The organism is Acidimicrobiales bacterium (assembly GCA_035316325.1).
GTDB lineage: Bacteria > Actinomycetota > Acidimicrobiia > Acidimicrobiales > VFJN01 > DASXTK01.
The window spans coordinates 1-57,671 of sequence record DATHJB010000033.1 but is presented as its reverse complement, the minus strand read 5'-3'; the positions used below and the strand labels follow the sequence as shown (position 1 = coordinate 57,671).

The following is a 57,671-nucleotide window of genomic DNA, read 5'->3' as shown; positions in this document are numbered from 1 at the left end:
ACCCGCCGCATCGAGCCGTTCGCCGAGTGGATGACGCAGTACCAGCGCGTCTTCGCGGTGCGCGGGCCCTTCCTGCTGATGCTGCTGGTGGCCGGTGGTGTCGGCCTCGTGCTGGCGCTGCGACGCAAGCCCGAGCTCGTCTGGCCGGTGGCGCTGTTCTGGGGCGTGACGATGGCGCTGGTCGTGATCCCGCCGTTCACCGCCCAGTACGACCTGCGCTACGTGATCCCGGCCGTGCCCACCGGAGGTGTCGCCGCCGCCTTCGCCGTGGCGCTCGTGCTCCGCAACCAGGTGTCGACGTCGCCCGAGAGCGCGACCAGCGCCGACGATCAGGTCGACGGCACCGAGACCTGAGGCAGGGTGGGGCCGGTGCCATCCGCACCGTTGGCGCCGGTCGCGCCACCCGAGTCGGCCGAGTCGGCCGAGTCCGCCGAGAGGTCCAGCACCCCAGGGCCCGCGGCGGCGAGCTGCACCTCGGCCGGCTTCCACACGGCGACGAGCTGCAGGGCGATGCCGGCCGCGGCGCCGGTGCCGAGCAGGCCGAGCGCGAGCCACGGGTTCGGGATGCCCGCGTGCTCCAAGGCGTCGCGGACCTGCCGGAGGGGGTTCGCCGGGGGAGCACCCAGGCGCCGGCTGACGAAGCGCCCCGTCGTCGTGACGATCAGGACGACCTGGAACGCCACGATCGCCGTCCCCACCAGGCCGGCGAGCCGGCGGGGGAAGCCCAGCAACGCCAGCGCGATCAGCAACGCCAGCACCGGGATCGCGGCGAACATGTAGCGCGGGTGCGGCGCACCGGTCTGGGAGACGAACCCGGCGAGCTGGACCCAGAGCAGCAACGGCAGACCCAGGAGCATCGTCACGACCGTCAACCGCACGGTGATCGGTAGGTCGTCGAGCGGGCGGGCGGGTGTACGGCCTTCTCGGCGGCTCACGATCCACGACCGCAGGCCGCCGGCCGCGCGCAGCAGCGCGCCCAGCGCGACGGCCGCCACGACGACCGCCAGCAGCTTGCGGTCGTACCACCCGAAGTAGGGCGTGCCGCGCCAGCCCCCGCCGCCCTCCATCCGCGTCAGCAGGTCGGGCAGGCTGAGGCGATCGGTGAGGTACCCGACCAGGGTGTACCTGTCGGCGCGCTGCAGGAACTCGATGTTGTCGTTGATCCCCGCGTAGTCGCCGTAGAGGCGCTTGTTGCGCTGGTAGTACCAACCGGCTGCCACCAGGGCGCTGACCAGCGGGGCCGCACCGAACAGCACCCCTGCGCCCAGGCGACGCCGCCAGCTGCCGGCGTTGTGGAACAGGAAGGCGGCACCGAGACCGGCAGCGGCCAGCAGCACCACGCCGAGGCCCGAGAACCGCGTCGCCATCGTGACGGCCGCGCCCAGGCAGACCAGCAGCACGTGCGACCGGCGCGGGCCGCTGACCAGCGCGGCCAGGGCGGCGGAGTAGGCGACCACGCCCGCGAACACCGCCAGCAGGTCGTTGTGCACCGCGGTCGACGTGAACACGAGCGTCGGCACGGTCGCGGTCAACCCCGCGGTCAGCACCATCGCCTCGGCTCGGCGCCTGCGCACCAACACCCCCGCCATCGCCGCGGCACCGACCACCGTGCCCCCGGCGAGCGCGAGCGAGAACCCCTTCGCCAGGCGGATCCCGGCGTACGCGTGGTCGCTGTCGCGTCCCCACGCCAGCACCGGCCCGACGAGCACGTAGTAGAGCGGCGGATGGTTCGCCACGAACATCCGGGTCGGCTTCTGGCCCGGCAGTTCGACCTCGACCATCTCGTCCGTCGTCGGCAGGTCCCCGTCGACCACTTCGAGCGCGTAGCCGGCGTGACCGCTCTCGTCCGCGGGCATGAACGGCGGTGTCGCGAGCAACGCGACCAGCCCGCCGCACAGCAACGTCAAGAGGGCGCCCGCCACGCCCAGACGGACGCGACGCGACGCGAACGACGCGCCGACACGCCGGTCGTGACCAGGCGCGAAGGCGCCAGAGGAGTCAGCAGAGGATCCCGCCGTGCGACCCATGGCGGGCCACACTAGCCACCGGCGGTGACCACGTGGTTCAGAGCCTGCCTGATCCGCGCTGCACGCCATGACCACTCTCCGTCTATGGTCGCCCCGCTCACGCCGTTGGGGCGTGGCGGGGGAGGGTGAGATGAAGACAGGCAGGTTCGTGGCCGCCGCAACGGCGGCCGCGATCGCAGCGAGCACGGCGGCACTCAGCGTGCCGACGCCGGCGGGCGCGCAGGAGGGTCCCGGAACGGCTCTCCTGAGCGGCAACTTCGTGGGCGATTCCCGTGACGAGATATTCGAGTACACAGCCGGTCCTGCGACCGACTACCTGGTCTCGTTGACCAACAACGGCAACAGCGGCGGCGAGATCACATCGACAGAGCTCACGAACCACCAGGTGAACGGTACCTACTCTCCGTTCGTCGGAAACTTCGACGGCGATGCCTTCGACGAGATCCTCTGGTACGCGCCGGGCCCGACGGCGGACTTCGTGTGGAACTTCCCCGCGTGGACGTCACACACGTCGAAGCCCTACACGGTGAACGGCTACTACGAGCCGGTGGTCGGTGACTACACCGGCGACCACGTCGACGACATCCTCTGGTACAAGGCGGGCACCGGGGCGGACTCCCTGTGGGAGTACAACGCCAACGGCGCGTACACGGCCATCCCCCGCACGGTGAACGGCAGCTACACGCCGATCTCCGGGTCGTTCGGCAAGGACAACACCGACGACATCTTCTGGTACAAGGAAGGCACCGGCCCCGACTCCCTCTGGGACTACAAGGTCAACACCTTCAACTACACCAGCATCGCCACGCCGGTGAACGGCTTCTACGAGCCGCTCAAGGTCGACATCTTCAACGACGGCTGGAGGGGCGAGGACATCTACTGGTTCTCCCCGAGCGGTCCGGACTCGATCTTCGACTACCTCCTCGGCACCAAGTTCAACGCCGCGTTCGGCAACATCGACGGGGCACAGACCGCGGTGGCCGGGGACTTCCTCGGCGACGGGCACTCGGACGTCTTCTGGTTCGGCGAAGCCGGCCTGACGATCTGGGACTACGCGCCCGACTTCGCGAACGGTCAGATCGACCTGTGGGAGTACCTGCCCGTGGCACCCGAGGCCTCCGGGCGCTCGGCCGCCGGTCCCGACACGGCAGTGGACGGCATCGGCTCGGCCACGCAGGTCGGCACGGTGGACAGCCACAGCTAGCACCCACGTTCGTCCGGCGAGCTGGACGGATCCGATCCGGCGAGGGGCCAGCGCGCGAGCGCTGGCCCCTCCCGCGTCGTCCGGCGACGCCTGGTCACCGCCTGTAGGGTGGCTGGCTGGCGTCAGTGCCTCCCCACAGGCCGACAGGAAGTTCGGAGTCAGAGTTGCAACTGAGTGAGCCAACCGCGACCACGTTGCCGCGTACCGACTCAGCCGAGGACTCCACCCCCGCCCGGGAGCCGCTCCGCCGGCGAGCGGTCGCCACCGTGCGGCGCGTACCGCTCTTGGTGTGGACCATCACCGCGCTCCACCTCACGATCCTGCTCGGCTACTCGGTCCTGCTACCGACCTACCGCGCCCCCGACGAGCCGCAGCACGCCGACCTCGCGCACGTGATGTCCGAGGAGTGGGACTATCCCGCCTGGGACGAGCGTGACCTGGCCCCCGGCCTCCAGCAGTCGCTCGACGAGGTCTTCTTCCACATCCCACGCTCGTCGGCGCACCTGACGAGCGACGAGGCGCCGCCGAAGGGCGAGCGACCGTCCATCGAGGACCTCGACACACCACCCCGCCCGACGGGCATCAACCAGAACTCGCAGCACCCGCCGCTCTACTACCTGGTGGCCGGCAACACCGAGCGGGCCGTCGAGACCGTGACCGGCGGCGACCTGCCCTTCGACCTCGAGGTGTGGATCTACCGCCTCGTGAGCATCGCGTTGGTGGCACCGCTGCCGCTGGTGATCTGGCGCATCGCCCAACTGCTGAACCTGCCCCGAGCGGTCGGCATCGCCGCAGCACTCGTGCCGCTGACGATCCCGCAGTTCACCCACATCGGTTCGGCCGTCAACAACGACAGCCTCCTTATGCTCGGGTTCTGGCTGTCGACGCCCGTCATCCTGCGCATCGCCAAGGGCGCCCTCAACCCGCGCACGGCGATGCTCGCCGGCGCGCTCACCGGCATGACCGCCCTCACCAAGGGCTTCGCGGTGGTGCTCCCGCTGTGGATCGGCGGCGCGCTGCTCATCGCGCTGCGCCGGGGCGGCCGCGACAGCCTCCGACCGGCCGTCAACACGGGTGCGATCTATGCCGTCACCGCCTTCGTGACCGGTGGATGGTGGTGGCTGCGCAACCTCGTGCTCTACGGCAACCTCGCGCCATCCCGCTTCAGCGAGCTGCTCCCTCCTGCCGAGGAGATCAAGGTCGACCTGGACGAGTTCGTCCGGACCTGGGCCTACCGGACGACGCGGCGCTTCTGGGGCGACTTCGGCTGGTTCGACACCGCCATCCCCGCCCCGGTCTTCGGGGTGGCCACCGTCGTGGTGATCGCCGCCATCGCTCTCGCCCTGCTGCGCAGCGACCGGGTCGGCTCGACGTTGTCGGGCGACCGCTTCATCCTCGCGGCACCGCTGCTGATGCTCGTCGCCCTGCAGATGGGCAACGCCTTCCGCGCCTACTCGACCACCGGGCGACTGCCGGGGCTCCAGGGCCGCTACTGGTTCGGCGCCCTCGCCGGTGTCGCCGTCGTCGTGGCCCTCGGTCTGGCCAACCTCATGCGCCGCTCGCTGCAGCGCCTGCCGTTGCTCATGCTCGTCGCCGTCCTCGTGATGCAGGGCTTCGGCGTGACGACCCTGCTCGGCCACTACTGGGGCGCCCCGCACAGCGCGCTGAGCGAACGCGTGCGAGCGGTCGTCGCGTGGTCGCCGCTGCCCGGCGAGATGATCGGCGCGGGCCTGGTGATCGCCGGTCTTGTGGTGCTGGCTGCCGCCGCACAGGCGATCGCGCTGGCGATTCGGGCTACCGACGAACAGCTGGTCGCCGCGGATGACAAGATGGCCGGTCTGAGACCACGATGAGCACGCGCATCACCTTCATCGGCCCTGTGCCCCCCTTCTGCAGTGGCATCGCTCAGCACGGCGGCTTCCTGACCGCGGCCCTGTCCAGGCGAGCCGACGTGACCGTGCTGTCCTGGCAGCACCAGTATCCGAAGCTGCTCTTCCGGCACCGGCAACGCGACGCCACGGCCACGCCGCACCCCACCGCACGCTTCAACCTCCGCTGGTGGGACCCCCTCTCGTGGTGGCGCGCCGGCCGCATCGCCCGGCACAGCGACGTGCTGGCGCTCACCTGGACGACGCCGTTCCACGCCCTGCCGTATCGGGTCATCATGTGGGCCGCGGGCTCCACCCCACGGCGCGTCGCCGTGGTGCACAACGCGGTGCCCCACGAACGGCTGCCGCTGCAACGGCCCTTGACACGCTGGGTGCTGGGGCACTGCGACGGACTGGTCGACCATGCGTCGACGGTGGCCGAAGAGGTGGGACGCCTCGATCTCGACGTCGAGGCGGTGACCACCCCGATGCCACCGCTGATCGAGGTGACCCCCCAGCCGATGCCCGAGGCCGACCCGCTGCGCCTGCTGTTCTTCGGCTTCGTGCGCCCCTACAAAGGTCTCGACGTGGCCCTCGACGCCCTCGTGCTGCTGGGCGAGCACGGCATCCGCCCCCAGCTCAGCGTGGTCGGCGAGTTCTGGGAGGACGTCGAACCCTGGCATCGCCGGATCGACGACCTGGGCCTCGGCGACCAGGTGGAGCTGCACCCCGGCTACGTCCCCGACGCGGAGGTGAGCGATCTCCTGGCGGCGCACCACGCGGTGCTGCTCCCCTACCGCAGCGCCAGCCAGTCGGGCATCGTGCCGGTCGCCATGTCGGCGGGCCGGCCGGTGATCGCCACCGCGGTGGGCGGCATCATCGAGGCCGTGACCGACGGGGTCAACGGCACCCTCGCCGAGCCGGGCGATCCCAAGTCGTTGGCGAGCGCCATCGAGCGTTGCGCCGAGCACCTCCCCGAGCTGGCCGCCCGCACCCGTGACGAGACGCCGACCTGGGACGACGTCGCCTCAGCCGTCTTCAAGGTCGCCGGAGTCGACGGCCCGTGACGCCTACTACCCTCGTCCCTTTTCCCCGGCCGTGGAGCCCGCGATGAACAGTCTTGCAAGCACGGCCGTCGGTTACGTCGGGCACAAGGTGCACATCGTGCGCCGCCGCGAGTCCGCCTGGCTGCTGGACGCTCTGGGCGACGTCCACGGCAAGGCGATCGTCGACATCGCCGGCGGCGACGGCTACTGGGCCGCCGAGCTCGCCAAGCGGGGGGCCTACACGGTCGCCATCGACCTGGCCGAGGCCAAGCTGCACCGTGGACGCACCCTGCCCGAGCCCCCCGGCCTGGTGAAGGGTGACGCCCTGCGGCTGCCGTTCCCCGACCACAGCGTCGACGGCACGCTGTCGATCTGCGCCATCGAGCACTTCCCCGACGGCAAGGCGGCGCTGGCCGAGATGGCTCGCATCACCCGCCCGGGCGGCTCACTCGCCCTCTCGGCCGACGCCCTGTGCGCCGAGCACCGCTGGCCCACGCTCTCGGAGGGGCACCGCGATCGCTACGCCGTCGTCGACACCTACGACGAGGCCAAGCTCACCGACCTCCTCGAAGCCACCGGCTTCGAGGTGCAGAACACCGAGTACCTGTTCCGCGAGGTCTGGGCGCAGGGCGTCTACATGCGGCTGCACCGCTGGAAGTACGCCCCCAACGCGCTGGCGCCGTTGGGACCGGTGGTGGCGCTCAGCGACCGCCGCAGCAAGTCGACGCAGGGCGCGGTGCTCTTGGTGCAGGCTCGACGCAGGTGACCAGCGGCGAGACGGCCGTCGCTGCCCCGAGCACCACGAGCCGGCCGAAGAAGGCCCGGTGGAAAGCCGTGCTGGGGCTGGCGGCTCTGGTCGGGCTGATGATCGCGGCGTTCACCTCGTTCGACGAGGTCAAGGACGACCTCACCAACCCGGTCGTGCTCGCCGAGGCGCTCGGCCTGCACCTCGTCGCGCTGGTCTGTGGCGCCCGTGCCTGGGTCGCGCTGTTCCCTCCCGATGCCGACCGGCGCGCCCTGGCCAGGGGGATCTACCTGTCGCAGCTCACGAAGTACCTGCCGGCAGGCGGTTTCGTGCAGACGGCCAGCCAGGTCGCGCTCTCGGCCGAGCAGGGCGGCCTGGCGGTGGCGGCCCTGCGCCTGCCGGTCTTCTCGGCCTGCTTCGTCGCCGCGAGCACCACGCTGGGATCGTCGTTGGCGCTCGACAGCGACCTGCCCACCTGGGGACGGCTGCTCGCCGGCGCGAGCCTCGCCACTGTGGTCGTGCTCGACCGCCGCGTCCTGCGCTGGCTGCTCGGGGTGGCGCGTCGCTTCGTGCGCCGCCTGCCCGAGGGCGACGCCCTGCCGCCCCAGGAGGCGATCCTGCGCTGCTACGCCTGGGCCCTCGGCAACATGGCCGCCTTCTCGATCGCGTTCGTCGTGCTCCTGCGCGACGTGGCCGATGTGGGCGCGGTCGAAGCCGCCGCCGCCATGTGCCTCGGCTGGGTCGTCGGCTACCTCGCGCTCGTCGTCCCCGGTGGGCTGGGCGTCCGCGAGACGGTTCTGTTGGCGACGATCCCGAGCCTCAGCCTGGGAACGGTGGCCGCGGTGTCCGCCGTCCACCGGCTGGTGGGCCTGGTCGCCGAGGCATCGCTCGCCGGGATCTCGCAGGTGCGCGGGAGACGTCACTCGTCCAACTCGTCGTCGCCAGGGGAGCTACGGTCGCGATGATCACGCGTCGGCGTGCGGACCCGCCGTTGTCTGAAGGCGATGGCATACTGAGGATGCAGCAGGACCACGGCCTATGACGACGACGGCCATCCCCAAGGGGAACACCTACGACAAGTACGCCTCGACCAACCCGGTCGAAGCGCGGCTGATGGGCGGCTTCTTCGACTGTCTCGGCAAGCTGCTCCCGAGCGAAGAGCCCACGACCATCCTCGAGGTGGGCCTCGGCGAGGGTGAGATCAGCGAACGGGTGCGTGAGCGCTTCCCCACCGCACAGCTCGTCGGCATCGACCTTCCGGATGCCCAGCTGGCCGAAGCGTGGCACGAGAAGAAGTTGAACGGCGCCTTCGCCGACATCGTCCGGCTGCCGTTCGCTGACCGGTCGTTCGATCTGGTCATGGCCATCGAGGTGCTCGAGCACGTGCCCCATCCGTCGGCGGCGCTGCGGGAGATCGCCCGGGTCGCGCGCGACGACGTCGTCCTGTCGGTCCCCCGTGAGCCCATCTGGCGCATCGCCAACCTGGCCCGCGGCAAGTACATCCGTGATCTCGGCAACACGCCGGGCCACATCCAGCACTGGTCGCGGCGCGCGTTCACCGCCCTCGTCGAAGAGCACTTCGACACGGTCGCAGTGCGGACGCCCCTGCCGTGGACGTTCGTGCGTGCCCACGCGAGGACCTCCGGCACCTCCGTCTAGGGCAGGCTGCGCTCGAAGAGGGCGAAGGAGCCGTCCGGCGCGGTGAGCCGCAGCGTCGTCCAGGGCTCCGTGCCCGACCGCGGGATCTCCTCGTCGTCGGATGGGGCGATGGCCGGATCTCCGCTCAACATCTCCTGCAGTAGACGTTCGACGGTGCCGCTCGGGTTCGTGCACAACATGAGCGTCCCTCCGCCGCCGTGGGTGACGAGCCTCCCGTCCACGATGCTCCATCTGTAACCGAACTGGTTGCACCCCGTATCGCCCTTGAGCCGCCCGTCGTCACGGAACTCGATCGACGCCGGCTCTTCGATCGCCGCGATTCCAGTGATGCTCGTGAGCTCCCAACGCCCGATGATCTGCTCCGGTTCGTCGGCCACCGTCTCGACCTCCTCGGGCGAATCCCCGTCCGACAGCGGACCGAACGCTGCCGTGAGTCCGACGACGGCGACCAGCACGCCGGCGCCGGCGAGACGGGCACGGCGCCGGCGACGCTGCCGGCGGGTGACACAGCGCCGGATGTCCTCGCTCGTGAAGCCGACCTGCTCCGGCCCCGCAGCCTTGGACAGGACCTCGGTCAACGCCGTCATCGCACCTGCTCCTCGCTCTCGGTGGCCTCCGCCAACCCGCTGGCGCGCAGCCGCGCCAAGGCCTTGTGTGTCGTGGATTTCACGGTCCCCGGCGCGCAGTCGAGCAGTTCTGCGGTCTCGGCGACGTCGTAGCCGAGGAACCAACGAGCGACGACGACGGCGCGCTGACGTGGAGGAAGCTGCCGTACCGCCGCGCGCACGGCCAGGATCGTCGCGTCGTCACGCTCGCCCGAGGCGTCGTGCTCCGCTTGCAGCCGGTCGTGCGCCCGCCGCTCGGCACCGCGTCGACGGAAGCGCGAGTTGGCCAGGTTGACCGCCGTGCGAAAGGTCCAAGCCTCGGGTGAGGCCATGCGACTCACGGCTGGCCAGCGCTCCCAGGCACGGGCGAGGGCTTCCTGCGCCAACTCCTCGGCCAGATGGCGATCGCCGCAGTAGAGGGTCAGCGACCCCACCAGGCGGCCGCTCACACGGTCGCAGAACCCGCTCGGGTCGAGGCTCTCCATCGGTACAGGAACGCTCCAAGCCACCGCACGGTTCATTCGACCCGGGAAAATAGGTGCGTCATCCCCGGCTGGCTTCGGTCAACGGCGACCAGAGGCCCTGCTACCTTCGCCGCGATGAGAATTTCCCGCAGTGGCCTGCTCAACCGCCGACGGAGCGCTGCGCCGACCGAAGCGACGCCGACAGCTGCCGCGCCCGAACCGGCTCGGATCCTCGACGAGTACATCCGTGAGCTGCCGTCGCCGCAGGTGGCCGTGGACGTGTTCAAGGGCGAGTGGTCCTCGGCGTTGCCGGCCAGCCTCGCGGTCGAGGCGGGGCCGGTCGAGCTGTTCGACGACAAGCGCATCACCTGGCTGCTCGAGCAGACCGGCGACCTGAGCGGGCGCCGCGTGCTCGAGCTGGGCCCGCTGGAGGCCGGCCACAGCTACCAGCTCGCCGCCGCCGGCGCCACGGTCACGGCCGTCGAGGCCAACACCCGCGCCTACCTCAAGTGCCTCATCGCCAAGGAGCTGCTGGGCCTGACCGGGTGCACGTTCCTCCTGGGCGACTTCGTGAAGTACCTCGAGGCCAACCAGGGCGCGCACTACGACCTGCTGCTCGCCAGCGGCGTGCTCTACCACTCGACCGATCCGCTCGGGCTGCTCGAGCTGATGGCGGGGGCGGCCGACCAGATCGCCATCTGGACGCACTACTACGACGCCGGCCCCGTCCAGTCGACGCCGAGCATCGCCCAGCACTTCGAGAAGCCGTCGCGCACGGTCACGTTCCAGGACCGCGAGATCACCCTGCACCCGCGCTACTACCTCGAGGCCCTCCAGTGGGGCGGCTTCTGCGGCGGCCCCGAGTCGCACGCCCAGTGGATGGAGCAGGACGACCTGCTCGCCGTGCTCGAACTGCTCGGCTACAGCGAGATCCGCATCGGCGGCGACGACCCCGGCCACGTCAACGGGCCCAGCATCCTGCTCTACGCGAGCCGGGCGTAGCCCCGCTCGCCCCCGGGCCGCTCAGCCGGTGCCGCTGACGATCTGCCAGCGGCCGTCGAACGACATGACGCCGCCGAAGGTCTCGTGCGGCGTGCCGGGCTTCACGTCGAAGTGGAGCGCCCGGTGGCGGTGGTCGAACGTGTGGCTCACCGTCTCGTCCGTGCAGGCGGCCGACACCGTGTAGCTCCCCGGCAACAGCAGCAACCGGTCGACCCGCAGGTCGACATGGCCCTCGCCCTCGATGTGGTCGACGACGGCGCCGGCCTCGCGGGTGTTGGGCCCGGTCACCTGGATGCCCTCCAGCGTGTAGACCCCGAGCCCGAACACGGGGTGCGGCACGGGCTTGGTGGCGTCGAAGTGCAGGCGGAACGTCACCTCGTCGCCGGTGCGCACCTGCTCGGTCGGCTCGCCCTTGGGGCCCAGCAGCTCGACCGCGGTGAAACGGACGTCGCCGCTGCCCCAGCGGGTCCCCCCGCCTCCCTCGGCCACCTCCCTGTCGACATGGACCTCACCGAGGTAGGCGTCGGCCACCTCGCCGGCCGGGCCGTTCGCCCGGATCTTGCCCCGGTCGAGCCACACCGCCGCGTCGCAGAGGTTGCGCACCGTGTTGAGCGAGTGGGTCACGACGACGATGGTCTTGCCCTGCTCGCGCAGCTCGGCGACACGCTCGAGGCAGCGACGCTGGAACTGCTCGTCGCCGACCGCGAGCACCTCGTCGATCAGCAGCACGTCGGGGTCGACGTTGATCGCCACCGAGAAGCCGAGGCGCACGTACATGCCCGACGAGTAGTTCTTCACCGGCATGTCGATGAAGCGCTCCAGCCCGGCGAAGGCGACGATGTCGTCGAAGCGGGCCTCCAGCTCCTTCTTCGACAACCCCAGGATCGACCCGTTGAGGAAGACGTTCTCGCGGCCCGACAGCTCGGGGTGGAACCCGGCGCCCAGCTCGAGCAGCGCCGACATCTTTCCCTCGACCGCGATCGTGCCCCGGTCGGGTCGCAGGATCTTGGCCAGGCACTTGAGCATCGTCGACTTGCCCGAGCCGTTCTCGCCCACGAGGGCGAAGGTCGTGCCCTGCTCGACCTCGAAGCTCACGTCGTCGAGCGCCCAGAACTCCTCGTAGCTCGCCCGGCCGCCACGCATGACGGCGGCCTTCAGGCTCTGGTTGCGCTCGTGGTAGAGCCGGAACCGCTTGGCGACGTCCCGTGCCACGATCGGATGCTCAGCCACTACAGCTCCTCCGCCAGACGGCCTTCCAGGCGACCGAACGCCCAGAACCCCACCGCAAGGGTCAGCAGCGACACGACGGCGATGTACACCAGGTCGGCCGTGGCCGGCCAACGCAGGTCGTAGAACAGGCTCCGGTAGGCGGAGACGAAGCGCACCAGCGGGTTGATGGCGAAGTTCAGGTCGAAGAGCCTCGAGCTGAACGAGCCATCCCGCAGGTTCTGGTCGACGAGGTCCCTCGAGTAGACGATCGGCGCGCTGAAGAACCACACCTGGAGCACCAGGCCCATGAGGTGCTGCAGGTCGCGGAAGTAGACCGCCGCGGCCGACAGCACCAGGGAGATGCCCAGCACGAACAACGTCTGGAACACCACCAGCAGCAGGATGACGGGGATCCAGGGAAGCACGACGTTGCCGACGAAGAGCAGCGCCACCACCAGCAGGCCCAGCTCGATCAGGTACTGGACCAGGGCGGCCGACGTGCTCGCCGCCACGAGGATCTCGCGCGGGAAGTACGTCTTCTTCACCAGGTTGCCGTTGCCCAGCAGCGACATCAGCCCGCCGTTGAGGCCGTTCGAGATGAAGTTGTACGGGATCAGGCCACACATCAGGAAGAACGCGAAGCTCCTGAGCCCGCTCGGATCGCCGGTCTCGGGGACGGCGCCCAGCAGCGTGAAGACGATGGAGTACACCAGCATCGTCGTCAACGGGTTCAGCAACGACCAGGCCCACCCGAGGACCGAGCGCTTGTACTTGCCCCGCAGCTCCCGCAGCGTCAGGTTGACGAACAGCTCGCGGCGCGAAGTGATCTCTTGCAGTTTGGTCATAAGGGGTTCTCGATGCGCTGCCAGAGCACCAGCGGCCCCGGCGAGCAACCCGGGGAGGCTACGCAGCCACGCCGGAACTCGCCAGGTTAGATCGCCCGGCCGCACAGCTCGGACGCAGGCGCGCTAGCCGGTGCCGACCAGCTCGGCCGGTTCGTCAGGGGCGGGTGTGCGGCGCGCCAGCCAGGCCGAGGCGAGCAGGGCGCCGGTCGCGTCGACGGCGACGAAGACGAGGCGGGCGACGATGGCGACCGCGGCGGCGACACCGGCGTCGAGGGAACCGGCGGCGGCGATGAAGGCCGCCTCCCGGACGCCCACGCCCCCGGGCACCGGCACCAGCACGAAGCCGATGATCCACGAGAGGATCGCGGCGGGAGCCACGTCTGCCCAGCCCACGCTCTGGCCGAGACCCCGGGCGATCGCCCACGTGGCCGTGCCGACGAACAGCCAGGCCGGCACGTAGCAGGCCACCAGCGTGAGGCTGTCACGCCAGCGGGGGACCTCGGCGCTGATCGACCGACGCAGCACCTTCTCGCCCAGGACCCGCACCCGTTCGAGCACGGCGTGGTGGAGGAAGGCGAGGCCGACGGGCAGGAGCGCGAGCGCCCACAGGTACTTGCCCGCTCCCCCGCTCTCGCCCCGGTCGCTGTTGACGATGGCGGGCGCGGCGGCGACCGTCAGGAACATCGCCGCCAGGTAGAGGGCCGCCAGCGACAGCGCCACGCTGGTGTAGGCGGCGACGCGGGACACACCGGCGCGCCGGGCCAGCTCACCGCGCCCCACCACCGGCCACAACCCACCGGGCAGGTACTTGCCCAGCTCACCGAGGTAGTAGCGGGCCAGCGTGTCCGAGAACGAGAGGTCGCCCCCGAGCAGCCTCAGCGCCCGCCGCCAGGGCACGGCGATCGCCGACATGCCCAGCGCGCCCAGCACCACGGCAACGACGATCCACCCGAGGCGGGCGTCGGCCAGGCTGTCGGAGACCTCGTCCCAGCTGCTGGTCAGCCGCTGGCCGACGAACACGATGGCAAGGCCCGCCAGCAGCACGCCCACCGCTGTCGATGCCCCAGCTAGACGGCGCCGCATCACCCGTCCACCTTACGCCCCTTCGTGAACCCGCCCCCGAACGGGGGGCCGGTGCGCCGGGTGGGGTCAGTGGGCGTGGGCCCGGTGGGGGGCGCAGTGCTCGTCGTACTCGGCGATGACGATGTCGGCCGGGTCGATCGAGCAGGTGGGGCACTGCGGGTCGCGGAGGATCTTGTAGGTGCGGAACGACTGCTCGAGGGAGTCGTAGGCGAGCAGGCGGCCCGACAGGTCGTCGCCCAGGTCGAGGATCAGCTTGATCGCCTCGAGCGCCTGGATCGACCCGACGATGCCCGGCAGCACGCCCAGCACGCCGGCCTCGGCGCACGACGGCGCCAGCTCCGGCGGCGGGGGCTCGGGGAGGAAGCAGCGGTAGCAGGGGCCGTCGTGCGGCTTGAACACGGTGATCTGGCCCTCGAACCGGAAGATCGACCCGTGCACCACCTTCACGCCCAACTTCAGGGCGGCGTCGTTGAGCAGGTAGCGCACCGGGAAGTTGTCGGCGCCGTCGACCACCACGTCGTAGCCGGACAGGATCTCCATCACGTTGTCGGCGCCCAGCCGCACGTCGTGGGTGACCACGTCGACGTCGGGGTTCAGCGCCGTCAGCGTCTTCTTGGCCGAGTCGACCTTGCGCTCGCCGATCCGGTCCATGTTGTGGAGGATCTGGCGCTGCAGGTTCGACTCGTCGACCACGTCCATGTCGACGATGCCGATCGTCCCGACGCCCGCGGCCGTGAGGTACATGGCGGCCGGTGAGCCCAGGCCGCCGGCTCCGAGCAGCAGCACCTTGGCGCCCAGCAGCTTCTGCTGGCCCTCGATGCCGACCTCGGGCAGCAGCAGGTGCCGCTGGTAGCGGTTGCGCTGGTCGGCGCTGAGGACCTGCGGCGCCTTCCAGTCGCGGCCCTCGTCCTTCCACTTGTTGAAGCCGCCCGACATGGACACGACGTCCTCGTAGCCGAGCTCGGTGAGGGTCTTGGCGGCGAAGGCCGAGCGGACCCCGCTGGCGCAGTGGATGACGATGGGCGCCGCCTTGTCGGTGAGGCGCCCCTCGACGCTGCCCTCCAGCGTGCCCCGGGCGATGTGGACGGCGCCGGGGATGGCGCCCTGCTCGTACTCGTCGGGCTCGCGCACGTCGAGCACCACGGCCCCGGGCCGGCGCCGGATCTCGTCGGCCTCCGCGGTGTCAACCTCGCGGATCTCGGCCTTGGTTGCGGAAAGCAGTTCTCGGAAGCTCGGCATCGTTCAAAATCCTACCCACCAGCTCAACAATCCTCCGAGCCCACTATTCCTCGGCGGTCGTCGCGGTCGCGGTGTCCCAGCAGCGGCGGGCGATCTCGGTCAGGACCAGGGACTGGTGGTAGCGGTCGCTGTCCTCGACGCGGGTGCCGGCGGGGCCGGGGACGGTGCGGGCGTAGTGGACCTGGGGCGGGAGGAGCTCGGGGGCGAAGACGATGTGCTCGTCGGGGGCCGCGGTGGCGAGGAAGCCCCTGAACGCCGCCGTCCAGAAGGCCTCGAAGTGGGCGACGCTGGGGTGGTCGGCGCCGGCTGCACCGTCGCCGACGTCGATCTGGATGCAGCCCGGGTCGCCGATGCGGCCGTGGAGGAAGCGGGTCCGCTCGAACACGGGCGCCAGGAAGCGCAGCCGCTCCCCGAAGTCGCCGTAGGTCATCTCCAACCCGGTGTACCAGTGGGAGAAGTCGCCGTTGAAGCGGATGTCCGGATGCGCCTGCACCAGCTGGACCGTGCGCCACGTGTCCTGGGTGACCGTGCCCCGGTGGGTCTCCACGTAGAGCGGCAGGCCGTGGCGGTCGGCCGCGACGACGATCTCGTCGAGCAGCCGGTGGGCCAGGTCGTCGTCCTCGTTGCCCCGGCCGACGTGCAGCGTCGCCGCCTCGTAGCCCCGGTCGGCCCAGCGCGCCGCGTCGCCGTCGATCGTGCCCGGCCGGTGGACCAGCCCCGCCGTCGCACAGCCGAGGCCCAGCTCCCGGCACAGCGCCGGGTCGGCGGCCGGGATGCCGGCGATCTCGATCTCGAAGCCCTGCACGCCCTCGTACCCCGCGGCCGCCAGCGTCTCCAGCAGCGCCCGTGGGTCGCCCGACTCGGCCCGGGGCCCGGTCGAGTCGGCGGGCAGCGCCGCCAACGTCAACAGGTGCAGGTAGGTCCGGAGCTGCGGCGACGTCGAGGCCATGCCCGGGAGGCGGGGGCTACGGCTCGATGGCGACGTCGTGCAGGGCGTCCATGAAGTCGCCCGACTCGACCTCGATGGCACCGCGGCCCGACAGGACGAGCCGCCGGATCAGCAGGTAGCCCATCACCACGAAGGCGACCACGCTGCCCACCAGCAGGCCCAGCTCGACCCGCAGGTACAGGTCGTCGCTGATCAGCCAGGTGGTCACCAGCAGGCCCAGCACGCCGGACGCCCAGCCCACCAGCTGCCGCCGGTGGCCGCCGAGGGCGATCACCGCCTGCGCCAGCGCCAACGCCATCATGTAGAAGCCGCTGCCGGCCGCCAGCAGGCCCATCGTGCGGTGGGTCATGTCGAACTCGGGGCCCGACATCATCCTCACGACCATCGGCCCAAGCACGTAGCCGACCACCGTGCCCAGCAGCGCCAGCACCGCGACCACCGACAGCAGCCGACGCAGGCCCGCCCGGAAGTCGCCCAACCGTCCGGCACTGGCCAGACCCGTGAGCTTCGGCAGGAGCGCCGCCTGGATGGCCTGGAACAGGAACAGCGGGATGCGGGCCACGACGACGGCCGACAGGAAGCGACCGGCGATCTTGGTCTCGGCGTCGGTGGCCAGGACCTTGACCAGCACCGGCCCGATGTTCATCAGCGTGTAGGCGCAGAGCGACGCCGCCAGCAGGTAGCCGAGTGCCCGGGAGATCTCACGCCAGGCCGCCTCCGGCCCGGGCTCGAGCTTCGGGCGCTCGACGCGCAGCGCCACCGGCACCGCCAGCAGGCCGGCGAGGCCGACGGCGATGCCGTACCAGCCCGCCGTCTTCACGCCGATCACGGCGACGGCGACGCACAGCAGGAAGCGGAGCAGCCCGTCGGCACCCAGGTAGACGCCGTAGGCCTTGAACTGGGACGTGCCCGAGAGGCAGCCCCGGGTGAGGTGGCCCGCGAGCGCCGCGACGACGCCGATCGCCAGGCCCACCAGCAGGAGGATCTGCTCGTCGAACACGTGCTCGACCAGCAGGCGCGACGTGGCGATGAGGATGACCAGCACCCCGAGGGCGAGGCCGATGCCGATCGTCGCCGCCCGACGCACCAGCGGTGCGCCACCGAGCCCCTGCGTCCGTCGCTCGGCGAGGGCCCGGCTGACCTCCTGCTCGAGCGGCAGGAACAGGCCGGGGCCGAGCAGGAAGACGAGGCCCCACTGGGCCCCGAGCGGCGCCTTCTCGGCGTCACCGAGGACCCGGGCCGAGAGCGCGATGAACCCATAAGCCGACAGACCAGCGACTAGGAGTCCCGCCCCAACAACGAGAGTTCCTGTGGGTAATGGATTCCTGCGCTTCGCGGATTCGAGCAGCGAAGTAGCGATGGCGAGAGGCTACCGATCGCGACAGGGTCAGTTCACGTCGTTGGGCCACCACCTGGGATTCCTCCCCTATCCAAGCCCTTCCGACGGGACGAGACGGGGGAGGATGTCGCCGATCGGGCCCCGGAGCACGATGTCGGCGACCGGGTCCATCACGGTGGCCGAGCCGTTGACGATCACGACCCGGGCGCCGTTCGCGCCGGCCAGCGGCACCACCTCGGCGACGGGGTACACGGCCAGGGTGGAGCCGACGGCCAGGAGGAGGTCGCAGCGGCGGGCGGCCTCGGCGGCACGGCGCAGGTCGTCGGCCACGAGGTTCTGCCCGAAGCTGATCGTGGCCGACTTGAGGATGCCGCCGCACGATCGGCACGACGGGTCGTCCTCGCCCGCCCGCACCCGGTCGAGCGCCCGCTCCATCGGCGCCCGCTCGTCGCACGACATGCACACCACCTCGCGCATGTTGCCGTGCACCTCGACCACGAGCGCCGGGTCGGACCCCGCGATGTGGTGCAGCCCGTCGACGTTCTGGGTGATGAGCGTGTCGAGCCTGCCCTGCCGTTCGAGGGCGACGAGGGCGAGATGGCCGGCGTTGGGCTCGGCGCTCCAGGCGGGGTGCCCCAACCGGCTGCGCCACGACTGGCGCCGCGTCTCGGGGTCGGACATGTAGTGCTCCAGGGTGGCCATGCGCTCGGCCCCCGGGTTGCGGGTCCACACGCCCTGGGGACCGCGGTAGTCGGGGATGCCGCTCTCGGTGCTGATGCCCGCGCCCGTGAGCACGACGATGCGGTTCGCCTCGCCGATCCAGGCCCTGACCTGGGCGATCTCCTCGTCGGTTGCCTCTGCCGCCTCGTCGGCGACCGGTTCCCCGTCCACGCTTGACAGGCTACTACATGCACGTGAAACACTGAAAGAGCGGGAAAACAGCTCATCTATCTCGATATGGAGTCTCGTCGATGCGTGCCCTCGTCCTTCCCCCCGACTGCGACCGCCTGCTCGTCCGCCCCTGGGTCGACCCGGTCCTCGAGCAGGTCGGGTACGACCCGCGCTCCCCCTACGTCGAACGGTTCTGGCTGGGCACGCTCGGCCCCAGCGCCACCTGGTTCGCCCGCTACGTGGCCGACCGCTTCGACCGCACGCCCGACGAGTTCGTGCTCGACTTCGAGTCGTGCGCCGCCTCGATCGGGCTCGGCCGCAGCGGGAGCCGGGCGGGCACGCTCCCGAAGACGCTGGCCCGGTGCTGCGAGTTCCGGGTGGCCCGCATGGTCAACCGCAACCTCATGGAGGTGCGGCGCAGGCTCGCCCCGCTGAGCCAACGGCAGCTCAGCCGGCTCAGCGATGCCCTGCGGGCCGAGCACGAGCGCTGGATGGCCGACGCGCCCGACGCCGCCCGCAACGCCGTGCTCACCGACCGCGCCCGGCGCCTGGCGCTGTCGCTGCTGGAGCTCGGCGAAGACGCCGAGGGCGCCGAGCGGCAGCTCGAACGTTGGCGGTTCCCTGCTCAGATGGCCCGCGATGCCATCGACTGGGCGCTCGACCGCTGGCGCGGGCCCACCGTCGCCACCGCGATGTAGCTTCGGAGGTTCCTGTGCGCTCCCACGTCGTCGTCCCGCTGCTGGTGCTCGTGGCCGCCCTGGGCTGCTCGGGTGACGACGACAGCTCGGGCAGCTCCGCCACGTCGCCCGGCTCCGAGAACCCGGGCGAGTCGACCACCAGCAGCCCGCGCCCGGCCGACGCTCCCCTGCCCCAGGTCGTGCCCACGCCCCGGGAGATCCGCTGGCTCGGCGACAGCGACGTGGCGGTACCCGACACGGCGGCGTTCGTCGCCGGCGACGGGGTCGACGGCCCGACCGGCGACCTCGTCGTCGAGGCGCTCCGCTCGGCGGGTGCCGGCACCGTCGAGCGCGAGGGCGAAGGCGACGACGCCGACCTGGTGGTGCGGGCCGGCCTCGTCGGCGACGAGCTGATCGCCGACGCCTTGGCCCGCGCCGAGATCGCGGTGCCACCGGACCTCCCCGCCGAGGGCTACGTGCTCGCCGTCGATGCGGCCGACGACGCGATCGTCCTCGGGGGCCAGGACGCGGCGGGCATCTACTACGGCGCCCAGACGCTGCGGCAGCTCGTCGGCGACGGCCGGGTCGCGGGCGTGGGGGTGGTCGACAGCCCGACGCTGCCGCGGCGCGGCGTGGTCGAGGGCTTCTACGGCAGCCCGTGGACCCAGGACGAGCGGCTCGACCAGCTCGACTTCTACGGCCGCATGAAGCTCAACACCTACATGTACGCCCCCAAGGCCGACCCCTTCCACCGCGACCGCTGGCGCGATCCCTACCCGGCGGCCGAGCTCGACGCCCTCGGCACGCTGGTCGCCGCCGCGGCCGAGCACCACGTGCACTTCACGTTCGCCGTCTCGCCGGGCGTGTCGATCTGCTACTCCGACGCGGCCGACGTCGATGCGCTGGAGACCAAGCTCGGCGCCCTGTACGACCTGGGCGTCCGTGACTTCGCCGTCGCTCTCGACGACATCGCCTACGACCGCTGGAACTGCGACACCGACCGTGCCCGGTACGGCCCCAACACCGGCGAGACCGCGGCCCGGGCCCAGGTCGAGCTGCTCAACGGGCTGCAGCAGGGCTTCGTGGCGGCACACGAGGGCACCCGGCCGCTCACGCTCGTGCCCACCGAGTACCGCAACACCGACGACAGCCCGTACCGGCAGGTGATCCGCGCCCAGCTCGACCCGGCGGTCCAGGTGATGTGGACGGGCGACATCGTCGTGCCCGCCGAGATCACGGCCGCACAGGCCGCGGCGGCCCGGGAGGTCTTCGGCCGTCCCGTCTACGTGTGGGACAACTACCCGGTCAACGACTTCCCCCGCACCGCCGGCCGGCTGATGCTCGGGCCCTACACCCGCCGGGAACCGGCGCTCGGGAGCGAGATCTCGGGCTTGATCTCCAACCCGATGAACCAGGCGGCGGCGTCGAAGGTGGCACTGGTGGGCGTCGCCGACTTCGCCTGGAACAGCCCGGCGTACGACCCGGCCCGCGCCCACCGGGCCGCCGCCGAGCTGGTGGCCGCCGGGGGCGGGGGCGACCACGGCCAGACCGTCGAGGCGCTGCTGGCGTTCTTCGACCTGGAGACCCTCTCCCCCACGTCGGCCCGATCGGAAGCGACCGTGTCGCAGCCGCAGGCACCGGTGCTGGCCGAGCGGATCGCCACGTTCGACAGCACCTGGGCGTCCGGCGACCGGGCCGGTGCCATCACCGGCCTGCGCCCCTACGCCGAGCTGCTCGCCGCCGCACCCGAGCGCATCCGCGCCGGCGTCGCCGACCAGGGGTTCCTGGCCGACTGCCGACCATGGCTCGACGCCCTGTCCCGTTGGGGCGAAGCCTTCGTCACCCGGCTCGACGGGCTCCAGTCGCAGGTCGACGGCGACGAGGCGACGGCCCAGAGCCGCTTCGCCGCGGCGGACGACCTCGTCGCCCAGGCCCAGGCGGTCCACACCATCGCCGGCGAGACGCTCCCCGAGGGCCCGGTCCTGGTCGGCGACGGGGTCCTCGACGCCTTCATCACCCGCTCCTGAGCAGAAACCTCGACAGAACTGGTGCCTATAGCGCCACCTGTGTCGAGGTTTCGGGTTGCCGTCAGCCCGGGAGCGACTCCAGGAGGCGCAGCAGCGTGCGGACGCCGAAGCCGGTGCCGCCCTTGCGCAGCTCGCCGTCGTTCTCGGACGACTCGGCCGGGCCGGCGATGTCGAGGTGCGCCCAGGGGATGCCCTCGGCCACGAACTCCTGCAGGAACAGGCCCGCCACCAGGGCACCGCCGTCGCGCCCGCCGGCGACGTTCTTCAGGTCGGCCACCTCGGAGTCGAGCTTCGACCGCATGTGCTCCGGCAGCGGCAGGTGCCACACCATCTCGCCCGCCGAGTCGGCAGCCGCCCGCACCTTGCCGATCAGCTCGTCGTCGTTGCCCATGAGCCCGGCGATCCGGTCGCCCAACGCCACCTTGCAGGCACCGGTGAGCGTGGCCAGGTCGACGATCGCCGCCGGCCGGGCGTCGCTGGCCATCACCAGGGCGTCAGCGAGCACCAGGCGCCCCTCGGCGTCGGTGTTCAGCACCTCGACGGTGGTGCCGTTGCGGATGTGCAGCACGTCGCCGATGCGGGTGGCGTCGCCGCCGGGCATGTTGTCGGTCAGCGGGATGTAGCCGAGCACCTTCACCGGGGGCTTCACCGCGGCCAGGGCGCAGAAGGTGCCGAGCACGGCGGCGGCCCCGCCCATGTCACCCTTCATGGTCTTCATGCCCTCGGTGCTCTTGAGCGACAGGCCGCCCGAGTCGAACGTGATGCCCTTGCCCACCAGGGCCACCGTCGCCTTGGGCCGGGCCGGCGCCCACGACAGCTCGACGAACCGCGCCGGCTCCACCGACCCCCGGTTGACGCCCAGCAGCCCACCCAGCCGGGCCCGCTTGATCGCCCGCTCGTCACGCACCCGCACCGCGAACCCGTGGTCGCGGCCCAGGTTCACGGCCCGCTCGGCGAACACCGACGGCGTCAGCGTGCCGCCCGGCTCGTTGTACAGGTCCCGGGCGACGCACACCGCGTCGGCGACGGCCTGCCCGGTGGTGAGCGCCGTGGTGGTGGCCCGCCCGCCGTCGTCGACCACCACGACCCGCTCGAGCTCCACCGGCTTGGGGTCGGACTTGTAGGTGGTGAAGCGGTAGCCGGCCAGCACCACGCCCTCGGCCAGCGCCCGGGCCGCGTCCGCCACCTCGATGCCCTCGGGCAGGTCGGCCAGCAGCGTGGTCGCCACCCGCTTGCGGTGCGTCGAGGCGCCGACGAGCGCGGCGCCCGCCCGGCGGTAGGTGGCCGACGTGGCCTTGCCGTGCTCGCCGAGGCCCACGGCCACGATCACCGGCGGGCCGGCCTCGCCATCCCCGACCGTCCGGACCACGGTCGTCTCGCCCACCGCGCCCGAGAAGCCCTGTGCCGCCAGGAACGTCGGGTCGAGCGGCGCCGGCGCCTCCCGGTCGGAGAAGACGCCCACGGCGAGAGCGTCGACGTTGTCGGGAACGGCACGGGAGGTCTGGAAACGCAGCGGCACGTGAGCAGGGTAGACGGGGGTCCGCCCCCCACTAGCGTTCCGAGCATGACGCGGCTCTACACCGGCAAGGGCGACGACGGGACCACCGGACTCCTGTTCGGCGGGCGGGTCGCCAAGGACGCCGCCCAGCCCCGGGCCTGCGGCGCGGTCGACGAGGCCCAGGCCACCATCGGGGCGGCTCGTCCCCTGTGCGAGCCCGGCGACGACCTCGACGACCAGCTCGTCCACGTGTGCCGTGACCTGTGGGTGCTGATGGCCGAGCTGGCGACGCTGCCGGAGAACCAGCACAAGCTGACCGACGGCCAGAGCCGTGTCAGCCTCGACATGGTCCACCACCTGGAGCAGCTCACCGACGAGGTGGGCACCCGCTTCGAGGTGCCCAAGGAGTTCGTGGTGCCGGGGCAGACGGCCCTGGCCGCCCAGCTCGACGTGGCCCGCACGGTGGTCCGCCGGGCCGAGCGCGAGTCGGTGGCCGCCACGGCCGAGGGCTCCCACGTCCTGCCGTACCTCAACCGCCTGTCGTCGCTCCTGTGGGCCCAGGCCCGCTGGGTCGAGGGCGACCACCTCCTCAGCCGCGACGTCGACTAGCCGGGCGGCCAACCCCGAAACCTCGACACTCGTGGCGCTCTGGCGACCACTTCTGTCGAGATTTCGGTCAGTCAGTAGCCGGCGGCGGGGTCGACGAGGCCGAGGAGGGGCTCGCCGGCGATGTGGCGGCGGACGTTGTCGGTCACCCGGGCCGACAGCAGCGGCACCGCCATCTCGGGCGTGTTGGCCGTGTGCGGGGTGATGATGACGTCGGGCCGGGACCACAGGGGATGGCCGTCGGGCAGCGGCTCGGGGTCGGTGACGTCGAGCCCGGCACCCGCCAGGGGCCCGTCGTCGAGCGCCGGGATGACGTCGTCGGTCACCACGTGCTGCCCCCGGGCGACGTTGACCAGCACGCCACCCGGCGCCACCAGGTCGAGGCGCCGCCGGTCGATCAGCCCCGTCGTCTCGGCGGTCAACGCCAGGGCCAGCACCACCACGTCGGCCCCGGTCAGCGCCTCGTCCAGCTCCGACGACGCCACCACCCGATCGGCCCCCGCCAGCGGCCGGGGCGTCGAGCGCACCACGGTCACCTCGCAGCCGAACGGACCGAGGAGGCGCAGCAGTGTCTCGGTGATCCCGCCGCCGCCCACGATCGTCACCCGGGAGCCCAGCAGGTACTCCCCCCGCCCCTTCGTCCACCGGCCGGCCCGGACGAACGCACCCAGCGAGCGCCGGCACGCCAGCGCCAGGGCCAGGGCGTGCTCACCCACCGGCTCGGCGTACACGCCCTTGGCGCAGGCCCACACCAGGTCGTCGTGCGCCCGCACCACCTCGACGTACGGCTCGATCCCCGCCCACGGCAGCTGCACCCACCGGATCCCCGGCTGGTCGTCGAGCAGCTTCGACAGACCGCCCGCGTCGCCGGCATCCGCCCACACCACCCCCTCGGCTTCCTCCGGCGGCACGACGACGCCGCCACCCGCCACCACGGCATCCTCCAGGAAAGACCGCACCCCCGCCGGCGCCACCGCTACACGAGAAGACCTCACCGACCCGAATCTACGCAGACGACACTCCCCCTTCGACCAGCCCCGAACCGGCCGCCCCGGCAGGTGACAGCGATTCGGAAGGGAGCCGGTAGTGACTGACCAGTAGCCTGGCCCGTACTTATGAGTCGCTTCATGGACCTCGTGCGCGAGCGGGTCGTCGTCTACGACGGTGCCTTCGGAACTTTCGTGCAGACCCTCGGCCTCACCGCTGACGACTTCGGTGGCCCCCAGTTTGAGGGCTGCAACGAGTTGCTGTGCATCACCCGCCCCGACGTGATCGCGGCGATGCACGACAGCATGTTCCAGGCCGGCGCCGACGTGGTCGAGACCGCCAGCTTCGGGTCGTTCTCCGTACCGCTGGGCGAGTACGACATCCCGGAGCGCGCCCACGAGCTGAGCCTCGCCTCGGCCCGCATCGCCCGTGAGGTGGCCGACGGCTACGGCGGCCTGGTCGCCGGGTCGATGGGCCCGGGCACGAAGTCGCCGTCGCTGGGCCAGATCGGCTTCGTCGAGCTGCGCGACGCCTACGAGGAGATGGTCCGGGGCCTGCTCGAGGGCGGCGTCGACGTCCTCGTCACCGAGACCCACTTCGACCTGCTGGCCCTCAAGGCATCGGTCATCGGCGCCCGCCGCGCCATGGCTGCCGTCGGCCGTGAGGTCCCCATCCAGGTGCAGGTCACCATGGAGCAGACCGGCACCATGCTGCTGGGCACCGAGATCGGGGCGGCGCTCGGCGCCATCGACGCGCTGCGTCCCGACGTCGTCGGCCTCAACTGCGCCACCGGTCCCACCGAGATGCACGAGCACGTGCGCCACCTCTCGCAGAGCAGCCGCCTCCCCATCGCCGTGCTGCCCAACATGGGCCTGCCGTCGGTGGTCGACGGCAAGATGCACTACGACCTCACGCCCGAGGAGTTCGTCGAGCACCAGACCCGGTTCGTCACCGAGCTGGGCGTGCAGGTCGTCGGCGGCTGCTGCGGCTCCACCGCCGACCACATCCGCCAGCTGGCGGATGTCGCCAAGGACCTGACGCCCGCGCCCCGCCCCGCCCGGCACGAGGACGGCGCCACGTCGATCTTCAGCTTCGTGCCCTTCCACCAGGACGCCAGCTTCCTGATCATCGGCGAGCGCACCAACGCCAACGGCTCCAAGAAGTTCCGGGACCTGATGCTCGACGGCGACTGGGACGCGTGCGTGAAGATCGCCCGCGACCAGGAGAAGGAAGGCGCCCACGTGCTCGACGTGTGCGTCGACTACGTCGGCCGCGACGGCACCGCCGACATGGATGCCCTGGCCAGCCGCTTCTCCACCCAGGTCACGGTGCCGCTGGTGTTCGACAGCACCGAGCCGCAGGTCATCGAGGCCGGGCTGCAGCACTGCGGCGGCCGCGCCATCCTCAACTCCGCCAACCTGGAGGACGGCGAGGCGCCCGGCAGCCGCTTCGACCGGATCTGCTCGCTGGCCAAGGAGTACGGCGCCGCGATCGTGTGCATGCTGATCGACGAGGAGGGCCAGGCCCGCGACGTCGAGTGGAAGCTGCGCATCGCCCACCGCATCCACGACCTGGCCACCCAGCGCTACGGCCTGGAGGCGGGCGACCTGATCTTCGACGCCCTCACGTTCCCGCTGTCCACCGGCGACGACGACCTGCGCCGCGACGCCATGAACACCATCGAGGCCATCCGGCGCATCAAGACCGAGCTGCCCGGCGTCTACACCACGCTCGGCGTCTCCAACGTGAGCTTCGGCCTCTCGCCCGCGGCCCGCCACGCGCTCAACTCGGTGTTCCTCCACGAGTGCGTGCAGGCGGGGCTCGACTCGGCGATCGTCCACGCGGCCCGGATCATGCCGCTCAACAAGATCCCCGAGGAGCAGGTCAACGTCTGCCGGGACCTGGTCTACGACCGGCGCGACCCGTCGACGGGGTACGACCCCCTCACCGAACTGCTCGACGTGTTCGCCGACGTGAAGGTCGCCGACCAGGTGAAGGAGGACCGGACCGGGTGGCCGGTCAACGAGCGCCTCAAGCACCGCATCATCGACGGCGACCGCGAGGGCCTCGTCGTCGACCTCGACGCCGCGCTGGCCGAGGGCACCACCCCGCTGGCCATCATCAACGAGGTGCTGCTGTCGGGCATGAAGGTGGTGGGCGAGCTGTTCGGGTCCGGGCAGATGCAGCTGCCGTTCGTGCTGCAGTCGGCCGAGACCATGAAGGCCTCCGTCGCCTACCTGGAACCCATGATGGAGAAGGACGAAGCGGGCGGCGGCAAGGGGCGCATCGTGCTGGCCACCGTCAAGGGCGACGTCCACGACATCGGCAAGAACCTGGTCGACATCATCCTCACCAACAACGGCTACGAGGTGCACAACCTCGGCATCAAGGTGTCGATCGCCGACATGATCGACAAGGTCCGCGAGGTGAAGGCCGACGCGATCGGCATGTCGGGCCTGCTGGTGAAGTCGACGCTGATCATGCGCGACAACCTCGAGGAGCTCAACAGCCGCGACCTGGCCGGCATCCCGGTGCTGCTGGGCGGCGCCGCGCTCACCCGGTCGTACGTCGAGCGCGACCTCCGCGACGTGTACGAGGGCCGGCTCTTCTACGGCAAGGACGCCTTCGAGGGCCTCCACGTGATGGACAAGCTGGGCGCCATCAAGCGCGGCGCCGAGTCCGACGATCCCGACTGGGGCCGGGTGCCGTCGGAGTCACGGGTGCCGTCACGGTCGTCCCTGGGCCTCGGGGACAAACCCGAGCCGTCGACCGAGGACCTGCCGCCCCGATCGCCCGACGTGCTCACCGACAACGAGGTGTTCGCCCCGCCGTTCGTGGGCGCCCGCGTGGTCAAGGGCCTGCCCCTCGACGACATCGCCGGCTACATCAACGAGACCGCGATCTTCCGCAACCAGTGGGGCTTCCGTCCCGAGAAGGACGCCGCCGGCAAGCCCGAGTCCGACGACGAGTTCAAGACCCGCCTCCGGTCGACGCTGCGCGACGAGATGGCCAAGGCCAAGGCCGACGGCCTGCTGGTGCCCCAGCTGGTCTACGGCTACTTCCCGGCCAACAGCGACGGGAACGACCTGGTCATCTGGACCGACGAGCTCCGCAGCGAGGAGCGCATGCGCTTCTCGTACCCGAGGCAGACGAAGGCGCCGTACCTGTGCATCGCCGACTTCTTCCGGCCCGCCGAGAGCCCCGACGTCGACTACGCCGCCTTCCACATCGTCACGATGGGACCGGCCATCTCGGAGCGCACCGCCAAGCTGTTCGCCGGCGACCGCTACCAGGAGTACCTGCTGCTCCACGGGCTCGGCGTCGAGATGGCCGAGGCGCTGGCCGAGTACTGGCACCGGCGCATCCGGGAGGAGTGGGGCTTCGCCGACGAGGACGGGCCGTCGCTGGCGGGGCTGTTCAAGCAGCAGTACCGCGGCGGCCGGTACTCGTGGGGCTACCCGGCCTGCCCGGACCTCGAGGACAACGAGAAGGTGCTGGCCCTGCTGGGCGGCGAGCGCATCGGCCTGGAGTGCAACGAGGACACGGGCTTCCAGTACCAGCCGGAGCAGTCGACCTCGGCCCTGATCTGCCACCACCCCCAGGCGAAGTACTTCGTCGCCCGGTAGCGCCCCGACCCGACCCGACCCGAAACTTCGACACCGATGGTCCTCTGGCGACCAGTTCTGTCGAGGTTTCGGGGGGGGTGTTCCCCTCAGTCGCTGCGGTCGGACCAGCGGGTCCAGTTGGGGCGCGGGGCCTCCTCCTCGTCGCCGCGCGTGTAGGCGCCGCCGGGCGTCGCACCGGGGAACTGGCTGGGCCACACGGGCCGGGTCGGCGGACCGGGTGAGTCGCCGTCGGACGGGAAACCGCTGTCGACCAGGTCCTTCGTCGACTGCGGCCGTGCCACGGGCTGCGTGAGCGGGCCCGACCAGTCGGCGCCCGACGGCAACGGCGGGTAGACCGTCGGGTACCCGGGAGCGGAGCCGGGAGGAGTGTGACCACCGGGGACGCCGGTGACCGCGGGGACGCCCGGGGGGCCGGCGGTGGGGGCGATCCAGTCGGGATCGGGCCGGAGGCGGCGCGCCGTCACCACCATGCCGAGGCCCACCAGCCAGCCGGTGTACAGCCCGAACTGCACGCCGTCGTTGAAGCCGCGCACCACCAGGGGCAGGGCACCGCCGACCGAGTCGGCGAGGGTGCCGTCGAGGGCGAATGCGTCGGCCGCCGCCAGGAACACGCCGCCGGCCAGCGCCGCCCCGACCATCACCGTGCCCCAGCCGGCCAGGAACGACGCGGGCGCCGACCCGACCTGTCCGGAGATGCCCGCGCCGATGAACACCACCACGAGCAGCAGCACGACCTTCGACACGATCGGCCCGACCATGTCGCCCCCGCCACCGAACGTGTTGGTCGACCAGGCGGGGAAGGTGGTGAGCGACGAGAGGAACGGCCGGATCTGGGCGTCGGCGTCCACGGCCTGATCGATCGCCGGCTGGCTCCCCAGCGCTGCCACCAGCAACGCCGTGATCGCCACCGCAACCCAACCCGATCGCGCCATCCGCTCCGTTCTACCTCACGGGTGCGCGGCTCGCTGGAGGTGCGCCACTAACCTCACGGACGGCGGGCTGGGGCCCACATGGATTCGACCGCTACCGCCCTCTCGTTCCTCACCGTCCTGACCCTCGTCGCCGCGCCCGCGATCGCCGGCGTCGCCACCACCCGCGCGGTCAGGGCCCGGTCGCGGGAGGCGTGGGCTGGCGTCGTCCGACCGCAGGTCGACGAGGGCGGCGGGGTTGCCGCGGTGTGCCGCGCGCTCAGCGGCTGCGGCCCGATCCTGGCCCTGCTGATCCCTGCCCGTCCGATCCGTTCGATCCGTACCATCACTGCCCTGGAGCCCCGTCCGTGAGCCTGAGCAACCCGACCCTGCTGACCGGCGACGACGGCCACACCCGCGCCACCACGCTGCCGGTGATCGCCATCGGCGCCGTCATCGCCGCCGCGCTGCTGGCTCTGCTGGTGTCGTTGCTCCGGGGCGAGGACGCGGTGGACACCGAGTTCGACTCGGCCCTCGCCACGGTGGAGGGGAGGCGCCTGGCCGAGCTGCCCGAGGACGCTGGCACCGATCCCGCCGTCGGGCGGCTCGCCCCCACGCTGCTCGGCGAGGACCTCGAGGGCAACGACGTGGCCCTCCCCACCGCGGGGCGGCCGACCGTCGTCCTCTTCGTGGCCCACTGGTGCCCGCACTGCCAGGCCGAGGTGCCGGTGGTGCAGCAGTGGCTCGAGGCCGGGCGCAAGCCCTCGGGCGTCGACCTGCGGACGGTCGCCACGGCGATGGACCAGACCCGGCCCAACTACCCGACCTCCGACTGGCTCGACGACGAGGGGTGGACATCCCCGGTGATCGCCGACGGCGACAACCACGCCGCCTCCGCCTACGGGCTCTCGGCGTTCCCCTTCTGGGTCGCCCTCGACGCCGACGGCAAGGTGGTCCAACGCGTCACCGGCGAGCTGACCCCCGCCCAGATCGACGCGCTCTTCGCCACCGCCGCCGCGTCGACCCCGACGCCTCCCGCCGCCTTCGCCCCCGGCTGAGGACCCCCGCCGGCGGTCAGGCGATCTTGGGGAGGTGCTGTTCCATCGTGGCGACGGGGGCGAAGAGGTCGCCGTGGGCGTCGACACGGGCGAGGACGTCGGCCATCAGGAACACCAGTGGGTCCTTGCCCGACGATCCGGCCTCGACCTCGTCCCAGCTCAACGGTGTCGACACCGTGGGCTGCGGGCGGGCCCGGAGCGAGTAGACGGCCACGGTCGTCTTGTGCCGGCTGTTCTGGCTCCAGTCGACGAAGATCTTGCCGGGCCGGACGGCCTTGGCCATGGTCGAGGTGACCGCATCGGGCGCCGCCCGCTCCAGCAGCTGGGCGATCGCCTGGGCGAAGGCGCTGCACTGCTCGTGGGTGTGGGGCGAGTTCAGCGGCACGTAGACCTGCATGCCCTTCGACCCCGACGTCTTGGGGAACGCCTCCAGGCCGAGGCCGTCGAGGGCGTGGCGGATGTCGAGGGCCACCTCCGCGCACTCCCGGATGGCGGCGGGGGCGCCCGGGTCGAGGTCGAACACGCAGATCGCCGGTGAGTCGATGTCGTCGCCGTAGGCCATGGGGGCGTGGATCTCCAGGCCTGCCATGTTGGCGGCCCACACCAGGGCGGGCGTCGAGTCGAGGCAGCAGTAGTCGATGCCGCCCCGCCGGTCGCCCGGGCCGAGGACCGTCGACAGCCAGTCGGGCCGGTGCGACGGGCAGCGCTTCTCGAAGAACGAGTTGCCCTCGACGCCGTCGGGGAAGCGCCGCAGCGTGACCCCCCGGTTCCGCACGTGCGGCACCATCACGGGAGCGACGCGGGCGTAGTAGTCGATGACCTCGGCCTTCGTGGTCCCCGTCTCGGGATAGAGGACCTTGTCGAGGTTCGACAGCTTGAGGCGCCGCCCCTCAACCTCGACCATCGGCATGCCGGAGAGAGACGCCTAGGCCGACTTGCGCTTGGCGGGAGCCTTCTCGTCCGCCTTCTTGCGGGCCTTCGCCGCCTCAGCCGGCGGCTTGGCCGTAGGGTGGCGCCCGCGGGCCTCCTTCGCATCGCGGACACTCTCCTCGAGCGCCGCCATGAGGTCGACGAGCTTCTCCTCGGTGGCGGCGGCGGGTGGGGCGACCAGCTCTTCGCCGGCGGCCTTGCGTTCGATGAGGTCGTGCACCCGGATGCGGTAGTCGTCCTTGAAGCGGTCGGCGTCGAACGGCTCGGTGAGCGAGTCGACCAGCTGGCGGGCCATCGTGAGCTCCCGCTCGGACACGTCGGCGTCCTCGACGCCGTCGAGCTCTGCCAGCTCGGCCGGGTCGTTCACCTCGTCGGCGTAGACCATCGTCGACAGCACCAGCACGCCGTCGTCGGCCCGCAGCACCGCCAGGTACTGCTTCGACCGCATCACGAACCGGGCGATCGCCACCCGCTGCTGCTCCTCCATGGCCTGCACCAGCAGGGCGTAGGGCTTGCGGGCGGCCTTGTCGGGGGCGGCGTAGTAGGCGGCGTCGTAGAAGATCGGGTCGATCTCGGTGAGGTCGACGAACTGCTCGATCTCGACGGTGCGGCTGGCCTCGGGGTCGAGCGACCCCAGCTCGGCGTCGTCGAGGAGCACGTAGTCGCCGCTGGAGAGCTGGTAGCCCTTGACGATGGCCTCCGACGGCACCTCTTCGCCGTCGGCGTCGGACACCTTCTTGTAGCGGATGCGCGCACCCGTGCGGCTGTCGATCTGGTTGAACGACACGCTCTTGCGTGACACGGCGTTGTAGAGCTTCACCGGGATCGAGACGAGCCCGAAGCTGACCGCACCGCTCCAAATTGCGCGAGGCATGCCGTCAGTATTCCCGTTGGGAAGGCTGGTTATCGAAAAAAGGGCACGGGCCGCTGAGTTCGAGCATGCTGACCCCATGCGTTACCGGGGGGCAATGCTGTCGTTACCTCTGCTCGTCGGCGCCTGTTGTGCGCCCGGCGACCTCGATTGTCCCGAGCTGCGGCTCAACGACATCCAGGTCCTGGCGAGCCACAACAGCTACCACGTCGAGCCGGAGCCGGCGCTGATGAGCGCCCTGCGAGGGGTGATCGGCGACCAGGCGAACGGGTTCGAGTACACGCACCTGCCGCTGGCGTCGGAGCTGGACCACGGCGTGCGGTCGATCGAGCTCGACGTGTTCGTCGACTCACCGGCGGGCGGCCACTACGCCTCGCCCAAGTTGGTGCCGTTGCTGGGGCTGGCACCGGTCGACCCGCGCATGAGCCAGCCGGGGCTCAAGGTGTTCCATGTCCAGGAGGTGGACTTCCGCTCGTCGTGCCCGACGTTCGTGTCGTGCCTGCAAGAGGTGAAGGCCTGGTCGGACGCCCACCCGGACCACCTGCCGATCGTCATCCAGCTCGAGCCCAAGGACGACTCGATCGGCGACCCGGTGGGCCTCGGCTTCGTCGACCCGCTGCCGTGGACGACTCCGGCGTTCGGCACCCTGGAGGCGGAGATCGCCTCGGTGTTCCCGGCGTCGCGCCTGATCCGGCCGGCCGATGTGCTCGGCGACAAGGCCACGCTGCGTGAGGCGGTGCTCGCCGACCAGTGGCCGACGCTGTCGGACGCCCGGGGCCGCGTGATGTTCACGCTCGACGACACCGGCGCCGAGCGAGCGCTGTACCGGGCGTTGCGACCGCAGGTGCGCGACCGGCTGATCTTCGCCGCGGCCGCTCCGCCCGACCCCGAAGCTGCCGTCGTCGTGATGAACGACCCGTTCGACACGGCCGGGATCCAGTCGTTGGTGGCCGACGGCTACCTCGTCCGTACCCGGGCCGACGCCGACACCGTGCAGGCCCGGACGGGCGACACCTCGATGCGCGACGCCGCCTTGGCCAGCGCCGCTCACCTCGTCTCCACCGACTACGTGGTCGCCGATCCTCGCTTCACCTCCTATGTGGTGACGCTGCCGGGCGGCGGCTCCGCCCGCTGCAACCTTCTCTCCGCTCCGGCCGGCTGCCGCGCGGCCCAACTCACCGAGTAGCTCCGACCAGCTCGGCGCTCGGGGCGACGACGCCCCGGAGGACGCGGAGGTGGGCCTCGTTGCGCCCGGCGCGGACCTGCTCGACGACCTCGTCGGGGTAGTGCCACACGTCCGTCTCGGACACCCTCACGACGACGAAGCCGGCGGCTTCCAGCCGGGTTCGACGGTCGGCGTCGGCCTGCCGGTCGAGCAGGCTGGCATGGAAGCGCTCGCTCTGCACCTCGAGGAGGAACGGGAGCTCCGGGTCGGCGAAGTCGACGCGACCGATCCAGCTCTCGTCGCTGCCGACGTCCACCTGGCGCCGCAGCTCCGTCCGCCACCGGCCCTTGAGGATCTGCGCGACCCGGCCCTCCAGCCCGCTGGCCGGCGGCACGTAGTCGGGCCCGCGCACCCGCAGGATGTCGCGCATCGTGGCGATGCCGGGGCGTCTTCGTCGTGTCAGCTCCCGCAACATGGCGTGGAGGGTGGCGCCCGAGACGAGCCGGAGGCTCCAGGCGTTGTCGACCGCTCGCTCGATCCGTTGTCGCGGCATCCGCGGCATGCCCGCCAGGTCGAACAGGGCCCGGGCCGGGCTGACCACGGGGATGCCGTCGAGGACTCGGACGTGGTGGTCGGGCAACGGCACGGCGTCGTGGACCAGAGCCAGGCGACGGGACCGACGCCGCCCGTCGTCGGTGCGGGTGACGTGGAGCTCGCACCGCGTGAACCCGGGCAGCCTCCACCAGGCGAGCGCCGACGTGTGGGACAGAGCCGAGCCCGGCCCGGCGTCGAGGACCGCGGCCAACACCCGCTGCGCCTCAGTCTGCGGCGCCCCGAGCAGCCGGAGGACCCGGGGAGAGACGGGCGCCAACTGACCGTTGCGGACGAGCCACTGCTCGCCCTCGTGGTCGAACCCCGCCTCCCGGAGTTGCCCGCTGGTGACGAGTGCGTGCTGGGCAGCCATGACCTCACGAGGAATCTCGAACATGCCCCCATCATCCCGACCCCCTGTAACAGTCAAGGCCCGGAAGCCCCGACCAATCCCGGCGATCCGGTCTCAGAGGCCGAGGCCGAGTTGGGTCGGTGAGGGAGTGGGGCGGTCCTCGGGGTTCGGGAGGGGGAAGAGGGCCTCGGTGGTGCTGACGGGGTGGGCGCCGTGGGTGACGAGTTGCGCGTTGCCGGCGGCGCTGCCCGGGCCGGTCCAGACGAGGACCGGTGCTGAACCGTGGCGCAAGGCCTCGACGGCACCCGCCCATGTGCCACCACGTTCGGCGTCGGCCGCGACGACGAACGTCGCGGCGGAGAGGGCGTAGACGACCTTGTTGCGGCCCATGGCGCTGGCCACCGTGAAGCCGGCGGTCGGCTTGTAGGGCGTGCACAGGCACATCCGGCCCGACGAGATCGCCCGCCGCACGTCGGGATCGCGGGTCGCCCGGAGAAGCGAGTCGGCGAGGACACCGACGACCGCAGCTCCCGCTCCGAGGGCAGCCTGCATGGCGATCTGGTCGACCCCCTCGGCGCCTCCGGCGACGACGCCCGTGTCATGCAGCGCGGCCTGGCCGACGGCGCGGACGACGACCTCGGCGCCGGCCGGGCTCACGTCGCGCGAGCCGACGACACCGAGCAGCTGCCGGTCGGCAAGGGCGATGTCGCCAGCGACGTGGAGGACGGGTGGTGCCGTCGTGCCGAGGCGTTCGCGCAGGTGAGCGGGGTAGTCGGGATCGACCGAGGCGACCAGCCTGATGCCGCCCTGTTGCAGGTCGTCCATCTGGAAGGCGAACCCCGGGGCGGCCTCCAACAGCCGGGCGATCCGTTCTGCCTCGTCGGCACCGATGCCGCCCACCTCGGCGATCGCGGCGGCGTCGAGGCCCAGCAAGCGCGCCGGATCAGGGAAGCGTTCGAGCAGCGACCAGTACTCCGACGCCTTGAGAGGCCGGGCATCGACCTCGACCAGCCGCTGGACCAGCAACAGCGCCGCCAGCGAACCATCGGAGCGCGGGGGCATCTCGGGTGTTCACGCCTTTGCGAGGACGAACGGGTGGACGGGACCGCTGCCAGCCTCGCGCAGGGCGACGCCGACGACCGTCAGCGTCCATCGGGAGTCGACCGTGTCGTCGAGGAGCAGGACCGGACCCGACGGCGGAGGTCCCGCGAGCGCGAAGGCCCCGCTGACGTTGCGCAGCTGCTGCGCACTGTTCGCCATCTCCTTCTGCGGCAGCGACGGCCGTTGGCGCCGGACGACGTCTTCGAGCGGCAGGCGGAGCTCGGAGGCCAACCGCTGGGCGAAGTCCCACAGGTCACCGCGCCCCGATGCGGACGGGACACAGGTCAGCCATGCCGGCCGAGGCTCCGGCGCCCACTGCTCCACAGCCCGAGCAGCCGCCCGGACCAGCTCGTCCGGATAGCGGTCCTTCTCGTCCTTCGAGCGTCGCACCACGTCGCCCCAGCCGCCGTCGCCGAGCCGGCTCAAGGCGCGCCCCTCGCCCACCTGCACGTCGGCCGGTATGGCCCCACGGCGATCGGAGCCGCCGGCGATCCATCGTCGACGTGGCTCCACGACGACCGGCCGCCGGCGCAGGTAGTCGGTCGCGGCAGCCACCAGCGAAGCGTCGAGGGTCAGGTCCATGCGGCGCCCGGAGCAGTTGTCGCAGCGCCCACACGGCCCGGAAGGCGGATCGTCGAGCTGCTCTCGGAGATACGCCATCCGGCACCTCTCGGTCAGTCCGTAGTCCTGCATCGCCGCCTGCTCGCGACGCCGGAGCGCCGTGACCCGCTCGGCGCGGGCGTCGTCGTAGGCCCATTCCTGCAGCGTCCGACGCCACCGCCCCTGCACGCGCTCCACCGCTCCGTCGACCTCGAGGACCTTGAGCATGTTCTCGAGCACGGTGTGACGGACGTTGACGTGGCGCTCGATCTCCACCGGGGAGACCGGTTCGCCGCTGCGCTCCAGGAGGTCGACGACCGCGACAGCCGTCGCCTGCGGCGGGAAGGCCGTGGTGATGAAGTGGTCCTGGATGCGTTGGTCCTCGTGACCCAGCAGCAGCACGGCATCGGCCCGGTCGAGTGCCCTCCCGGCCCGGCCGACCTGCTGGTAGTAGGCGATCGCCGATCCGGGGCTCTGGTAGTGGACGACGAAGCCGAGGTCCGGCTTGTCGAAGCCCATGCCGAGCGCGGAGGTGGCCACCAGCGCCTTCACACCGTTGCTCAGGAGGTCCTCCTCCGAGGTGACCCGGAGCTCGTCTTCCTGTTGACCGTGATAGGCGACCGCCTCGATCCCCCGGGACCGCAGCCACCCGGCGACCCGTTCGGTGTCGTCGACCGTGAGGCAGTAGACGATCCCGGCACCGGGCAGCCGCGGCACCATCTCGGCCAGCCACGCGAGCCGCTCGGCCTGCCGCGGCAGCGCCACGACGGCCAGGGCGAGCGACGCCCGGTCGAGTGGCCCGCGGATGGTCTCCATACCGCCGAGCTGGCTGTCGATGTCCGCGACCACCCGGTCGTTGGCGGTCGCGGTGGTGCAGAGGACCGGGACGGAGCGTGGCAGCATCCCGAGCACGCGGCCGATCCGGCGGTAGTCGGGCCGGAAGTCGTGGCCCCAGTCGCTGATGCAATGGGCTTCGTCGACGACGATGAGGCCGATGTGCCGCGCGAGCTCGGGCATGATCGCCTGCCGGAACCGGTCGTTCCCCAGGCGCTCGGGCGAGATGAGCAACAGGTCGACCTCGCCGGCGGCGATCTCGTCGGTGATCGTGTTCCACTGCTCGGCGTTGGTGCTGTCGATCCGGCGCGCCACCAGCCCGATCCGGGCCGCCATCTGCAGCTGGTTGCGCATCAGGGACAGCAGCGGCGACAGCAGCACGGTGGGGCCGGCGCCCTGCTCCCGCAGCAGCCGCGTGGCGATGAAGTACACCGCGCTCTTGCCCCACCCGGTCTTCTGCACGACGAGCACCCGGCTCCTGGAGTTGACCAGCAGGTCGATCGCCTCGGCCTGGCCCGGTCGGAACGCGGACGCCGCTCCACCGGTGAGCTCCTGCAGGATCTTCTCTGCCACACCCGATTCCATGGGCCCCATCATGACCACGCCCTGTGACAGTCGAGGTCTTCTCGGGGGCGACACCTAAGGGGCATCCCCGATATCGGGCCGGGGTGGGGCGGGCTTACGGTCGCTGTGTCCCTCGAAGCAACTGAGGCGGAGGAGCCATGACCACGATCCTGTCCGCGCGCGCCGTTCGGAAGATCTACCGGACCGGCTCGCAGGAGGTGGAGGCCCTGCGGGGCGTCGACCTCGACATCAGCCAGGGTGAGCTGGTGACCGTGATGGGCCCGTCGGGCAACGGCAAGACCACCCTGCTCAACTGCCTCTCGGGACTCGACGACATCGACGACGGCACCGTCAGCATCGACGGCGTCGACATCCACCGCATGTCCGACGCCAAGCGCACCGCCCACCGGGCCGCCCGCATGGGCTTCATCTTCCAGGCCTTCAACCTCGTGCCCGTGCTGTCGGCCCGGGAGAACGTGGAGCTGCCGCTGCTGGTCAACGGCATCCGCCCCAAGCAGGCCCGCCTGAAGGCGCAGCTCGTGCTCGACCGCGTCGGGCTCGCCGAGCGCGCCACCCACCGCCCCACCGAGCTGTCCGGCGGCGAGCAGCAGCGCGTCGCCATCGCCCGGGCGCTGGTCAGCGAGCCCGCCATCGTGTGGGCCGACGAGCCGACCGGCAACCTCGACAGCCAGACCGCCGAGGCCGTGCTCGACGTCCTCCACGAGGCCCACCAGGGCGGCCAGACGCTGGTGCTCGTGACCCACGACCGTGGGATCGGGGCGTCGGGCACCCGCCTCGTGCAGGTGCGCGACGGCCGGGTCGTCTACGACGGCTCCCCGTCGATCCTCCACGCCGACCAGGACGACGGCCACGGCCACGGCAGCGGTGACACCCGCAGGCCGACGGCGGCGGTCGGATGATCGTCGTCCTCGCGCTGGTGCTGCCGCTGGTCGGGGTCATGGTGTTCGACCTCGTGCGGCGGCGGAGCCTGCGGCGCATGGCGCTGCGCAACATCGTGCGGCGGCCGGTCGAGGCGCTGCTGGTGGTGGGGGGCGCCGCGCTCGGCACGGCGATCATCACCTCGGCGTTCGTGGTGGGCGACACGTTCGACACGTCGATCCGGGACATCGCCCGCACCGACTACGGCCCGGTCGACGAGGTGGTCGAGACCGACGACGTCGCCCAGGTCGGCTGGCTGGCAAGCCTCGTCGGTGACGAGGACGACTCGCGGCTCCACGTCGACGGCGTGATGCCGCTGGTGTGGGCCCCGGCCGCGGTAGCCGCGGGCGACACGAGCGACACCGCCCGCGCCGAGCCCCAGATCAGCGTGGCCGAGATGGACTTCGACGCCGGCCGCGCCTTCGGCGGTGACATCACGGCGACCGGCCTCGCCGACGCCGGCGCCACCCCCGAGGGCAGCGAAACGGTGCTCAACGAGCACCTCGCGGAGGAGCTGGAGGTCGGCGAGGGCGACACCGTCGAGGTCTTCGCGTACGGCGAGACCAGGAGCTTCACCGTGCGCGACGTGCTGCCCCAGGTCGGCCTGGCCGGCTACGTCGGCATGTACGTGGCGCCCGGCACCATCGCCGAGCTGGCCGGCACCATCGCCGCCGGCAACGACGGGACACCGCCCGTCGGCGAGGTGCTGGTCTCCAACGACGGCGGTGTGTTCGACGGCGCCACCCGCACCGACTCGGTGGTCAGCGCCCTGGAGCGGCGGCTCGGCGACGACACCCTGAACGTCCGCCCGGTGAAGCAGGACCTGCTCGACGACGCCCGGGACAGCGGCGCCGAGGTGCGCGAGCTGTTCACCGTGATGGGCGTCTTCAGCGCCCTCGTCGGTGTGCTGCTGCTGGTGAACCTGTTCGTGATGCTGGCCGAGGAGCGCAAGGCCGAGCTGGGCATGCTCCGGGCCGTCGGCATGAAGCGCAACCACCTCGTGCGGCTGTTCGGCCTCGAGGGCGGCCTCTACTCGCTGGTCGCCGCGGTGCTGGGCGCGCTCGGGGGCATCGCCGTCGGCAAGGTGCTGGTGCTCGCCACCGAGAGCGTCATCGCCGCCGACGACGACCTCACCTTCGTCTTCGACGCCAAGCCGTCGAGCCTGGTGACCGGCGCCCTGATCGGGCTGGTCATCTCGCTGCTGACCGTGTGGGGCACCAGCACCCGCATCGCCCGCCTCAACGTCATCCGGGCGATCCGCGACCTGCCCGAGCCGGCCGTCCGCCGCACGTCGATCCTGAAGCTCCTGCTCTCCGGGGTGGGTGTGTTGACGGGCCTGGTGCTCACCAACGCCGGCATCAGCGGGAACGCCCCCACGCCCACGTTCATCGGCCCGGCACTGGCGCTCGGCTCGGCGGTGCCGCTGTTCAGCCTGCTGCTCCCCCGCCGGGGCGTGATGGCCGTGGCCGGAGCGCTGTCGGGGCTGTGGGCGATCGTCGCCGTGGCCGTCGTGCCCGACGTGTTCGACGACGCCGGCATCGACATGTTCGTCGCCCAGGGCGTGGTGCTGGTGGCCGCGGCTGTCGCCCTGGTGTCGCAGGCCGATCGGGCCTGGGCGTGGGTCGCCGACCGCCTGGCCGACCGGGGCGCCAGTGTCGTCGGACGGCTCGCCGTCGCCTACCCGCTGGCCCGACGGGTGCGCACCGGCATCCTCCTGGCGATGTTCTCGCTGGTCATCTTCACGATGACGTTCATGTCGGCGATCAGCGACGCCAACCTGGCCCAGGCGCCGGCGATGGCCCGGGACGCCTCCGCCGGCTGGGACCTGTGGGTCGACTCGTCGCCCACCAACCCGCTGCCCGCCGCGACGGTGGAGCGGGACGACGACGTCACCGCCACCGCCACGCTCCTGCGAGGCTTCGCCGACCTCACCGTGAGGCCGGCCGGCAGCGACGACCGGAGCGAGGCGAGCGGCGAGGAAGCCTGGCCCGTGACCGGCTACGACGAGTCGTGGCTGACGGCCGGCGTCCCCGAGCTGACCGAACGCCTCGACCGCTTCCCCGACGACCGGGCGGCCCTGGAGGCGGTGGCCTCGGACCCGACCCTCGCCGTCGCCACCGACCAGCTGCTCGAAGGCGACGGCCCACCCGGTGGGGCGACCATTGAGCTCGGCGACACGGTGACCGCCGTCGACCCCGGCAGCGGCCGGGAGCGCACCTTCACGCTGGCGGCGTTCGTCGACGTCGACTGGAACGGGAACGGCCTGATGATCGGCCGGGACGCGGCCGGTGAGCTGCTGGGCGACAACGCCGTCGACAACCGCATGTACGTGTCGGTGGCCGACGGCGCCGACCCCGAGGCCGTGTCGGAGCGGCTCACCGCCGAGGGGATCGCCTACGGCGCCGACGCCAGCACCTTCGTCGCCGCCGTAGAGGAGGAGATGGAGGAGATGCAGGGCTTCATGCGGCTCCTGCAGGGCTACCTGGGCCTCGGGTTGCTGATCGGCATCCTCGGCCTGGGCGTGGTGATGGTGCGGGCGGTGCGCGAGCGGCGCCGGCAGATCGGCATGCTGCGGGCGATCGGCTTCTCGGCCCGGGTGGTGCGGCGGGCCTTCCTCGCCGAGGCCGGGTTCGTGGCCGTCCAGGGCATCGTGCTCGGCATCGGCCTGGGGCTGGTGGTGTCGTACCAGATGCTGCAGAGCGACGTGATGGGCGACCCGCTCCCCTTCACCGTGCCGTGGCTGGCGGTCGCCGTCCTGCTCCTGGTGCCGGGCGCCGCGGCGATGCTGGCCGCCCTCGCCCCCGCCGCCCAGGCGTCCCGCATCCAACCGGCGGCCGCCCTCCGCATCGCCGAGTAGCCCGACGCCCACCCCGCCCCCGTCGCCAGCGAAGTGGCGGCGGCGCTCCCGCCGAGGGGCACCGCCGCCACTCCGGCCTATGTCGGCGCCGAGGCAGTGGCGCCGGTCGGGGGTGAGGTCGGGGGTGAGGGCGACGCGTCGGAGGCCGGCGCCGCCCGCCAGGTGGTGACCATGGCGGTGACCGCGGCGGTGAGCGGCACGGCGACGAAGGCCCCCGCCAGCCCCGCCAGTGCCCCTCCCGCGGTGACCGCCACCAGGACCACCAGCGGGTGCAGCTGCGTCGTCCGACCGAGGATGACGGGTGCCAGGACGTCGTTGTCGAGCTGCTGCACCACCAGGGCGACGACGGCGACCGCCGCCGCGGCCACCAGCCCGCCCTCCGCCAGGGTCACCAGGACCGCCAGGACGCCGGCCACGATCGCCCCGACGATCGGCACGAAGGCGGCGATCAACGTCAGCACGGCGATCGGCGCACCCATCGACGGCGACGCCAGCAGCGCCACCGCGCCGCCGATGATGGTGCCCTCCACCAGGCCCAGCAGCAGGCAGCCCTTCAGGTAGCCGCGCAGGCCCTCGACCCCGGCCCGGCTGGTCGCCCGCACCCGCTCCCGGCGGGCCTCGGGCCACAGGCCCAACGCCGACGCGCCCAACCGCCGCTGGTCCTTGACCAGGAAGAACCCCACCAGCACCGCCAGAACCGACCCCGCCAGCACCTCCAGCGCCGTGGTGGTGCTCTTGGCCAGCCCACCGCCCCGGGCCCAGCGGCGGGCGGCGTCGCCGGCCTCGTCGCCGAGGTCGTCGCGGGCCTGCTCGACGTCCTTGCGGTCGAGGTCGGCGGGGCCGTCGACCAGCCAGTCGGCGAGCTGGTCGGCGCTCTCGCTCACGCTCTCCGATATCTCGTCGGTGTCGCTGACCGCCAGCGACACCGACCCGACGGTGAGCGCCAGCACCGCCACCACCACGCCGAACACCGCGACGAGGGCAGCGAGGCCGGCCGGCATGCCCCGGCGACGCTGCCAGTCGGCGAAGGGCGCCACCAACGTCGCCAGCAGGCCACCCACGAACAGCGGCAGCATCACCACCCGCAGCCGCATGAACAGGAGGAACGCCCCGACCAGCAGCAGGCCGATGCCGAGCAGACGCCAGGCGTCCTCGGCCGCGCCACGCCACCCACGGCCCTCGCCCTGGCGATCCAGTCCTGCGTCGACCATCCCCTGCCTGTTCCACCAGGAGGGTCAGGGCAAACGGCGGCGCCTCAGACGAGGCGGCGGTCGGTGGCCCAGCGGGTGAGCTCGTGGCGGCTGGAGAGCTGCAGCTTGCGGAGGACCGACGACACGTGCGTCTCGACGGTCTTGATCGACAGGCCCAGCCGCCGGGCCAGCTCCTTGTAGGTGTAGCCCCGGGCGATCAACCGCAGCACCTCGCGCTCGCGGGGCGTGAGCTGGTCGAGCTCGGGGTCGAGCGACTTGCCCGACGGCAGGTCGCCGGCGAAGGCGTCGAGCACGAAGCCCGCCAGCCGGGGCGAGAACACGGCGTCGCCCTCCCGGACCCGCTGGACGGCGTCGGCCAGGTCGTCGGCCGAGATGGTCTTGGTGACGTAGCCCCGGGCGCCGGCCCGGATGACGCCGATCACGTCCTCGGCCGCGTCGCTCACCGACAGGGCCAGGAACACCACGTCGGGCCGGCGCCGCCGCACCGCCTCGATCACCGCCTTGCCCCCGCCACCGGGCAGGTGGACGTCGAGCAGGACCACGTCGGGCCCGGTGGCGACGATGCCGTCCACCGCGGTCTCCACGTCGGTGGCCTCGCCCACCAGGTCGACCCGGCCGGCCAGCTCCGCCCGCACGCCGGCGAGGAACAGCCGGTGGTCGTCGACCAGGAACACCCGCACCTGCCGGTCGACCCGGATCGGCGGCGGGGGCGGCGGGGGTGTCGGTGTCGGGGGCGGCGGGCCCGGGTCGGCGTCACTCATGGAGGCTCATCCTGAGGGTCACCTCGGTGCCCTCGCCGGGGGCGCTGCGGACCTTGGCCGTGCCGCCGTGGCGGGCCATGCGGCCGATGATCGAGTCCGCGATGCCCCGCCGGTCGCCGTACACGGCCGACGGGTCGAACCCCTTGCCCCGGTCGCGCACGAACGCCTCGATCGCGCCGTCCTCCACCTCGACGTAGACCGACACCTCGGGCTCGCCGCTGTGCTTGGCGGCGTTGACGGCCGCCTCCCGCAGCGCCGCCACCAGGGCGTCCAGGTGCTCGTCGAGGGGCAGGTCGCCGACGGCCACCACGTCGACGGTGACGTCGTGGTCGGCCTCGATGTCGTTGCTCAGGCGGTCGAGGGCGGCGGCCAGGCTGGCGGGAGAGCCGTCGGGGTTGCGGGCGTCGAACAGCCACGCCCGCAGCTCCCGCTCCTGGCGCCGGGCCAGGCTGCGCGACTGCTGGGGCGACTCGGCGTGCCGCTGGATCAGCGCCAGGGTCTGCAGCACGGAGTCGTGCAGGTGAGCCGCCATGTCGGCCCGCTCCTCGCTGCGGATCCGCTCGCCGCGCTCGTCGCGGAGCTGGCGCGCCAGGCCGACGATCCACGGCCCCAGCAGCAGGGCGATCCCGCACGCCGTCACCAGCATGCCGAGGCCCACCTGGCCGACGCCGTCGAAGGTGGGGTTGGCGGCGAAGAACCAGCCCAGACCAGCGATCAGCAGCAGGCCGCCGATGTGGAACCGCAGCCACATGCCCTTGCCGGTGAGCACGGCGAACGGGTCACCGGGCAGGCGGGCGACGGCGTCGCGCCAGCGGGCCCGGTCCTCGTCACCCGAGCGCGACCATAGGATCCCCAGGCCCACCGCACCGCACGCCGCCGGCCAGACCAGGTGGTCAGGGAAGAACGGCGACACCCATCGCACCAGCAGCAGGGTGCCGAGCGTCATCAGCACGACGGCCGCCGAGCGCTGGTAGCCGGCCGGCGGGGCGTCGGCCTCGGCGCCCAGAACTGCAGCGCCCTCGACCTCTTCCGCCCCGACCTCCGGTATCACCAGCCACGCCACCACGTAGGCGACCACCCCGACCCCGTTGGCGAACGACAGCAGCACCACCGCGATCCGCACGAACGTCGGGTCGACGCCCAGCCAGCGGGCGATGCCGGCGCACACACCGGCGAACACCCGGTCGTCCGGGCGCCGCACCAGGCCCTCGGGTAGCGCCAGGCCCGCGGCGCGGCGCGGCGGTGCCGGCCGGGTCGGGGGTCGCTGGGGCGCCGGCGGCGTCGGAGGGCGCAGGGGTGCGGGTGGGGTGGGCGGCCTCGGTCGCGACGGCGGCGTCGGCGGGCGCGGCGGTGCCGGTGGGGTGGGGGGTCGCGGAGGTGTCGACGGAGCCATCAGTGCGTTCATGATGTCAAGTACCTTGGCATTCCGCCTCCGGGGTGCCGTCGGGGGAATCCCTGATTGTCGCGGCCGCCTGGTCTGCGGATGATGGCCATCATGACCAGTGGACCCGAACCGCGCCGCCTCTACCGGGAGCCGGAGGAGCAGAAGGTCGCCGGCGTCTGCGGCGGCCTGGCCGACTACATCGGCGTCGACCCGACGATCGTGCGCCTGGCGCTGGTGCTGGTGACGCTCACCACGTGGTTCGGCATCCCCCTCTACGCGATCGCCGCCATCGTGATCCCCCGGCGGCCCGACCAGGTGCCCCGCCAGCAGGCACCGCAGCGGCTCATCCCCGAGGGCTCGACGACGCCGGTGGTGGTCGGCCTGCTGGTCCTCGCCGCCCTCGCCATGATGCGCGGCAACCGCCCGTGGTTCGACGTGCCGACGATCGGGTTCGTGCTGCTCGGCCTCGGCGTCTGGCTGTTCGTGGCCGACCGCGACGGGTCTCCCCAGAAGGTGGGCCCACCTTTCACCGCGACGAGTGGCGGAGCGACTACGCTCACGAACGAAGTTGCGCCTCCCCCCGGCGCAGCTGGTGATACGACGGAGGACGACCTCGCGACGAGGGTCCCGTCCTCCGTCCCCGACGACAGTGCCGTGAGCGCTGACCCCCAGGGCGAAGTTCCTCCCCCGGTTCCGCCCTGGGGGTTCGGGTCACCCGAGCTCCCCGCACCGCCGATCCCGCCGGCGCCGCCCCCTCCCCCGGTGCCGTTCGACCGCCAGCGGGGCCTCATCCTCTCGGTGCTGTGCATCGGCGCCGGCATCGTCGCCCTGCTCACGGCGCTCGACGTCGTCTCGTTCGGGTTCAGCACCACCGTCGCGGGCGGCCTGGTGGTGATCGGCGCCGGGATGGTCGTCGGAGCGATCCGGGGCCGGGCACGCTGGCTGATCGGGCTGGGGATCCCCGCCGTCGCCCTGCTGCTGCTCGACGACATGCTCACCGTCCCGTTCGACGCCGGCATCGGCGACCGCACGGTCGTGGTCGACCGGGACGGCCGCAACACCGAGGAGCACGAGATGGCGATCGGCGAACTGATGCTCGACCTGCGCTACGTCGAGGGCGACCGCCGCGACCCGCCCCGGATCGAGGCCGCGGTCGGCGCCGGCAACCTGGTCGTCCTCGTGCCCCCCGACATGACGGCACGGGTCGACGCCGACGTCGGTGCCGGCAACATCACCGCCCGGGGCGGCGGGATCGACGAGATCGAGGACGACGGCGTCGACGTGAGCCGCAGCTTCACCCTCGAACGGGACGAGGACACGCCCGAGGGCGAGGGCCGGCTGGTGGAGCTGGACCTGCGGGTCGACCTCGGCGAGGTGGAGGTGCACCATGGATGACCACCGGTTCGACCCGATCACGCTGGTGTTCGGCGTGGTCTTCGTGGCCGCCGGGCTGATCGTGCTGTTCGACGGGTCGCTGCTCGACGACGGCCGCTTCCTGGTGCCCACCGGGCTCATCGCCCTGGGGGCCGCCCTGTTCGTGTCAGGTCGCTCCCGCGAGGACCGCCCGAGCGACGAGGTCGGTGCCGAAGGCGGTGAGGATGGCCAGGTAGAGGAGACCGGTGGCGGCCATCACGGCTGAGTAGTAGCGCTCCCGCAGCGCCGCCCGGGTGACGACGACCAGGCCGATCGTGGTGACCACGCAGGCCACCCAGAACCAGCCGAGCATCCCGCCCCAGCCGTCGTCGACCGTGCCGGCCAGCACCGACAGCATCCCGGTCGGCCACACGAGGACGATCACCTCGAGGGGCCACACCAGGCCCGTCCAGCGCACCAGCTCCAGCAGGGGGCGGCGGGCCAGGCCCGGCTGCACCAGGTACCAGTGGCCCAGCAGCATGGCGTCGGACACCGCTCCCAGGAACACCGCGCCGACGACGACCCGGGCGATCGAGAGGCCCACCGGGTCGCCGGCCGCCACGCCCGCGGCGACGAGGCCGGGCAGCCCGACCAGGGGCGCGACCAGGTCGAGCTGCGGGGGGAACTCGGGGCCGCGCTGGTCGGCCTCGGGGAGGGGTTCGTAGGTGCGCTCGATGCCGGTCATGGCGGCGACCCGCTCGGACTTGCGGGCCTTGCGCTCGTGCTCGCCCCGCACGCCGGCCTTGCGGCGCACGATCGACACCGCCAGCGCCCCGCCGCTGGCCGCCACCACGGCGATCGACGACGCCTCGCGCACCGGCACCGGGTCGATCGCCAGGCCGACGGCCGCGGCGCCCGCCGCCATCAGCAGGTAGAGGCCCCGGAGGAGCCAGCCGTAGCCGATGCCCACCTCCCGCGACCGGGTGGTGACCCACAGGAACAGCAGGCCGCCGACGGCCCACTGCAGCAGCACGGTGGCGGCGTCGAGGCGGATCACCGACCGAGGCTAACCCGCCGAAATCTCGACAGAGACGGTCGCCATGGCGCCACGTCCGTCGAAGTTTCGGACGGCTCAGGCGTCGACGACGACCAGGGTGTGGTCGACGGTGTTGAGGGCGTCGGGCCCGGCCTCCGAGGCGACGACGATGTCTTCCAGGCGCAGGCCGAAGCGGTCGGGCACGTAGATGCCGGGCTCGATCGAGAACGCGTGGCCCGCCGCCAGCGGGGTGTCGTTGCCGGCGACGATGTAGGGGTCCTCGTGCTCCTCGACGCCGATGCCGTGCCCGGTGCGGTGGATGAAGCGCTCGCCGAGCCCCGCATCCGAGATGATGCGCCGGGCCGTGGCGTCGACCTCGGCGCAGGTCGTGCCCACGACGGCCGCTGCCACCGCCGCCTGCTGGGCCTCGTGCAGCACGGCGTAGGCCTCGGCCACCTGGGTGGGCACCGGCCCGCCACCGGCGACGACGCAGCGGGTGATGTCGCTGCAGTAGCCGACGCCGTCGTCGTCGAGCATGGTGCCGCCGAAGTCGCACAGCACCACCTCGCCGGCCCGGACCACCCGCTCGGAGGCGTCGTGGTGGGGGCTGGCGGCGTTCTCGCCGGCGGCGACGATGGCGAAGTTCACGTGCTGGTGCCCGGCGTCGAGGATGCGGCGGCCCAGCTCGGCGGAGATGTCGGCCTCGGTGCGCCCCACCAGGGGGATGCGGCCGGCCTGGAGCTCGGCGGCCACGGCGTCGACGGCAGCCCCGGCCCGCCGCAGCGCCTCGACCTCGGCCTTGTCCTTCACCGCCCGCAGCGACCCGACGACGCCGCTCGCCTTGCCCCAACCGGCGTCCGGCAGGGCCCCCTGGAGGTCGAGGAGGAAGCGGGACCAGGTGCGGTCACCGATGGCGAGCCGCCCGTCGGCCGCCGACCCCACGAGGCCCGCGACGACGGCGATCGGGTCGTCGGTCTCGTCCCAGGGGTGCAGGCGGAACACCTCGGGGTGCTCGACGACCCGGGGCGCCTCCAGGCGGGGCACCACCAGCACGGCGTCGGCGTCGCGGGGCAGCACCAACATGGTGAGGCGCTCCAGCGGCATCGCCGTGTACCCGGTCAGCCACGGCAGATCAGGCCCGACCGACAGCAGCACCACGTCGACACCCAGCTCATCCATGCGCCCCCGCACCCGGGCAAACCGTTCGGCGAACATGCCGCCCAGACTACGAGCGCCGAGCATCAGCCGACCGATGCCGCGGCGACGGTGGGTCGCCGCGGCCAGCACCGGCTCGACGAACGCGGTCGGCCGGCAGTCGTTGATGAGGTTCGGGACGATCGTCAGGCACGCGTTCCCGACGATCTCCCGGTCCCGTTCCGCGACGTAGTCCGTGAGAGTCGGCGTGGCCATCATGCGGTCCCAGGTCGCACACTGCCGAGGCGACTCAGGTGTTCTGGCCTGCGGGCAGGTGTAGCGGATCGCGGGGATGCCAGGTGACGGGGATGTCGCGCATGAGCAGGGCGCAGTCGAGGGTGGCGGCGCCGGGCGGGAATTGGTCGGCCCAGTCGAAGAAGGTGGAGCGCACGCTGGTGACCCGGACTGGATCGACTTGCCAGGCGTTCGTGCGCAGCTCGAGGCCGTCGAGCTGGTCGCCTCGGCCGGTAGCGGAGTAGCCCACGGAGCCCTCGCGGAAGAACGCCGACGCCTCGTCGACATCACGGAACAGCCGACCATCGCCGAGTTCGGCGACTGGTTCGACGACGACGTCGACGGACACGGTGCGGTCGATGCTGGTGAACGCCACGCGCAGAGTGTCGGCGGTTTCCCGGTTGGTGAACTTGGCCCGGTGATGTTCACCGGGGAAGAGGCGCCCGCCGATGAGGGCGTTGAGCCACGATCCGGTGTCACGTCGCGGGATGTAGACGCCGGTGGCTGTTCCGTCCCGTGACTGTGGGTCGTCCCATTCGACGGCGATCCGGTGAGCGGCGTTCTCGCTGCGCAGCCCGACCTGGCGTGGCCATCCCTTGGGCCGGAGGTGTCCGAGGCGGATGAGGCAGATCCCAGCGACCGCCCAGCCGTCGACCAGCTGGGGCCGGAACGGCGCGGGGAGCATCGCTCCGACGACCTCGGGATCGACCCGATAGTTGACCAGGAGTCGGCGTTCCACGACCCCTTCGATCACCGGCAGCTTCATGATGTCTCGGCCGCTGCGCCGCGGCGACGGCGGCGGAGCACGATCTGGTCCGGGCAGACGGCTGAGAGGAAACCACCGACGCACAACGCCAGCCGTTCCTCCACCAGCGAATAGTAGATCCGGTTCGCGTCTCGCCGTTCCTGCACCAATCCTGCGGACTTGAGGACGCCAAGATGCCGGGAGACGGACGGCAAGCGCGTCCGCCGCTGCCGAGAGCTGTCGACCACCCACCGTGACGGCCCGCAGGAGTTGCTCAAGTAGCACCTTCGGACAGGGTCCGAGTAGCTCGAGCTACGACCCATCTATTGACCATTCGGCCGGCTGCTTCTTGACAGTTGTTCAAGTAGAGGTTGGGCACTTGTCGGTTCTTGGGGTTCGAAGGGAAGTTGAGCGGCTCGGACTGTGGGAGCCCGTTGATCAGCGGGTTCCCACAGTCCGAGTGCGGTCTATTGGCCTGGCCCGATGTCGGTGCAGTTGACCGTGTAGCCGCTGTCCTGCACGGCCTGTGGATCGCCGGCACGTGCCGCGTCGGCGATCGCCTGCCACATGGCGATCACGCCTCCGTCGCCGGGAAGAACAGCGGCCCCTTGGTCTGCCAGCGGTATGGGGGCACCTTCTGGAGCCGGTCGGTTGGACTGCTGGCGCGTGGGGTCGGACGCGACGAGCGCTGGCCAGGTGGGGACGGCGTCGAGCGTGGCTTGCGCTTCGGCCATCGTGGTGGTGTCGCCGGCAGCCTCCGCGTCCAACCAAGAGGTGGTCCATTGACAGGCAGCGTCGAACTCCAAGGTCGACCGGAGAGCCGATTCGGTCATCTCGGTCGGCTCGCCGGACATGGACGCGGTGAGGTCATCGAAGCTGCCGCCCGCAGGCAACGCGATGTCGCCGCCCACCTCGGCGATGACCTCGGAGGCATCGGGCGCGTCGAGCCGGATCAGCTCGCCGGTTCCTTCTTCTCCTCCGGAGCCGAAAAGGCCGGTGCGGGCGAAGAACCCGTCGGCAGCAGCCGCGCCGGCACCGAGGCCGAGCGCGGCGACCACGGTGACGGCGATGACGGCTCGCTTGCGTCGAGATGGACCGGTGAACGTTGTGATCGGCATGTCGAGGATCTCCTCTCGCAGCGCGTCCAGTGCGCCGCGGACCTCCGGCCCGTTGTCACAGATGGGATCCGCTGATGCGATCTGCTCGTCGAGCGGGTCGTCTGCCATCAGATCTCCTCCGAGCCGGGAAGAGCAACGGTTGCTCTTCGGTCGACCACTTGTCCGGTCCTCATCGATCGTTTCCGACTCATGTCGCTGCCCTCAAGAAGTTGACGAAGTTGATGCCGGGCCCGATGCAGGCGCACACGGACCGCCCCCGACGACGTCCCCAGCACGACCGCGGCCTGAGCCGGCGTCAAGCCATCCCAACCCACGAGCATCAGCAGTTCCCGGTCGTCGGGCGAGAGCCTGCGGAGCGCGCCGGTGACGTCGCCGCCAATGTTCTCGGGTGCGCGAAGGACCGGAGGATGTGCTGCGAGCTCCGAGCGCAGTCGCTCGGCCAGGGCGTGCCCACGGCGTTGCCGCCGCCTTTCGTTCTGCAACATCAGCCGGGCGACGCCGTAGAGCCACAACCGCCCATCACCGCCAACGGGCACGTCGGCGAGACGCCGCCAAGCCACCACGAACACATCGGCCAACACATCCGCCGCGTCTGCCGGTTCGTCGAGACGACGCACCAGATAGGCCAGCAACGCTTCGGCATGCGCGTCGAAGAGCACGGTGAACTGCTCCGGAGGACTGGGGCAGCCCCGTTCCCGTCGACTCACAAGGTTCTCGAGGCTCGTGACTCCGGCATTGCCAGCTCTCATGTCCGGTTGGTGCCGAGCGTTACAGACGCGGGCGTTGGTCGGTTTCGGCGTTCTTTACCTGGGCTCCGGACCCATCCGGCACACCAGTCCCCTGTGCCCGCCGGGATCGCTGGCCCACTGCCGCCACCGGCGCAGACACGACGCCACCGTGTGCGGCGACGGTGCGCGGGCGCTGACGACGACCCGCACCTTTGCCTGGGGAGTGCGGCAGAAGGCTCGGTCACCTCGGGTGACCAACCCTTCTGCGTTCACGTTCGTCAGTCGCGGAGAAGGATCCAGGCCTGGTCGATGTAGCCGGGGTTGCAGGTCGTCTGCGTCGCTCGCTGCCCCACCACAAACCCACGGACCAGCAGGCAGTGGTAGCTGTAGGCGTTCGCGAGGCTGGTGTAGCGACCGATCTGCGGGGAGCCGGACATCCACCACACCTGGTCGAGGTAGGCGCTGTTGCACGTCACCTGGCTCGCCGGGGCCTCAAGCGCCCGACCCTGCACGACTAGGCACTTCCCACTGTTGGCGTTCTGGAGCAGGTACCGGGGTCCGCTGGGGTTGGTCTCCGGCCGCACGATGAAGTACCAGTACTGGTCCCGGTAGTAGCCGCAGGGTGTCTGCACCACTGGCGCCCACTGGGCGGTGCCCCGCACGACGAGGCACTGGTTGCTGTTGTCGTTCATGATCCGGTATGGACCGTAGGTCGCAGCCGGCGCCGCCACCTCCCGCTGAGGCGCAGCCGGCGCCGCCACCTCCCGCTGAGGCGCGGCCGGGGCGGCCTCCGCCGCGGGAGCGATCGCTCCGGCGAGCACGAACGCCATCAACCCCGTCACCACACTGCGCCGCCAGGACCGCACCCTGGCCCCTCCACTGGCTTCAGCCACGAACTCCTCCTCGAATCCCGTGTCGCGTGGGAGCGGTCGCTCCCGGTCGGGGCACGGTAGAGACTCGCTGCTAGCGAACTGCTAGCGAGAGCGGCGAACAGGTCGCTTGGCGGCCGGCTCGCGGGGCGCTCGGAGAGCGACGGGCTGGATCCCAGATCCACCACCGCGGGCACCTGACCACCTAACTTGACGGCCCGCCAGTTGCTCCAGTTGGACCCTACGGACAGTGGCCAAGTAACTCAAGAGCCGTCCACGCTCCATTCAGTCGGGCGCTGGTTCCGCGAAGGGGAAGGGCGCTGGCGTCGGTTGTCGCTGGTCGTTGCCGTGCTAAGTAGTGAGGGCGCGGAGCCGCTCGATCACCGGACTGAAGGCTTTGATGTCGCGAACGGTGAAGTAGTCGATGCCCCATCGCTGGTGGCACACCACGAGGTGATTGGCGATCTCGTCGTGGTGCCGAGGGCCAGGAAGGGTGTCGCCAGGGCGTCGTTGGCTGAGACGCCGAGGTCGTCGGAGAAATGGTCAGCCGCGGCTCGACGATCGTCGGTTACGACGACCACCTGGACGAGGGCGTGGAGGTGTATTGCCGGTCGGCGGACGCCGGCCTTAGCCCGGATGTGGGCGACGGTGCGATCGAGGCGCTCGGGTTCCCATCGCACCTCATGGCGCTGCCCGTATTCGAGGGTACGACCCAGGCCAGTCAGACCGACGATGTCGGCATGGCGGGCAGCGTGGGTCAAGGCGGAACGGCCGTTGACGCCGACGAGGATCGGGAGCCGCTCCTGGAGTGCGCGCATCGTGCGCACGCCCTCCAGTTGGTAGTGCTCGCCCGTGAACGTGACCTCGTCACCGTCGAGCAGGTGGCGCAGGATTTCGACGGCTTCGGCCAGCCGAGCCTTGCGCTTGGCGGGTGGATCGAACGCCGCCCCGATCCCCGCGTACTCGGGGAAGGCGTGTCCTGCCCCGATACCCAGCTCGATGCGGCCGCCGCTGAGATGGTCGATCGATGCCAACTCGCGGGCCAAATGCACCGGGTGGTAGAAGTCGTTGTTGAGAACCAGCGGACACACCCGGAGCGTCTCGGTGGCCTCGACCACAGCGAGCAGCGGAGCAAGCGGGCCCCAGGTGTCGTCGACATGGTCCGAGGTGTGGAGCACGTCGAACCCGGCCGCCTCGGCGTCGCGCGCTGCGCCCCGCAAGTCGCCCGCAGAGCTGACCGTGGCCGGAACCTGATAGCCGAAGCGGAAGCCCGTCATGGAGTCAAACTAGACGACCCGCAACCCTTCAGTTGCACATCAGGCTGAGGTCCACCTGGGAGTCGAATTAGCTCGGCCTCGCCGCGCCGCCACAGCAGCCTTCGCGACAACCGTCGCCCGCATCGGACGATGGAATCAGCGACAACCTAAGAACCATCAATAGACCAGTGCCAGGGCTCGCTGGGGAGGTTGTGGAAGCCGAAGCCGGCGGCGTTGACGTTCAGCCACTGGAAGCAGCGGGTCGACCGAGTGGAGCAGTTGTTGAAGTCGATCGCCAGGCCCTGCTCGTGCATCGACGTGCCGGGCCGGGCGGTCGGCGGCGAGCACTGGCCCGCCGGCATCTCGTAGACGGCGTAGTCGCTGGAGCCGCAGTGGGCGCGCCGCAGGGTGATCTGCTGCTCGTGGCTGCGGTAGCCGCCGCCCGACAGCGACAGGCCGTCCGCCTGGGCCGCCGCCAGCAGCTGCTCCAGCTGGGGACCGATGGCACTGTGGACGGTGATGCCCCGGACGGTCGCCAGCGTGACGGGCCCGGTCGGCAGGTTCACCACGGGGCCGCCCCCCGACGCGGCCGCCGCGGCGGTCAGCCGGTACGACTCGGCCCACGTCAGCACCTGCGCCCGGTAGGCGTCGGAGTGGTTGTAGGCCCAGATCGCCTGGTCGTAGTCGGTGGGGGCGCCGTTGCGGGCCAGCAGCCGGGCGGCGGCGTGGACGGCGTCGGCGGTCTCCCACGGGTCGGCCACGCCGTCGCCGTTGCCGTCGGTGGCGTAGCCCTGGCTCTCCTGCCCCGAGCCGATCGCGGGACCGGCCACGTCGGGGTCGAACTGGCCGGCGGTGGCCCGCCACGTCGAGCCGAGGAACTGCATGGGGCCCCGGGCGCCAGCCACGTTGACCGTGCCCCGGGGGTTGCAGCCGGCCAGCTGCGAGCGGCCGTGGTCGCACTCCACCTTGCCGATCCCCGCCAGGATCGCCCAGTCGATCTGCTCCGCCTGGGCGGCCTGCTGGTAGAGGGTGAGGAGCTCGGCGGGGATGTCGCTGAGCGCCGCGGGCGACGGCTCCACCATCGGCTGGTCGGACCCACCGGCGGCGAACACCACCAGGGCCAGGGCGAACAGCAGCATCGGGCCCAGGGCGACCCCGGCGATCATGCGGCGCGTCCCGCGCCCCTTCGCCCGCGGCGGCTCCTGCTCGAGCGCGTCCGGCTCCGGCGTCGGGTTGCTCAGCAGCTGCACCACGGTCCCGGCCCCGTCCTCAGACCCGCGAGGCCTGGCTGACGAGCCACGACCCCGGCGGCGCCTCCGTGAGCGTCACGTCGTAGATGACGAGAGCCACGGTGGTCTCCACCGACACCCGCACCACCTTCGACCCCGCACCGGCGGCCACCTCGTTCCCGGTGACGCCCTCCAGCTCCAGCGGCGCGTCGTAGCTCGCCGCGGGCAACACGTCGCGCAGCGACTGGAGGAAGGCCGGCGCGGTCAGCGGCGCCACCCGGTCGGCCAGCGCCGAGGGGGGTTCGGCGCCCCCGTAGACCGCATAGGTGGCGGCCCACCAGCGGGCCACCTCCACCGGGTCGCCCGTACCGGGGACGACGTCCAAGGCGACGGCCGGGCGCTCGTGGGCGACGTCGGGCGGCGTCAGCGTGGTGAGCGTGGTGGACGACTCGTCGACGGCCTCCGCTGCGGAGTCCGGCGCGGACGACACGTCGTCGCCGGCCGGGCGCCCCGTGGGCGGCCCCTCGTCCGCGGTGCCGGTGTCGTGGTCGCCGCTGCCTCGCAGGGCGGCCAGAGCTATCAGCGCGAACGCCACCACCGCCACCAGCACCCGTCCGTACCTGCGGAAGAACCGTGCGCCGCCCGCCGGCGCACGTGTCTCCCGATCGGCCTGCGGCTCGCCGCGACCGTCGGGCGCGTCGGGCGCGTCACCTACGGGCATCGACTGTTGCGTCCCCTCCTCTGGGGGGCCTCGGCACCGACGACCCTCAGCCAGTTCCACTGAGGAGGGCGGCAGAGTTGGCGTTGACGTCCCCGGCCCCGAGGCCCTCACTCCGATAAGTGCGCGAGCCCGGACGGATTCCTCCGAACTTTGCCCCTGTTTTCACGGACTTTCGGGATCGGGCGGAGGGTGGCAGATCAGGGGAGCGACGTCGGCACGGTGTTCGGCAGCGTCGTCGACAGCGGGCCGATCGGCTCGCCGGAATCGCCACCGACGGGGCCCTCCTCGTCGTCGCCGAAGAACCCGCCCCCGCCGCCGCCAGGGCTCTCGATGTCGCCGCTGTCGATGTCCTCGACGGTGGCGCAGTCGTCGGCCGCGCTCTCCTGGAGGCGCTGGTAGCCGGCGATGTACTCCTCGACCTCCTCCGGGTCGAGTTCGCCGTCGAGCGCCCGCTGCAGTCCCTCGGCGGCCTGGCGGGCGTCGGCGCCGTACTCCTCGGGCACCCGGTCGGCCAGCATGTCGATCTGGTTCTCGGCCATCGACTGTGCCACGCCGCTGTCGAGGATCCCGAGCTCGCCCGCCTCCTCCGGCGACACCGACTGGCCGGCGGCGGCCCGCAGCAGGAGCTCGTAGGGCACGAAGTTCCCCGAGAACACGAAGCAGAACTGCGCCAGCTCGTCCTGCTCCTGGTCGCCCAGGGCCGAGACCGAGTTGGGGTCGTCGCCCGTCCACCGGGTGAGGAAGATGAAGCCCACGAACAGGGCCGCCGCCAGCCCGGCGATGCTCAGCTTCCTCGTGCGGTCGTCCATGATCCGACGATTATGACCCGTCGTCCGGGGACGGCGACCGCGGCCGGGTCACCGGAGGCCGTTGCGGCCGCCGCGGCCGCCCTTGCCACCGCCGAGGCGGGCCCGCAGGTCGATGGTCTCCGGCTCGGGCTCCAGCTCGTCGCGGGCCAGCTTGGCGGCCAGCGTCAGGTAGCGGGCGTTCACGGCATCGGTGCTGCCCAGGCGGGCCTCGATCTCCATCGCCGCCCGCACCAGCGCCTCGTTCACCGGGCAGGCGAACAAGCCCTGGTCGACGGCCCACAGCGCCTCCTCGTAGCCGTCGGGGCCCCGGTCGGTCGACAGCTTGGCGACCAGCAGCGACGCGTCGATGACCGGCTGCTCCACCCGGTCGACCACCCGGTAGGCAGCGGCCCACTCGGCCAGCCCCTGACCCAGGTGGCCGCTGCGGAACGCCACCGTGTCGATCTGGGCGAGCTGGCCCCGGAGGACGTCGATCGCCACGTCGGGGTAGTACTGGGCGATGGCGTGGGCGTGCTGCAGGGCATGGGCCAGCAGCTCCACGTCGGTCACGACCTCGGGCGACAGGCGGTAGCGGCCCACCGGGTCGTCCTGGGCGAGCGACAGCAGGTCGGCGCCGCCCAGCACCTTGCGGGTGCCGTAGAGCAGCTTGTTGACCGTGCCGAGGGCGACCGGACGGTCCCACCACAGGTGGTCGCGCACGTCGGTGGCGCTGGCCGCCCGGCCCGACAGAGCGAGGTACGACAGCAGCTCCGGCCCCCGGTGCGTGTTCTTGTTGGGGACGTCGGGGTTGTCGCCGTAGCGGAACGAGACCACGTCGCCCTCGGGCGTCTCCACCATGTGGTCGGCGAAGATCCGCACGCAGTAGCGCCAGGCGGGCTCGAGGTAGTCGGCCGTCACCTCGGGGCCGAACTCCCGGGCCTCGCGGACCCGGGCCTCGGCAGAGGCGGGGGCAGGGGCCGGGGTCGTCTCGTCGTCGAGATCGTGGTCGGCCTCGGGGTCGAACGAGGGCATGGGCGCGGCCGGCTCGAAGCGGGGCGGCCCCGGCTGGACCGTGTCGCGCACCGGGGCACCCGGCACCACCCACTCGCGGGACGGCTCGGGCGCCGGGTCCTCGGGCTCGTTGGCCAGCATGTCGGAGATGCGGTCGAGGTCCTGGCGCTCCAGGCGGGCGGCGTTGACGGTGATGCCGAGTCGGGGGATGTGCGCCCGCCCGTCGTCGGTCACGATCACCCGGGTCGCTCCCGCACCCAGCGGGCCGAACGCCACCACGGCGACTCCCCGGCCGCCCGGCGTGGCCGCCGCGGCCAGCCGCTCCAGCAGCACGGGATCCGCAGGGGTGGCGCCGCCGTAGGCGACCACGGTGACGAACAGGCCGTCGCGGGCCATGCCCTTGGCGCGGGCCGCGGCCGTCGACCGCAGGCCCTGCATGTCGAGGAAGCCGCTGGTCTCGTCGGCGCTCTGCTCGAAGCGCCGCACCAGCTCCTGGTCGAGCTGGACGTTGGCGACGCCCTGCTCCGCCACCGACGGCACCAGCTCGTCGACCCCGATCACGGTGAGGTCGACCAGGTGGTCGGACGCCGGCTGCAGCGACAGCTCGGTGACGATCGCCTGGGCCAGCTCGGCGGCGACGACCGGGTCGCCGGCCAGCTCGATCGCCCCGAGGCTCTCCAGGTCGACGAACAGCCACTCGTCGCCGTCGGTCTTGCCGAGGCTGGTCAGGGTGTCGAGCACGGCGACGGCCGGCTGAGGGCCCGACACGAGGTCGACCTCGTCGAGGTCGTCGAGGTAGAGCTGCCAGCGGTCGGTGGCGGCGCCGACCTCGAAGGGCGGGGCCGGGTCGCACGGCTCGGCGAAGTGCACGGTGACGTTCCGGTTGGGGCCGACCAGCACGGCCGTGACCGCCGGCAGGTCCTCCTTCACGGCGAGGACGGCGCCGAGGGCCCGCGACGTGGCCCAGACCACGTCGAGCACGTCGCCGGCGGCGAACGACAGCTGGCGCTCGGTCAGGATGTCGGCCGTGAGCCGCGGTTCGATGTGACCGCCCGGCCCCCGGCGACGGCTGCGGTTGCGACGTCGACGAGCCAGCGCCACCAGCACCAGGCCGGCCAGGGCAGCGGTGCCGGCGACGGCCGCCAGGGGCACGCCGCCGGAGTCGTCGTCGTCTCGGTCGGCGGCGTCGCCGGCCAGCTCGTCACCCTCGCCGTCCCGCGCGGGGGCGGTGGTGGTGGAGCTGCCGTTCGGCGAGGTGGTGTCCGGCACCGAGCTGGGCGTGCTGGTGCCGCCGCCCGGCAGCACGGTGGGAGGCGGGGTGGTCGGGGCCGGACCGGGCGGGGTCGTCCCGCCGCCGGGGACGCCAGGGGCGGGTATGGCCCCCTCGTCCTCGCTCGGGGGCGGGGTGGTCTCCTCGGGCGGGGCCGTGGTCGGCGGGGGTGCCGCGGTCGTGGGAGGCGCCGTGGTGGCGGGCGGAGCGGTGGTCGCCGGGGCCTCGGTGGTGGGCGCCGAATCGCTGGTGCTGGGGGCCGGCGCCTCGGTGGTGGCGGGCGCCTGGTCGGGTGGGGCCTCGTCGGGCGTCTCGTCCTGGGACCGGCGCTCGGCTTCGTCGCTCCGGTCGGTGGGGGCCGGGGCGGGTGCCGGAGCCGGTTCGGTGGGGGCCGGAG

The 57,671-nt window shown here is 71.8% G+C and carries 52 protein-coding genes (1 of these 52 running past the window's edge); 20 read left to right on the top strand and 32 right to left on the bottom strand.

The genetic code is table 11. The features are described from left to right. Positions 1–354, top strand: partial view of a hypothetical protein gene (locus VK611_04710; protein ID HMG40603.1) — the 3' end only. It extends 1,236 nt beyond the left edge of the window; the window shows 354 of its 1,590 coding nt (coding positions 1,237–1,590); the start codon falls outside the window, past its left edge; its stop codon occupies positions 352–354. Here VK611_04710 and VK611_04705 read toward each other — a convergent pair. Then, the gene (locus tag VK611_04705) at positions 330–1,922 is read right to left on the bottom strand and encodes a hypothetical protein (GenBank protein ID HMG40602.1); all 1,593 of its coding nucleotides are present in this window, start codon (positions 1,920–1,922) and stop codon (positions 330–332) included. The two genes, VK611_04710 and VK611_04705, sit on opposite strands and share 25 nt — an antisense overlap. A gap of 235 nt (positions 1,923–2,157) precedes the next feature. On the opposite strand from VK611_04705, the gene VK611_04700 reads away from it, so the two are divergent. The 6 genes from VK611_04700 to VK611_04675 all read left to right on the top strand — a co-directional run bounded on the left by VK611_04700 (position 2,158) and on the right by VK611_04675 (position 8,549). Continuing rightward, positions 2,158–3,231 carry a hypothetical protein gene (locus VK611_04700; GenBank protein ID HMG40601.1) on the top strand — a complete coding sequence of 358 codons (1,074 nt, stop codon included), beginning with the start codon at positions 2,158–2,160 and terminating at the stop codon, positions 3,229–3,231. 266 nt (positions 3,232–3,497) lie between these two features. Then, the gene (locus VK611_04695) at positions 3,498–5,084 is read left to right on the top strand and encodes a DUF2142 domain-containing protein (protein ID HMG40600.1); all 1,587 of its coding nucleotides are present in this window, start codon (positions 3,498–3,500) and stop codon (positions 5,082–5,084) included. Further along, positions 5,081–6,166, top strand: coding sequence for a glycosyltransferase (locus tag VK611_04690; protein ID HMG40599.1), 1,086 nt, complete (start codon positions 5,081–5,083; stop codon positions 6,164–6,166). The genes VK611_04695 and VK611_04690 overlap by 4 nt, the downstream gene beginning before the upstream one ends. A gap of 43 nt (positions 6,167–6,209) precedes the next feature. Then, positions 6,210–6,911, top strand: a complete 702-nt coding sequence (locus VK611_04685; protein HMG40598.1) for a class I SAM-dependent methyltransferase — start codon at positions 6,210–6,212, stop codon at positions 6,909–6,911. Then, on the top strand, positions 6,908–7,855 hold the full coding sequence (locus VK611_04680; GenBank protein ID HMG40597.1) for a hypothetical protein: 948 nt from the start codon (positions 6,908–6,910) through the stop codon (positions 7,853–7,855). The genes VK611_04685 and VK611_04680 overlap by 4 nt, the downstream gene beginning before the upstream one ends. Positions 7,856–7,928: 73 nt before the next feature. Beyond that, positions 7,929–8,549, top strand: a complete 621-nt coding sequence (locus VK611_04675) for a class I SAM-dependent methyltransferase (protein HMG40596.1) — start codon at positions 7,929–7,931, stop codon at positions 8,547–8,549. On the opposite strand, the gene VK611_04670 is transcribed toward VK611_04675, so the two are convergent. Further along, positions 8,546–9,136: an META domain-containing protein gene (locus VK611_04670; GenBank protein HMG40595.1), complete on the bottom strand. Its 591-nt coding sequence runs from the start codon at positions 9,134–9,136 to the stop codon at positions 8,546–8,548. The two genes, VK611_04675 and VK611_04670, sit on opposite strands and share 4 nt — an antisense overlap. Then, the gene (locus VK611_04665) at positions 9,133–9,639 is read right to left on the bottom strand and encodes a sigma-70 family RNA polymerase sigma factor (GenBank protein HMG40594.1); all 507 of its coding nucleotides are present in this window, start codon (positions 9,637–9,639) and stop codon (positions 9,133–9,135) included. Before VK611_04665 ends, VK611_04670 begins: the two co-directional genes overlap by 4 nt. Positions 9,640–9,753: 114 nt before the next feature. Here VK611_04665 and VK611_04660 point away from each other — a divergent pair, with 114 nt between their 5' ends. Continuing rightward, positions 9,754–10,620 (top strand): hypothetical protein, encoded by an 867-nt coding sequence (locus VK611_04660; GenBank protein ID HMG40593.1) that lies wholly within the window; start codon positions 9,754–9,756, stop codon positions 10,618–10,620. 21 nt (positions 10,621–10,641) lie between these two features. Here the strand turns inward: VK611_04660 and VK611_04655 are convergent, their stop codons facing one another. The 7 genes from VK611_04655 to VK611_04625 form a co-directional block, all read right to left on the bottom strand. Beyond that, a complete protein-coding gene (locus tag VK611_04655) occupies positions 10,642–11,832 on the bottom strand; it encodes an ABC transporter ATP-binding protein (protein HMG40592.1) in 1,191 nt (396 codons plus the stop codon). Positions 11,833–11,849: 17 nt separating this feature from the next. Next, entirely contained in the window at positions 11,850–12,674 is an 825-nt protein-coding gene (locus VK611_04650) for an ABC transporter permease (GenBank protein ID HMG40591.1), read from the bottom strand. Between the two features lie 123 nt (positions 12,675–12,797). Continuing rightward, a complete protein-coding gene (locus VK611_04645) occupies positions 12,798–13,757 on the bottom strand; it encodes a lysylphosphatidylglycerol synthase transmembrane domain-containing protein (GenBank protein HMG40590.1) in 960 nt (319 codons plus the stop codon). Between the two features lie 66 nt (positions 13,758–13,823). Then, on the bottom strand, positions 13,824–14,996 hold the full coding sequence (moeB, locus tag VK611_04640) for a molybdopterin-synthase adenylyltransferase MoeB (GenBank protein HMG40589.1): 1,173 nt from the start codon (positions 14,994–14,996) through the stop codon (positions 13,824–13,826). Between the two features lie 43 nt (positions 14,997–15,039). Next, on the bottom strand, positions 15,040–15,945 hold the full coding sequence (locus VK611_04635) for a hypothetical protein (GenBank protein ID HMG40588.1): 906 nt from the start codon (positions 15,943–15,945) through the stop codon (positions 15,040–15,042). A gap of 16 nt (positions 15,946–15,961) precedes the next feature. Then, entirely contained in the window at positions 15,962–17,032 is a 1,071-nt protein-coding gene (locus VK611_04630) for a hypothetical protein (GenBank protein HMG40587.1), read from the bottom strand. A 339-nt stretch (positions 17,033–17,371) separates the two neighbouring features. Then, entirely contained in the window at positions 17,372–18,175 is an 804-nt protein-coding gene (locus tag VK611_04625; protein HMG40586.1) for a Sir2 family NAD-dependent protein deacetylase, read from the bottom strand. Positions 18,176–18,255: 80 nt separating this feature from the next. Between VK611_04625 and VK611_04620 the strand changes: the two genes are divergently transcribed. Together VK611_04620 and VK611_04615 are read left to right on the top strand one after the other, a co-directional pair. Beyond that, a complete protein-coding gene (locus VK611_04620; protein ID HMG40585.1) occupies positions 18,256–18,873 on the top strand; it encodes a hypothetical protein in 618 nt (205 codons plus the stop codon). A 14-nt stretch (positions 18,874–18,887) separates the two neighbouring features. Further along, the gene (locus VK611_04615; protein HMG40584.1) at positions 18,888–20,879 is read left to right on the top strand and encodes a beta-N-acetylglucosaminidase domain-containing protein; all 1,992 of its coding nucleotides are present in this window, start codon (positions 18,888–18,890) and stop codon (positions 20,877–20,879) included. A gap of 61 nt (positions 20,880–20,940) precedes the next feature. On the opposite strand, the gene VK611_04610 is transcribed toward VK611_04615, so the two are convergent. Beyond that, positions 20,941–22,398 carry a leucyl aminopeptidase gene (locus VK611_04610; protein ID HMG40583.1) on the bottom strand — a complete coding sequence of 486 codons (1,458 nt, stop codon included), beginning with the start codon at positions 22,396–22,398 and terminating at the stop codon, positions 20,941–20,943. A 45-nt stretch (positions 22,399–22,443) separates the two neighbouring features. On the opposite strand from VK611_04610, the gene VK611_04605 reads away from it, so the two are divergent. After that, positions 22,444–22,986: a cob(I)yrinic acid a,c-diamide adenosyltransferase gene (locus tag VK611_04605; GenBank protein HMG40582.1), complete on the top strand. Its 543-nt coding sequence runs from the start codon at positions 22,444–22,446 to the stop codon at positions 22,984–22,986. A 71-nt stretch (positions 22,987–23,057) separates the two neighbouring features. Here the strand turns inward: VK611_04605 and VK611_04600 are convergent, their stop codons facing one another. Then, positions 23,058–23,978, bottom strand: a complete 921-nt coding sequence (locus VK611_04600; protein ID HMG40581.1) for a D-isomer specific 2-hydroxyacid dehydrogenase family protein — start codon at positions 23,976–23,978, stop codon at positions 23,058–23,060. Positions 23,979–24,110: 132 nt separating this feature from the next. Between VK611_04600 and metH the strand changes: the two genes are divergently transcribed. Beyond that, the gene (metH, locus tag VK611_04595; GenBank protein HMG40580.1) at positions 24,111–27,596 is read left to right on the top strand and encodes a methionine synthase; all 3,486 of its coding nucleotides are present in this window, start codon (positions 24,111–24,113) and stop codon (positions 27,594–27,596) included. 86 nt (positions 27,597–27,682) lie between these two features. Here the strand turns inward: metH and VK611_04590 are convergent, their stop codons facing one another. Continuing rightward, positions 27,683–28,528, bottom strand: coding sequence for a hypothetical protein (locus VK611_04590; GenBank protein HMG40579.1), 846 nt, complete (start codon positions 28,526–28,528; stop codon positions 27,683–27,685). Between the two features lie 78 nt (positions 28,529–28,606). On the opposite strand from VK611_04590, the gene VK611_04585 reads away from it, so the two are divergent. Next, a complete protein-coding gene (locus VK611_04585) occupies positions 28,607–28,876 on the top strand; it encodes a hypothetical protein (GenBank protein ID HMG40578.1) in 270 nt (89 codons plus the stop codon). Next, the gene (locus VK611_04580; GenBank protein ID HMG40577.1) at positions 28,873–29,562 is read left to right on the top strand and encodes a TlpA disulfide reductase family protein; all 690 of its coding nucleotides are present in this window, start codon (positions 28,873–28,875) and stop codon (positions 29,560–29,562) included. Before VK611_04585 ends, VK611_04580 begins: the two co-directional genes overlap by 4 nt. Positions 29,563–29,578: 16 nt before the next feature. Here the strand turns inward: VK611_04580 and ligD are convergent, their stop codons facing one another. Together ligD and VK611_04570 are read right to left on the bottom strand one after the other, a co-directional pair. Beyond that, positions 29,579–30,472: a non-homologous end-joining DNA ligase gene (gene ligD / locus VK611_04575; protein ID HMG40576.1), complete on the bottom strand. Its 894-nt coding sequence runs from the start codon at positions 30,470–30,472 to the stop codon at positions 29,579–29,581. Between the two features lie 15 nt (positions 30,473–30,487). Further along, positions 30,488–31,366 carry a Ku protein gene (locus VK611_04570; GenBank protein HMG40575.1) on the bottom strand — a complete coding sequence of 293 codons (879 nt, stop codon included), beginning with the start codon at positions 31,364–31,366 and terminating at the stop codon, positions 30,488–30,490. Between the two features lie 94 nt (positions 31,367–31,460). Here VK611_04570 and VK611_04565 point away from each other — a divergent pair, with 94 nt between their 5' ends. Further along, positions 31,461–32,549 (top strand): phosphatidylinositol-specific phospholipase C1-like protein, encoded by a 1,089-nt coding sequence (locus VK611_04565; protein ID HMG40574.1) that lies wholly within the window; start codon positions 31,461–31,463, stop codon positions 32,547–32,549. On the opposite strand, the gene VK611_04560 is transcribed toward VK611_04565, so the two are convergent. The 3 genes from VK611_04560 to VK611_04550 all read right to left on the bottom strand — a co-directional run bounded on the left by VK611_04560 (position 32,539) and on the right by VK611_04550 (position 36,591). Continuing rightward, positions 32,539–33,516, bottom strand: a complete 978-nt coding sequence (locus tag VK611_04560; GenBank protein HMG40573.1) for a hypothetical protein — start codon at positions 33,514–33,516, stop codon at positions 32,539–32,541. The genes VK611_04565 and VK611_04560 overlap by 11 nt on opposite strands. Before the next feature lie 69 nt (positions 33,517–33,585). Further along, complete coding sequence (locus tag VK611_04555; GenBank protein HMG40572.1) at positions 33,586–34,533, bottom strand: DNA-processing protein DprA; 948 nt, start codon at positions 34,531–34,533, stop codon at positions 33,586–33,588. A gap of 9 nt (positions 34,534–34,542) precedes the next feature. Then, positions 34,543–36,591 (bottom strand): RecQ family ATP-dependent DNA helicase, encoded by a 2,049-nt coding sequence (locus VK611_04550; protein HMG40571.1) that lies wholly within the window; start codon positions 36,589–36,591, stop codon positions 34,543–34,545. Positions 36,592–36,728: 137 nt separating this feature from the next. On the opposite strand from VK611_04550, the gene VK611_04545 reads away from it, so the two are divergent. Next, entirely contained in the window at positions 36,729–37,490 is a 762-nt protein-coding gene (locus VK611_04545; protein HMG40570.1) for an ABC transporter ATP-binding protein, read from the top strand. Further along, positions 37,487–40,366, top strand: a complete 2,880-nt coding sequence (locus tag VK611_04540) for an FtsX-like permease family protein (GenBank protein ID HMG40569.1) — start codon at positions 37,487–37,489, stop codon at positions 40,364–40,366. Before VK611_04545 ends, VK611_04540 begins: the two co-directional genes overlap by 4 nt. 77 nt (positions 40,367–40,443) lie before the next feature. Here the strand turns inward: VK611_04540 and VK611_04535 are convergent, their stop codons facing one another. Genes VK611_04535 through VK611_04525 form a run of 3 tightly spaced genes read right to left on the bottom strand, consistent with a single transcriptional unit; the run spans position 40,444 to position 43,539 of the window. Further along, on the bottom strand, positions 40,444–41,577 hold the full coding sequence (locus VK611_04535; GenBank protein HMG40568.1) for an AI-2E family transporter: 1,134 nt from the start codon (positions 41,575–41,577) through the stop codon (positions 40,444–40,446). Positions 41,578–41,621: 44 nt separating this feature from the next. Further along, the gene (locus VK611_04530; protein HMG40567.1) at positions 41,622–42,338 is read right to left on the bottom strand and encodes a response regulator transcription factor; all 717 of its coding nucleotides are present in this window, start codon (positions 42,336–42,338) and stop codon (positions 41,622–41,624) included. Beyond that, complete coding sequence (locus VK611_04525) at positions 42,331–43,539, bottom strand: PspC domain-containing protein (protein ID HMG40566.1); 1,209 nt, start codon at positions 43,537–43,539, stop codon at positions 42,331–42,333. The genes VK611_04530 and VK611_04525 overlap by 8 nt, the downstream gene beginning before the upstream one ends. Before the next feature lie 294 nt (positions 43,540–43,833). On the opposite strand from VK611_04525, the gene VK611_04520 reads away from it, so the two are divergent. Together VK611_04520 and VK611_04515 are read left to right on the top strand one after the other, a co-directional pair. Further along, the gene (locus VK611_04520; protein ID HMG40565.1) at positions 43,834–45,117 is read left to right on the top strand and encodes a PspC domain-containing protein; all 1,284 of its coding nucleotides are present in this window, start codon (positions 43,834–43,836) and stop codon (positions 45,115–45,117) included. Next, positions 45,110–45,361: a hypothetical protein gene (locus tag VK611_04515; GenBank protein HMG40564.1), complete on the top strand. Its 252-nt coding sequence runs from the start codon at positions 45,110–45,112 to the stop codon at positions 45,359–45,361. The genes VK611_04520 and VK611_04515 overlap by 8 nt, the downstream gene beginning before the upstream one ends. Here the strand turns inward: VK611_04515 and VK611_04510 are convergent. The 11 genes from VK611_04510 to VK611_04460 form a co-directional block, all read right to left on the bottom strand. Beyond that, the gene (locus tag VK611_04510) at positions 45,263–46,132 is read right to left on the bottom strand and encodes a hypothetical protein (GenBank protein ID HMG40563.1); all 870 of its coding nucleotides are present in this window, start codon (positions 46,130–46,132) and stop codon (positions 45,263–45,265) included. The genes VK611_04515 and VK611_04510 overlap by 99 nt on opposite strands. A gap of 75 nt (positions 46,133–46,207) precedes the next feature. Continuing rightward, positions 46,208–47,521: a GNAT family N-acetyltransferase gene (locus tag VK611_04505; protein ID HMG40562.1), complete on the bottom strand. Its 1,314-nt coding sequence runs from the start codon at positions 47,519–47,521 to the stop codon at positions 46,208–46,210. Positions 47,522–47,555: 34 nt separating this feature from the next. Continuing rightward, positions 47,556–48,278, bottom strand: a complete 723-nt coding sequence (locus tag VK611_04500) for a DUF2071 domain-containing protein (protein ID HMG40561.1) — start codon at positions 48,276–48,278, stop codon at positions 47,556–47,558. 473 nt (positions 48,279–48,751) lie between these two features. Next, the gene (locus VK611_04495; GenBank protein HMG40560.1) at positions 48,752–49,510 is read right to left on the bottom strand and encodes a hypothetical protein; all 759 of its coding nucleotides are present in this window, start codon (positions 49,508–49,510) and stop codon (positions 48,752–48,754) included. Then, on the bottom strand, positions 49,510–50,061 hold the full coding sequence (locus tag VK611_04490; protein ID HMG40559.1) for a sigma-70 family RNA polymerase sigma factor: 552 nt from the start codon (positions 50,059–50,061) through the stop codon (positions 49,510–49,512). The genes VK611_04495 and VK611_04490 overlap by 1 nt, the downstream gene beginning before the upstream one ends. A 347-nt stretch (positions 50,062–50,408) precedes the next feature. Beyond that, positions 50,409–51,023, bottom strand: a complete 615-nt coding sequence (locus VK611_04485; protein ID HMG40558.1) for an RICIN domain-containing protein — start codon at positions 51,021–51,023, stop codon at positions 50,409–50,411. A gap of 356 nt (positions 51,024–51,379) precedes the next feature. Next, positions 51,380–52,276, bottom strand: a complete 897-nt coding sequence (locus VK611_04480) for a TIGR03621 family F420-dependent LLM class oxidoreductase (GenBank protein ID HMG40557.1) — start codon at positions 52,274–52,276, stop codon at positions 51,380–51,382. A gap of 146 nt (positions 52,277–52,422) precedes the next feature. Then, positions 52,423–53,508 (bottom strand): D-alanyl-D-alanine carboxypeptidase family protein, encoded by a 1,086-nt coding sequence (locus VK611_04475; protein ID HMG40556.1) that lies wholly within the window; start codon positions 53,506–53,508, stop codon positions 52,423–52,425. 16 nt (positions 53,509–53,524) lie between these two features. Further along, positions 53,525–54,205 (bottom strand): hypothetical protein, encoded by a 681-nt coding sequence (locus tag VK611_04470; GenBank protein ID HMG40555.1) that lies wholly within the window; start codon positions 54,203–54,205, stop codon positions 53,525–53,527. A gap of 197 nt (positions 54,206–54,402) precedes the next feature. Next, a complete protein-coding gene (locus tag VK611_04465; protein HMG40554.1) occupies positions 54,403–55,014 on the bottom strand; it encodes a hypothetical protein in 612 nt (203 codons plus the stop codon). Between the two features lie 48 nt (positions 55,015–55,062). Further along, entirely contained in the window at positions 55,063–57,273 is a 2,211-nt protein-coding gene (locus VK611_04460) for a bacterial transcriptional activator domain-containing protein (GenBank protein ID HMG40553.1), read from the bottom strand. On the opposite strand from VK611_04460, the gene VK611_04455 reads away from it, so the two are divergent. Continuing rightward, a partial coding sequence (locus tag VK611_04455; protein HMG40552.1) for a hypothetical protein occupies positions 57,239–57,671 on the top strand: 433 nt, incomplete at its 3' end. The genes VK611_04460 and VK611_04455 overlap by 35 nt on opposite strands.

Bases quoted from the DNA above. Each gene is read 5' to 3' on its own strand.
- VK611_04555 (HMG40572.1), bottom strand. From the start codon at position 34,533: ATGCCCCCGCGCTCCGATGGTTCGCTGGCGGCGCTGTTGCTGGTCCAG.
- VK611_04685 (HMG40598.1), top strand. From the start codon at position 6,210: ATGAACAGTCTTGCAAGCACGGCCGTCGGTTACGTCGGGCACAAGGTG.
- VK611_04540 (HMG40569.1), top strand. From the start codon at position 37,487: ATGATCGTCGTCCTCGCGCTGGTGCTGCCGCTGGTCGGGGTCATGGTG.
- metH (HMG40580.1), top strand. From the start codon at position 24,111: ATGGACCTCGTGCGCGAGCGGGTCGTCGTCTACGACGGTGCCTTCGGA.
- VK611_04565 (HMG40574.1), top strand. From the start codon at position 31,461: ATGCTGTCGTTACCTCTGCTCGTCGGCGCCTGTTGTGCGCCCGGCGAC.
- VK611_04660 (HMG40593.1), top strand. From the start codon at position 9,754: ATGAGAATTTCCCGCAGTGGCCTGCTCAACCGCCGACGGAGCGCTGCG.
- VK611_04535 (HMG40568.1), bottom strand. From the start codon at position 41,577: ATGGTCGACGCAGGACTGGATCGCCAGGGCGAGGGCCGTGGGTGGCGT.
- VK611_04520 (HMG40565.1), top strand. From the start codon at position 43,834: ATGACCAGTGGACCCGAACCGCGCCGCCTCTACCGGGAGCCGGAGGAG.
- VK611_04635 (HMG40588.1), bottom strand. From the start codon at position 15,945: ATGGCCTCGACGTCGCCGCAGCTCCGGACCTACCTGCACCTGTTGACG.
- VK611_04480 (HMG40557.1), bottom strand. From the start codon at position 52,276: ATGACGGGCTTCCGCTTCGGCTATCAGGTTCCGGCCACGGTCAGCTCT.
- VK611_04530 (HMG40567.1), bottom strand. From the start codon at position 42,338: ATGAGTGACGCCGACCCGGGCCCGCCGCCCCCGACACCGACACCCCCG.
- VK611_04700 (HMG40601.1), top strand. From the start codon at position 2,158: ATGAAGACAGGCAGGTTCGTGGCCGCCGCAACGGCGGCCGCGATCGCA.
- VK611_04620 (HMG40585.1), top strand. From the start codon at position 18,256: ATGCGTGCCCTCGTCCTTCCCCCCGACTGCGACCGCCTGCTCGTCCGC.
- VK611_04465 (HMG40554.1), bottom strand. From the start codon at position 55,014: ATGGACGACCGCACGAGGAAGCTGAGCATCGCCGGGCTGGCGGCGGCC.
- VK611_04690 (HMG40599.1), top strand. From the start codon at position 5,081: ATGAGCACGCGCATCACCTTCATCGGCCCTGTGCCCCCCTTCTGCAGT.
- VK611_04665 (HMG40594.1), bottom strand. From the start codon at position 9,639: ATGGAGAGCCTCGACCCGAGCGGGTTCTGCGACCGTGTGAGCGGCCGC.
- VK611_04570 (HMG40575.1), bottom strand. From the start codon at position 31,366: ATGCCTCGCGCAATTTGGAGCGGTGCGGTCAGCTTCGGGCTCGTCTCG.
- VK611_04550 (HMG40571.1), bottom strand. From the start codon at position 36,591: ATGGAATCGGGTGTGGCAGAGAAGATCCTGCAGGAGCTCACCGGTGGA.
- VK611_04470 (HMG40555.1), bottom strand. From the start codon at position 54,205: ATGCCCGTAGGTGACGCGCCCGACGCGCCCGACGGTCGCGGCGAGCCG.
- VK611_04590 (HMG40579.1), bottom strand. From the start codon at position 28,528: ATGGCGCGATCGGGTTGGGTTGCGGTGGCGATCACGGCGTTGCTGGTG.
- VK611_04675 (HMG40596.1), top strand. From the start codon at position 7,929: ATGACGACGACGGCCATCCCCAAGGGGAACACCTACGACAAGTACGCC.
- VK611_04560 (HMG40573.1), bottom strand. From the start codon at position 33,516: ATGTTCGAGATTCCTCGTGAGGTCATGGCTGCCCAGCACGCACTCGTC.
- VK611_04585 (HMG40578.1), top strand. From the start codon at position 28,607: ATGGATTCGACCGCTACCGCCCTCTCGTTCCTCACCGTCCTGACCCTC.
- moeB (HMG40589.1), bottom strand. From the start codon at position 14,996: ATGCCGAGCTTCCGAGAACTGCTTTCCGCAACCAAGGCCGAGATCCGC.
- ligD (HMG40576.1), bottom strand. From the start codon at position 30,472: ATGCCGATGGTCGAGGTTGAGGGGCGGCGCCTCAAGCTGTCGAACCTC.
- VK611_04650 (HMG40591.1), bottom strand. From the start codon at position 12,674: ATGACCAAACTGCAAGAGATCACTTCGCGCCGCGAGCTGTTCGTCAAC.
- VK611_04505 (HMG40562.1), bottom strand. From the start codon at position 47,521: ATGGCCACGCCGACTCTCACGGACTACGTCGCGGAACGGGACCGGGAG.
- VK611_04545 (HMG40570.1), top strand. From the start codon at position 36,729: ATGACCACGATCCTGTCCGCGCGCGCCGTTCGGAAGATCTACCGGACC.
- VK611_04605 (HMG40582.1), top strand. From the start codon at position 22,444: ATGACGCGGCTCTACACCGGCAAGGGCGACGACGGGACCACCGGACTC.
- VK611_04645 (HMG40590.1), bottom strand. From the start codon at position 13,757: ATGCGGCGCCGTCTAGCTGGGGCATCGACAGCGGTGGGCGTGCTGCTG.
- VK611_04495 (HMG40560.1), bottom strand. From the start codon at position 49,510: ATGGCAGACGACCCGCTCGACGAGCAGATCGCATCAGCGGATCCCATC.
- VK611_04515 (HMG40564.1), top strand. From the start codon at position 45,110: ATGGATGACCACCGGTTCGACCCGATCACGCTGGTGTTCGGCGTGGTC.
- VK611_04670 (HMG40595.1), bottom strand. From the start codon at position 9,136: ATGACGGCGTTGACCGAGGTCCTGTCCAAGGCTGCGGGGCCGGAGCAG.